Consider the following 44,080-nt stretch of genomic DNA (forward strand, 5'->3'; position numbering starts at 1 on the left):
TAGTGCAGTGTTTCACGCTATCTGGAACATAAAACCGCGTCTTTGCCGCCAGGGCGGCGTTGCCCATCCGCGCGATACCTACGGGTATCGCTGTGGTAGGCGCCTTGCCCTGACGCCAAATCCATCGGTTTTATTTGTTCCATCAAGCGTAAAACACTGCACTAGAATGCTGCCGGTTTGCCGTACCGGGTTGCGGCACTTTCACGGTTCAGGGAGGAATCGGCATGTTTTTTCAGGATGATGACAACTACGTTCCCATTGTCGGCGTGGTGCTGGCGACCGTGCTCGCGACGGTGGCGGTGATTGTCGGCGTGGCCATCAAGGATGGCGGCGGGGCGCAAGGGCAGGCCGCGGCCGCACCGGCCACAGCTTCCGCGCCGTCCGCCCCCATGCTGGCGACCTCGATGCCGCAACTGATGAATGCGCAGGCCGATGGCGCTCGCGTGGTGGTGGAAAACGGGGTGGTCAAGTTCTACTTCGCCAGTGGCAAGGCCGATCTGGCGGCGGGCGCTGATGCCGCGCTCAAGCAAGTTGCCGAGGCCGTGGCGCAAGGGCACTCGGTGGTGATCAGCGGCTATCACGACGCGACGGGTTCTGCGGCGCTGAATGCCGAGCTGGCGAAGAAGCGCGCTTTCGCGGTGCGCGATGCGCTGGTGGCGCAAGGCGTGCCGGCTGATCGCATCACCCTCGAAAAACCGGCGGAAACGACGGGCGGCGCGAGCGGCGCCGAAGCTCGCCGGGTAGAGGTGGTGGTGAAGTAAAACCGCCGCACGACAACGCAAAAACGCCCTGCCTTTGTGCAGGGCGTTTTTGTTGGCGTTCTGTTTTACGCGCGGCTCAGGCGGTCCGGCTTGAACGTCACCTCGAGCTTGCGTCCGCGCCGGGCGCGTTTGCCGACATAAGCGGTTTGCTGTGCGGCGCTGAGTGTGGCGCTGCGCGCCACCCCGCCGCGCCCCTTGCCGCTGACGAGCAGGGCGTCGCGCTCTGCGGCCAACTGCGCCACGCTTTGCAGGGCTTCCTTGGCGTCGAGCGCCATCAGGGTGATGCCCCTGCCGCCGCGGGCCAGAGTTTTGACTTCTGCGGACGGATAGAGCAGTAGGCGGCCGTCCGCGCTGAGGGTGGCCAGACGCCCGACAGGGCTGCCATCGGCGTCGGCTTCGAGCACCAGCGGGCGCTGCAGGGTGTCGCCGTCTTCGAGGGTGACGAAGGTCTTGCCCGCGCGCTGGCGACTCAGGGCATCGCTTATGCGGGTGACAAAGCCGAAGCCCTGCGCCGTCCACAGCAGCAGCGCCGTGGTGCGGGCGCCTGCGAGATAATGCTGGGCCTGCGTGCCCGGTGCGAGTTCGATGAAAGAGGTGACGGGCTGGCCGTCGCCACGCCCGCCGGGCAGGTCGGCCACATCCATCGAATAGGCCCGGCCGTCGCTGCCGAGCACGACGAGCGGATCGACGCTGCGGCATTCGAACGTGGCGTAGAGCGCGTCGCCCGGCTTGAAGGTGAGGGCGGACAGCACGAGGCCGTGGCCTTTCTGCGTGCGTAGCCAGCCTTTGTGCGACACGATGACGGTGACGGGTTCATCGACCACCTTGACCTCGGCCACGGCGCGCTGCTCGGCCTGGATGAGCGTGCGGCGGTCGTCGCCGAACTGTTTGGCGTCGGCCTCGATCTCGCTGATGATCCGCCGCGTCATGGCTTTTTCGTCGCCGAGCAGTTTTTGCAGTTCGGCGGCCTCAGTGCGCTGGGCGGCGAGTTCCTTGTCGATGCGGATGGCCTCCAGCCTGGCGAGCTGGCGCAGCCGCATGTCGAGAATGTCGTCGGCCTGCAGCTCGGTGAGGTCGAAGCGCGCCATCAGCGCCGGCTTGGGATCGTCGCTGTTGCGGATGGTCTCGATCACTTCATCGAGATTGAGCAGCACCTGCTGCCGACCTTCGAGGATGTGGATGCGGGCGTCCACCTGTTCCAGGCGATGTTTTGAACGACGCTGCACCGTGTCGCGGCGGTAGGCAACCCACTCGCGCAGGATGTCCATCAGCCCCTTCTGGCGCGGCTTGCCATCGGCTCCGATCATCACCAGATTGATCGGCACGCTGGTCTCCAGGCTGGTGCGGGCGAGCAGGGTGTTGACGAACTCGGCCACATCGATGCGCGAGCTGCGCGGCTCGAACACCAGCCGCACGGCAGCCTCACGGCCCGACTCGTCGCGCACGGCGTCGAGCAGACCCAGCAGGCTGGCCTTCAGCGCGATCTGCTCGGGCGCGAGCGCCTTCTTTCCGGGGCGGATTTTGGGGTTGCTGAGTTCCTCGATTTCTTCGAGCACCATCTGCGTGCTGGTGCCGTGCGGCAGTTCGTTGATCACCAGCTGCCATTGGCCGCGCGCGAGTTCTTCCACCGTCCAGCGGGCGCGCACCTTCAGGCTGCCGCGGCCGACGGCATAGGCCGCGGCGATGTCCTGCGGGCTGGAGATGAGCTGGCCTCCGGTGGCGAAGTCGGGCCCGGGCATCAGCGCCAGGGCCTCGGCGAGTTCGAGCCGGGGATTCCTGAGCAGGGCGACGCAGGCGCTGGCGACCTCGCGCAGATTGTGGGCCGGAATCTCGGTGGCCATGCCCACGGCGATGCCGCTGGCCCCGTTGAGCAGCACGAAAGGCAGCCGCGCGGGCAGCAGCCGGGGCTCGGTGGTCGAGCCGTCATAGTTGGGAATGAAGTCGGCGGTACCCGCGTCGATCTCGCTGAGCAGCAGCCGGGCGATGGGCGAGAGCCGCGCCTCGGTGTAGCGCATGGCGGCAGCGCCGTCGCCGTCGCGCGAGCCGAAGTTGCCCTGACCGTCGATCAGCGGATAGCGCTGCGCGAAGTTTTGCGACAGCCGCACCAGGGCGTCGTAGGCGGCCTGGTCGCCATGCGGGTGAAAGCGGCCGAGCACGTCGCCTACCACGCGCGCCGACTTGACCGGCTTGGCGTCGAACGCCAGCCCCATGCGCCACATGGCGTAGAGAATGCGCCGCTGCACCGGCTTGAGGCCGTCGCACACATCGGGCAAGGCGCGGCCCTTGACCACGGAGATGGCGTAGTCGAGATAGGCGCGGCGGGCATAGTCGCCCAGCGCCAGCGAGTCGGCATCGTCTTCAGGCCGGTTGTCGAATTCGAGGGTGGCTTGTTCGCTCATATCAGATGTCCACTTCGATCTGGTCGCCGTATTCCTCCATCAGCCCGCGGCGCGCCTGGGCTTCGCCCTTGCCCATGAGCTGGGAGAAAAGCAGCTCGGCATCGTCCAGCCGCACGCGGTACAGACGGCGGGTGTCGGGGTTCAGGGTGGTGTCCCAGAGCTGCTCGGCGCTCATTTCGCCCAGGCCCTTGAAGCGCGAGATCTGCCAGGCGCCGTCCTTCAGGCCGTCCTTGCGCAGTTTGTCCTGCGCGGCCTGCAGTTCGGCGTCGTCGAGCACGTAGATTTTCTGCGCGGGTTTCTTGCCGCGCGCGGGCGCGTCGAGGCGGTACAGCGGCGGGCGGGCCACGCAGACATGACCGCGCTCGATGAGCTTGGGAAAGTGGCGGAAGAACAGCGTGAGCAGCAAGACCTGGATGTGCGAGCCGTCCACGTCGGCATCGCTCAGAATGCAGATCTTGCCGTAACGCAGGTTCGACAGATCGGGCGCGTCGTCCTTGCCGTGCGGGTCGACGCCGATGGCCACGGCGATGTCGTGAATCTCGGTGTTGGCGAACAGCCGGTCGCGTTCCACTTCCCAGGAATTGAGCACCTTGCCACGCAACGGCAGGACGGCCTGGAACTCCTTGTCGCGGCCCATCTTGGCCGAGCCCCCGGCGGAATCGCCTTCCACCAAAAAGAGTTCGGTGCGACCGGTATCGCGGCTTTCACAGTCGGTCAGCTTGCCCGGCAGCACGGCCACGCCCGAGCCCTTTTTCTTCTCCACTTTCTGCGCCGCGCGCAGGCGGCTCTGCGCCTGGCGGATGACCAGTTCAGCGAGCTTTTTGCCCTGATCGACCCGCTCGTGCAACCAGAGTTCGAGCGTGGGCCGCACGGCCTGGCCAACCAGGCGCAGCGCATCGCGGCTGTTGAGCTTTTCCTTGATCTGGCCCTGGAACTGCGGATCGAGCACCCGCGCGGAAAGCACAAAGGACGCCCGCGCGAACAGGTCTTCTGGCAGCAGTTTCACGCCCTTGGGCTGCAGGTTGTGCAGCTCGATGAAGCCCTTCACGGCCTGGAACAGGCCCTCGCGCAAGCCGGCTTCGTGCGTGCCGCCGGCCGGCGTGGGAATGAGGTTGACGTAAGACTCGCGCAGCACAGCGCCCTCTTCGGTGAAGGCCACGCACCAGGCCGCGCCCTCGCCTTCGGCGAAACTCTCCTGCTCTGAAGCGCCGGCGTAGTGCTCGCCTTCGAACAGATCGATGAAGGGCTCGGCGGGCAGGCTGCTGAGCAGATAGTCGCGCAGTCCGCGGGCATATTCCCAGTGCGTGGCGTCGCCGGTTTTTTCCTGAATCAGATCGACCTTCACCCCGGGCAGCAACACCGCCTTGCTGCGCAGCAGATGGGTGAGTTCGGCCAGCGGGAGGTGGGGGCTGTCGAAGTACCTGGCATCGGGCCAGACCCGCACGCGGGTGCCGCTTCTGCGCTCATCGCGAGCGGCCTTGCGCACCGACAGAGGTTCGATAACGTCGCCACCTGAAAACACCAGATGCGCCACCTGGCCGTCGCGCCAGACGGTGACCTCCAGCCTTGCCGCCAGTGCATTCGTGACCGAGACGCCCACGCCGTGCAAGCCGCCCGAGAAGCTGTAGGCGCCGCCCTGCAACTTGTCGAACTTGCCCCCGGCATGCAGCCGGGTGAACACCAGCTCGACCACCGGCGCGTTCTCTTCCGGGTGCAGGCCGAAGGGGATGCCGCGACCGTCATCTTCCACGCTGATGCTGCCGTCGACGTGAAGCGTGACGGCGATGTGCTGGCAGTAGCCGCCCAGAGCTTCGTCGGCGCTGTTGTCGATGACTTCCTGCACGATGTGCAGCGGGTTGTCGGTGCGGGTGTACATGCCCGGCCGCTGGCGCACGGGCTCCAGGCCCTTGAGCACACGGATGGACGATTCGGAATAGGCGGGAGATCGGCGACTGGCCATGGAGGGGTCAGAAAATTATCCACAGGGGTGCCACCGGTGCCCAGTTATCCCCAGTGGCTGGGGAAAATGTCACACCGGATGGGCGGAAAGCCCTGATTTCATGCGGGTTGATCGGGCTGCCCAAAAAAAAGGCAGGCCGTTGTGTCGGTCAGTTCTGCGCAACGCGAGGTCGCGCAGAACTGACTGAGGATTGTAGGCAGGGGCGCGAATAGGGGAAAAGCGGGGAAGAGCAACGGGAAACGCGAGGGGACGCGCAGGCCTTTATTGCATTTCCAGATCGGGCAAGACCGCTTCGAGTCCGGCCTGGGCGCATTCTTCGTCGACCTTGCCGTCCGGTGCGCCGCTCACGCCCACGGCGCCGTAAATCCGGCCCCCGGCTTCGATCGGCACAGAACCCGCGGTGAAGGCCAGGCCGTCGCCCAGCAGCGCCAGGGGCGAGGCGGCTTGCGGCCCCATGGCGGTGCCTTTGATGCCGAACATGGCGGCCGTATAGGCTTTTTGTCGGCTGATGGCCAGCGAGACTGGCGGGGCCAGGGTGTCGCGCAGCGTGGCCTGCACGATGCCGTTGCGGTCTACCACGGTCACGCTGACCTGCAAACCCTTGGCGCGACAGGTCTTGATCGCCCCTTGCGCGATGCGCTCGGCGGTCTCAAGGGTGAGTCGGTGGACCGTGACGGTCAGCGGCTCGGCCGCGAAGGCGGGTGCGGACAGCAAGGCGCACAGGCCGAGCGCCGCGGGCAAACGAAGGGAAGCTTTCATATGGTCTCCTGCAGAATTTTTGTGGGGATAGGCAGGCAGCGTGCGTGACGCAGTATTCCACAGCGAGAGCCTCTTTGCCTGCGGGCAGGAGGGCCGATTCAGCGAGCCATCAGCCCACCCCGAAAACCTTCGCTTCGCTCGGTTCTCCCCTCAAGGGGCAAGAAACTCTAGGGGCGGCCCGGCGAGTTTCTCATGAGATTGTCCAGCGTGGGGGCGATCGACTGGGCGATGCGCTCCATGCCTTGCGCGTCTGGGTGGAGCAGCACGGTTTGATGCGCCTCGTGCCCTTCGAGATAGAGGTCGGGATCGGGCTGGCCTTGGGCATCGAGCAGCACATGGCCGACATTCAGGAAGGTCACAAAGGGGCTGTGGGCGTAACGCTGCGCCAGCGCGGCGTTGATCTTGAGGGTTTCGGCGCTGATCCAGGCCGAGCGCTTGCTGGGCAGCACGCCGAGCAGCAGCACCGCGGTGTGAGGCAGCAACTGGTGCACCTTGTCCACCACCGCCTCGATGCCCGGCACGGTCAGGTGTGCGCCCCAGTGCGGGCGCCCCAGATTGTTGGCGCCGATCAGCAGGATGCAGACCTTCGGAGACAGTCCCTGCACCTGCCCGTGATCGAGCCTCCACAACACGCTGGAGGTGGTGTCGCCGATGAAGCCGAGATTGAGCGGGTCGTAGCGTCCGTATTCGCGTTGCCAGATGGGCTGATAGTCGGCCCAGGGCTGCGGCCCGCTGCGCTCCCAGTTCTGGGTGATGGAGTCGCCCAGCCAGACGAGTTCTGGGTGGCTGCGGCGCACCTGTTGCAGCGACGCTTCAAAGCGCTTGCGCCACCAGGGCAGATCCATGCGGCCGATGGGCGTCGCGGCCAGATTGACCGCCTCGCGCGCCTGCGCTGTTTCTAGCCAGCCGCCGGGCAGCAGCGCACCAGCGGTGGACAGCAGCAGAGCGCGGCGGCGCGGCGAGCGTAGCGGGCTTTCGGGCTTCATCAGACTTCCACGGTCAAGGGCTGCGTTGCGTGTTCTGTTTGATCGGGCGAGGTCTTCTCAGCCTCTGTGGGGCGCCATTGTGCCGCCCAGGCGGCGCTGAGGCGAATGGTGGGGGGAACCAGATCGTCTGCGGCCTCGGCCTGCCGCCCTTGCGGATCGCGCCACACCCCGTTGGAGTCGCGCCGCAGATCGACGCGCGCACCGCCCTTGGACGAGCCATGCCAGCCGATGAGGCGCCGCGCTTCGCCGCGGTCATCGCGCTCCAAGCGAAGCGCGAAGTGATAACCCTCCAGCGTGGCGCCGCGTAACTCTGTGATGGCGGATGAGGGCTGCTCGGGAGGCAGGGCGGACGGCTTGGGGCGAAACAGTTTGAACACGGTGCGCACGGCAGAATCAGGGGTGGACAAATTATGCGTGACACACACCGCGCAGACTTTGTGAAGTAGTGCGCACTTTTCAGCAATCCGGGTGAGTTCACAGAGCCATCCGGGCTGACACCGTGACGGATTTCACGGACAGGGCAACGCAACTTCGGGAGAATTCGGTCAAGCCAGAACAGACTTCGAATCTGGTGCAGGAATAATGCACATCCTGCGTTGATTTCTCCAGTTTGTCTGGATTGTCAAGAAGTTTGGTTCTTTGCTGACAATTTTCACCCGGTTTTTTCGGGTGTTTTTCCCTCGATGAAATGTCGTTTTCTGCCCTGAAACTTTGACTCACTGACTCTGCTGCAACGCCCTCATGCGCTCTGTGCCCACCCGCTCCGTGATTCGCTGGCTGATCTGGTCAGTGGGCATCGCTGCGTGTTACATCCTGGTGGCCTGGCTGGTGCTCGGGGTGCGGTCGAGCGAGCTCATTCTGTGGCCTTCGGCGGCCGTGGCGGCCTTCGGCCTGATTGCGCGCGGGCCGTCGATGGTGCCGGCCATCCTGCTCGCGTCCTGGGTGAGCGACCACATTCTGTTGGGCTGGGGACTGCAGGCCAGCGCCTTGATCGCGGCGGGCGACGTCCTCGGACCGCTGCTCGGTCTGTGGCTGCTGCGGCGGCGTGCGCGCTGGCAGGGTTTCGAGACGACGGCCGACGGTCTATGGTTCATCGGCACCATGGGCGTACTCGGCGCGGGGGTCTCGGCGGCCGTTGGGGCCACTGCTGCGGCCACCTTCGGTTTTGGCCAGACGCCCGTTTCGCCTGATCTGGGCGTGCAATGGTGGGTGACCGATATGGCCAGCATCGTGGTGCTCACCCCCGCCGCCGAACTGCTGCGCCGGGTGTCGCTGCAGACCTTGCGGACGGCGTTCAACTGGGAGATGGTGTGGCTGCCAGCGCTCGCGGTGATCGGCACTCTGCTGGTCTATCTCATGCCAGTCGGCCAGAGCGCGCTGCCCATCGGGTTGGCGAGCCTGGTCATGTTGCCGCTGCTGTGGTCGTCGATGCGCCTGCCGCTGGCGGTTTCCACCACCTTGAGCGCGGTCATCAGCCTGCTGATCGTGACGGCGACCGTGCTGCAGCAAGGCCCGATGTACAGCATGCTGGGCAGCGACCGCTTCATGTCCATGCAGATTATTCTGCTGGCGTTCGCCAGCGCCATGCTGCTCGCCGGATTGCTGGCCAACGAGCGCACCGCTGCGATCAAACAGGTGCGCGACATCAATGCCACGCTGGAAAAAAAGGTCAACCGCCGCACCGCCGCGCTGCAGATCAGCCAGGCCACCACGCAGGCGCAGTTGCGGTTTCAGGAATCGCTGCTCAACGCGCTGCCCAACCCGGTGGCGTTCAGCGATCCGCAGGGGCGGTTCACTCGGGTGAACGTGGCCTTCAACCTGCTCGTCGGGCTCAGCGGCCCGGAAATTCACGGACGCACCGGGACGCAGATTCTCGGCTCCACCCTGGGCCGCATCTGGGAGGACATGGACGGCGAGTTGCTCTCCGGCAGCTTGCAGGTCACGCGCGAGGCGCCTTATCTGCATCCCGATCATGAGCCCACGGTGTGGATTTTGAACAAGGCGCTGGTGCGCGACGCGGTCAGCCGCCAGATCGTGGGCGTGGTCACCAGCATGCAGGACATCACCGCCATCAAGCAGTTGCAGCAGCAACTCAGCGAAGACGAGCAGCGCTTTCGCTTTCTCTCGGAAGAGTCGCCGGTGCCGCTGGTTATCACCCGCACCAGCGACGCGGCGCTGCTGTTTTCCAACAAGGCCGCCGACAGTCTGTTCCGCGGTTCGTATGCGCAGCACGCCGGGCAGTCGATGCGGCCTCTTTGGGGCGACGCGGTCGATCGAGATCAACTGCTGGCCCGGCTGCAGCGCGAAGGCGGTGTGGTGCGCGGCGTGGAAGCTCAATTCCGCCGGTTCGACGGCACCGAGGTCTGGCTGCTGCTGTCGGTCACCCGGGGACGCTACCGCGACGACGACGCCCTGATCTTCGCCTTCAAGGACATCACCGAGGCCAAGGCGCGCGAGAGCGAATTGCGCAATCTGGCTTACACCGACACGCTGACCGGCATTCCGAACCGCCGCTACTTTCTGGCCCGCGCCGCACTGGAACTGCGCCGCGCGCAGCGTGAGGGCAGCCCGTTCGTGGTGCTGGCGCTGGACATCGACCGTTTCAAGCAGATCAACGACCGCCTCGGCCATCAGGCGGGCGATGCCGTCATTCGCTGTTTTGCGCAAACCTGCATGCAGCAGTTGCGCGGGCCCGATCTTTGTGGACGGCTGGGGGGCGACGAGTTCGCCATTCTGCTGCCGCAGACCACGCGGCAGGTCGCGTTCGATGTGGCGCAGCGCCTGCGGCTGTCCATCCAGGAGGCGAGCTGCCTGCCCACAAGCCCGCAAGACGGCCTGACGCTGACCACCAGCATCGGCATTGCCGAGTTCCTGCCCACTTCCACCCTGGTGGACGCCGACGAATTGCTCGACCGCGCCGACCAGGCGCTCTACCGCGCCAAACAAGCCGGACGCAACCGGGTGGAAATCTGGACGGGTGAAGCCCCGGCGCCGGTGTAAGGCGGGGCGCTCGATCAGTCCTGTTTATTAGCCCTGTTTTTGATCGAGTAGCCAGCGGTAGAGCGCATCGCGCTTCAACCCGGTGAGGTCAGCCGCCACGGCGGCCGCGCGTGAGGCGGGCAACTCCTGCGCCAGCCGCTGCAGCAGGGCGATGGCCCGGGTGTCGAGTTCCGCCACCGCCGCGCGTGGCTGCAGCAGCAGCACGAATTCACCCTGCGCCCGCCGGGGATCGGCATCGAGCCAGTCGAGCGCGGCTTGCGGCGTGCAGGGCAGCAGAGTCTCGAACTGTTTGCTCAACTCCTTGGCGAGGACGAGCTGCGCCTGCGCGTCCAGATCCAGCAAGCTGAGCAGGCAGTCGCGCAGCCGGTGCGGGGCTTCGAAAAACACCGTCACCCGCGAAGCCTGCAGCGCGGCCTGCAGAAAGGCGCGCAGCGCCACGGCCTTTTCGGGCGCGAAGCCCGCGAAGCAATAACCCGAGTGCAGATCGAGGCCGCTGGCGCTGAGCGCCGTCGTCACCGCGCTGGCGCCCGGCAGGGGCATTACCCGCAGCCCGGCGGCATGAGCGGCCGCGGCGATTCGGCTGCCCGGATCGCTGATGCCCGGCGTGCCGGCGTCACTGAGAAAAGCCACGCGCTCGCCCGCGGCCACCGCGGCGACGATGTGCTGCGCGGCCTGCGCCTCGCGGTGCCGGTCGCAGCGCAGCGTGGGTTTGCGCAGGCCGTAGGCTTCGAGCAGACGCTGCGCCACCCGGGTGTCTTCGGCCGCGATGCGGTCGGCATGGTGCAGCGCGGCCAGGGCGCGCAGGCTGATGTCGGCCAGGTTACCGATGGGCGCGGCCACCATGTAGAGCGCGGGCGGAAAATCCTGCTGGGCGCAGAATTCCAGTGCGGTTTGGAGGGGAGTGGACATGGCGGGCATGATGCAAATGTGGAAGCAGCGCGCGGCGCGCCATCTGGGGCAGTCGGCAGAAGCGCAGGCCTGCGCCGAGCTGCAGGCCCGCGGCTTGCGGCTGGTCGGGCGCAATTATCGGGTGCGCGGCGGCGAGATCGACCTGATCATGCGCTCGGCCGACGGCACGCTGGTCTTTGTCGAGGTGCGCGCCCGCAGTAATGCGGCGGCGTATGGCGGGGCGGCGGGCAGTGTCGATGCGCGCAAACGCCGCCGCATTGTGCTGGCCGCGCGTCACTATCTGGCGCGTCTGGCCGAGGAGCCGACGTGCCGTTTCGATGTGGTTGCGCTGGAAGCGGGCAAGCTGGAGTGGCTGCCCGGCGCGTTTTCGGCAGAAGAGTGACGACGCAGGCATGGCAACACGCGGGCCGCACAGGCACTCGACCCCGACTAACATCGCCCTTTTGTCCCTCAGTCACATCATGCTAGAGCAGCGTATCCAGCAGCATTTTTTCGACAGCGCCGATCTGAAGTATCAGGCGGCCGAGGCGCTGACGGGGCCGATCGCGCGCGCCGTCGATGTGCTGGCGACAGCGGTGTCGAATGGGCACAAGATTCTCATCTGCGGCAACGGCGGATCGGCCGCCGACAGCCAGCATCTGGCCGCGGAACTGGTCGGCCGCTTCGAGCGCGAGCGCCCCGAACTGGCCGCCATCGCCCTCACCACCGACACCTCCACCCTCACCGCCGTGGCGAACGATTACGGTTTCGACCATGTGTTCTCCAAGCAGGTGCGGGCGCTGGGCCTGCCCGGCGATGTGCTGGTGGCGTTCAGCACCAGCGGCAATTCGTCGAGCATCGTCGAAGCCGTGCGGGCCGCGCAGGCCAGAGAGATGAGCGTGCTGGCGCTGACCGGGCGCACCGGCGGCCGGGTGGCCGGCCTGCTGCGCGAAGCGGATGTGCATATCGCCGTACCCAACGACCGTACCGCCCGCATCCAGGAGGTGCATCTGCTGACGTTGCATTGCCTTTGCGATGGCTTAGACTGGGTGCTGATGGGTGAACCGGAGTCTTTGGCATGACACAAATGAACGTGGATATTTGTTCTAAATCGGATTCTGCCGCGGGCGGCGTGCGTCGTTCGCGCGGTTTGTGGCGCGCGGCCAGTCTGCTGACCGTCGTGCTCGCGGTCACGCAGTTGCAGGGCTGTTTCGTGCTGGGCTTGGGCGCGGTGGGCACAACCGCGTATGTGGCAACCGACCGACGCACGGCAGGCTCCATCCTCGAAGACAACACCATTCAGCTCAAGGCGGACAACCGCATTTCTTCCGCCCTGGGCGCTGATGCCAATGTGCGCGCCGTGAGCTACAACCAGCAGGTGCTGCTGGTCGGCCAGGTGCCGAGCGAGGCCGACAAACAGAAGGCCGAACAAGTCGTCAAGGGCGTGCCCAATGTCAAGGCCGTGCTCAACGAAATCGACATCGGGCCCGTGGCCGACCTCAACCGCAGCGCCACCGACACGCTCATCACCACCAAGGTGCGCGCCCGCCTGATCGACGCCCGCGATATTTTCGGCAATGCTTTCAAGGTGACCACGTCCAATAGCGTGGTCTATCTCATGGGCATCGTCACCCAGCGCGAGGCCGACCGCGCCATTCAGATCGCACGCGACACCACGGGCGTGTCGAAGGTCGTGACCATGTTCAACATCATCAGCGAACAGCAGTTGCAGGACATGCGCAACCCGCAAAAGGAAAACGCGCCGCCGCCCGAGCCGCGCGGCAACAATCCTGCCTGAAATTTTTTCTACCCTACCTCACTCTTAACCCAAGGACTGATTATGAGTTTGCGCGACGTGCCTGCGGGCAAAAGCCTGCCTGACGACTTCAACGTAGTGATCGAGATTCCCGCGCACGCGCCGCCAGTGAAGTACGAGGTGGACAAGGCCAGCGGGACGCTGTTCGTCGATCGCTTCATGTCCACCGCGATGCACTACCCGTGCAACTATGGCTACATTCCGCAGACCCTGTCGGAAGACGGCGACCCGGTGGATGTGCTCGTGGTCACCACCATCCCACTGGTGCACGGCTGCGTGGTGCGTTGCCGCCCCATCGGCATGCTGAAAATGACCGATGAAGCCGGGGTGGACGCCAAGCTCATCGCCGTGCCGGTGGAAAAACTGCTGCCGCAGTACCGCCACATCCAGAAGCCCGAAGACCTGCCGCCCGAACTGCTCAAGCAGATCGAACATTTTTTCAACCACTACAAAGACCTCGAAGCGGGCAAGTGGGTGAAGACCGAAGGCTGGGCCGGGATTGATGCCGCGCGGGCCGAAATCACCGCCAGCGCCGCGCGCTACACGGCCAAATAATCGTCGTCAGTAAAATCAAAGGCCACTCTCGGGTGGCCTTTGTCGTTTGTGGACGGGCGGTTTCAGTCGTTCTTGTCACGCAGCCGCTTGAGCAGCGACGAAGTGTCGAGCCGCCCGCCGCCTGCCGCCTGCACATCGGCGTAGAACTGATCGACCAAGGCAAGGACTGGCAGCCGCGCGCCGTTGTGGCGGGCCTCTTGCAGGCACAGACCGAAGTCTTTGCGCATCAAGTCGACGGCAAAGCCGAAGTCGTAGCGGCCTTCGATCATGGTCGGGCCGCGGTTGTCCATCTGCCAGCTCTGCGCCGCACCCTTGCCGATCACCTGCAGCACCGTGGACAGATCCAGCCCGGCACGCTCACCGAAGGCGATGGCCTCGGCCAGGCTTTGCACCAGCCCGGCGATGGCGATCTGGTTCACCATCTTGCAAAGCTGCCCGGCGCCGTTGTCGCCCAGCCGGGTCACGGCGCGGGCGAACGCGGCAATCACCGGCTGCGCCCGTGCGAACGCCTGGGCCTCGCCACCGCACATCACGGTGAGCGTGCCGTTCTGCGCACCGGCCTGCCCGCCCGAGACGGGGGCGTCGAGAAAAAACAAGCCGCGTTCGCGCGCCGCAAGGCCCAGCTCGCGCGCGACATCGGCCGAGGTCGTGGTGTGGTCGATGAACACCGCGCCCGGCTGCATGTCGACGAAAGCGCCGTCCGGCCCGAGGGCCACGGCGCGCAGGTCGGCATCGTTGCCGACGCAGGAGAACACGAAGTCGGCCCCCGCTGCGGCCTCGCGCGGTGTCGCCGCTGAATGCCCGCCGTTGCGGCGCACCCAGTCGTGCGCTTTGTTCGCGGTGCGGTTGTAAACGGTCACGCCGTGCCCGGCGCGGGCCAGGTGCCCGGCCATCGGGTCGCCCATGACGCCCAGACCGAGGAAGGCGACGGTGTGAGTTGCAGAATCAGGGATCGTGGGGGTGTTCATAGCGTAGAAAAGCGTTTGGAACAGTGAATCACAGCAGCCAGAAGCAGCTCATCGCCACCACGGTGGGCAGCAGGGCGGCGCCCAGCAGGCCCAGCGGGTGCACCGCTCCTTCGTCAAAACTGCTGCGCAGCAGGGCGATGCCGGCCGGATTGGGGGCGTTGGCAATGACCGTGAGGCCACCGCCACTGACGGCGCCCGCCACCAGCGCGTATTTGAATTCGGGGCTCAGGCCCTGCACCAGCGAGCCGAGGTAGGTCAGCGCGGCGTTGTCGGTGATGGCCGTCAGCGCCGTGGCGCCGAAAAACACCGCGGTCGCATCCATGCGGGTGAGCAGCGGTTGCAGCCACCATTGCTGCAGGCCGCCCAGCACCACCAGCCCGCCCAGAAAGAAGCCCACCAGCATGCCCTCCTTGAGCATCAGGGTGTCTTGGTAGCGGGCGTAGGCGGTGGCAAAACCGACGAAAAACAGCAGCAGGGGAATGAACACCGCCGGGTGATGGGCGAACACCACGACGGCCACCAGAAACAACAGGTGGATGCTGATGACGCTCAGCGGCGCGCGTTGTTGTGTGGGGTCGGGCGTATCCACCGCACCCGTTCTCGCCAGCCCGGCCAGTTCGCGGCGGAACAGCAGGGTGGCGCCCACGGCGTTGATGGCCACCGCGATGGCGGCTTTCCAGCCGAAATGGGTGAGCATGAAGCCCAGATCCCACTGCCAGGTGGAGGCCACCATGAGCACCGGCGGCGCAGCGAAATGGGTGAGCGTGCCGCCGATGGATATGTTGACGAACAGCACGCCCAGGGTGATGTATTTGAGGCGCAGAGACACTGCGGCACGAAAAATGCGGTCGCGCAGCAGCAGGGCGGCCAGGGTCATGGCTGCGGGTTCGGTGATGAACGAACCCAGCAGCGGCACGACCACGAGCAGCAGCAGGTAAAACATGATCGCGCCCGGCAGGGGAACGGCGCGCGCCAGCCCGTTGACGACGTCGCCCGCAGCCTGGAGGATGGGCCGGGTGCCCGCCACGACCATGATGGCGAAGACGAACAGCGGCTCGGTGAAGTTACGCGAGTCGATGTAGGCCACCGCTTCGTGCTGCCCCAGCGTGGCGAACAAAAACACCATGAGCACCATGGCCCAGAACCCGAACACCACCTCGACCTCGCCGAGCAGATGCCACAGCCCGGCATGCGCGGGCTGGCGGTGCGCCAGGCCCTCGAAGAATTTGGTGGAAAACGTATGGATCACCGCAATGGCGAACAGGGCGGCGCCCACATACTGAACATAAGCGGGGATCGAGTCGGTCATGGGTTCGGTTGGATTGAGTTGCGCAACAAGCCGTGATGGTATCGGCCGAAGCGGCGGCGCGTCGCGGGGTGGAGCCATAATGCAACGCATCCGATCATTCGCGAGGTTTTGATGTCTGCCACTGCTTCGTCCGTCTGGGGGCGGCTGCGCCGCGTGCTGCTCAGCCTGCCGGTGCTCATTGCGGCGGGCCTGTTCGTGTTTTATGTGGCTTTTGGCTACCTTGCGGTCGGGCCGCTGGCCGAGCATTACATTCCCAAGCTGGCGCAGTCGCAGCTCGACAGCCGGGCCACGGTGGGCAAGGTGGCGTTCGACCCCCTACACCTTGATCTCACGGTGGACAAGCTGCAACTGAGTACGCCGCAGGGGGCGCCACTGGCGGGGTTTGGCAAGCTGTTCGTTGATTTCGCCCCGGTGAGCCTGTTTCGCTGGGCGTGGACGTTTCATCAAATCCGCATCGATCAGCCGCAGGTGAATGTGGCCATTGCGCAAGGCGGCGCGATGAATTGGGACGCTCTGGTGCGCGCCCTGCAGCGCGGCCCCAAACCGGCCCAACCTTCCGACACCCTCCCGCGCGTGGTGATCGAGCAGTTGCAGATCGCAGGCGGCACGCTGCGCTACGCCGATGCCAACCGCACCCATCCCTATGCCACTCGGTTGACGCCCTTGAACGTGCAGGTCAACGATCTGTCCACTCTGCCCAAGGCGCGCGGGCAATACGCCATCAGTCTCGCGCTGCCCGAGCAGAAGGCCACGCTGCGCTGGAAGGGCTATGTGGGTGTCAATCCGCTGGTGTCCGGCGGGCAGGCGGAACTCACCGGGCTCGACCTGGCAGCGGCGGCGCGGGCCGTGCCGAATCTGTCGAGCACCTTGCAGATCACCTCGGGCACGGCGTCGATTCATGCGGCCTACAGCGCGGTGCAGGGGCAGCAAGGCTGGCTGTGGGCGATCAATGACCTCGGCGCTCAAATTCAGACCTTGGCCGCGCGGGTGGGCGCCGCCGCCGTGCAGTGGCAAAGCCTGAAACTGGATCAGGCAAAAATCGACGGCTCCGAGCGCACCGCGTCGATGCAGTCTTTGTCGCTGGATGGGCTGAGCGCCACTTCGGGCAGCGATCAGCTGCAGTTCCGCACCGCGCAATGGCAAGGCGCGCAGCTCGACTGGGGCCGGCAACGCTCAGGTTTCGGGCCGCTGCGCGTGCAAGACATCAGCGGGCAGATCGGCCAGGCCGCACTGCAGGCGGGCAGCCTGCAGACGCAGCCGGGCACGGTCGATCTGGCCCAGCGCACCCTGCAACTGCCGCAAATCACCCTGCAGGACAGCCAGTTGCGCGCAGAGGCGGCGCAGGCGACCCCCTGGCTTTCGCTGCCCTTGCTTCAGGTCGATGCGGTGCAGGCCGATCTTGCACAGCACCGCGTGCAACTCGGCGCCGTTCAGCTCGATGCGGCGCGAGTTCAGCTCAAGCGTCTGGCGAACGGGCAGATCGATCTGCTGCAGGCCATGAGCGCTTCCAAAGCGTCGAAGCCGCCGAGCCCGCCCGCTTCAGTTCCCGCTGCAGTGCCCACTTCAGCGCCTGCATCAGCCGTTCAAGCCGCTCAGCCCGCGTCCGCATGGACTCTGGAGGTGCAGCGCGTCGCCACCCGGGTGCAGGCGCTGGATTACACCGACCAAAGCTTCAAGGCGCCGCTGCAACTGCAGCTCAGCGACCTCAGGCTCAACACCGCGGCCAAGGTGGTGCTGCCTGCGGGCAGCCCGGCGCAGGTTCAGGCCAAAGACCTGCAACTGCAACTCGGCGCGATGCGGCTCGACAGCGCCCGTCAAGCGCTGGCGCGGTGGAAAAGCCTGCAACTCGGATCTAGCGAAATCAGTCTGCCCGCGTCCGGCGTGGCCCATATTCGCGCCGGGCCCCTGCAAGTGGACGGCCTGAATACCGAGGTGACTCTGGCGCAGAACGGCCTGAACTGGACGCAGGCCTTTGTGTCCGCCTCTGCAACACCCACCTCTGCAGCGCCTCCACCTGCCGCACGAAACCCGGCCGCCAAGCCGCCTGATCTGCAACTCAAAAGTCTTGCTCTGCGCGACTTCTCGGCTCAGGTCGAAGATCGCCAGACTTCCGCTCCCATACGTCTGGACGTGATCCAGGGCCAGGCCAGCGCCCGCAACCTCAGCCTGGATTTGCGCAAACCCGTTGCGCTGCAAGTGCGCTTCGCGCTCAAGCAGGGCGGGCAGTTCAGCGCCCGCGGCCAGGTCGCCCCGCAACCGCTGGCCGGTTCGCTGCAGGTGCAACTTCAGCAGCTTGCGCTTACACCCTTCGGCAGTCTGCTGGCGCCTTATGTGCGGCTGCTGCTCACCAGCGGAACGGCCTCGGCCGACGGCACGGTGAAGCTGGGCAAGGGCCAGGGCAGCGTGCCGAAGGTGAGCTATGACGGCCGTGCGCAGATCGACAACCTCGCGCTGGTCGAGCCCGAAGGGCGCACGCCGTTTCTGGGTTGGCGCAAGCTGGCGGCCAACGGGCTGAGCGTCGATAGCGCGCCGCTTTCGGTCAGCATGACGGCGCTGCAGGCGGTGGAGCCCTATGGGCGCATCGTCATCAACCCCGACCGCACCCTCAATGTGCAGGCCATCCTGCTCACGCGCAAACCCACCCAGAGCCCGCCGCCTGCCGCTGCAGGTAACAGTGCGGAAAAACCCTTGCCGCTGGCGCTGCGCATCGACCGCACCGCCATCGAAAATGCCGATGTCGACTTCACCGACCAATCCATCAAACCCGACTTCCGGGTGCGTATGCAAAAGCTCTCCGGGGTGATCAATGGGCTGTCAGACGCGCCCGATAGCAGCGCTCAGATCGAACTCGACGGTCAGGTCAACGACTACGGTTCGGCCAAGGTGCGGGGGCAGTTGCAGCCCTTCCGCGCCACCCAGAACACCGACGTCACGCTGGATTTCCGCAACCTGAACATGGCCTCGGTTTCGCCGTACTCGGGCAAGTTTGCCGGGCGCACCATCGAATCGGGGCGGCTCGATGCCAAGCTGCAGTACAAGATCGCCAAGGCGCAGATGCAGGGCAAAAACCAGTTCACCATCACACGGCTCAAGCTGGGCCCGCATGTCGACAGCCCCGGCGCGATGAACCTGCCGCTCGATCTGGCCATCGCCGTGCTGGAGAACAGCGACGGCGTGATCGACATCGATCTGCCGGTGCACGGCGACCTGAACAACCCCAAGTTCAGCTACGGCGGCATCATCTGGCAGGCCATCGTCAACGTGCTGACCAAGATCGTCACAGCGCCGTTCCGCGCGCTGGGCGCGCTGTTTGGCGGCGGGGGCGAGCAAACGCCGCAGAACGTGGCGTTCGCCCCCGGCAGCGCAGTGCTGGCGCCGCCCGAGCGTGAAAAGCTGCTGCAGATCAGCGAGGTGCTGCTCAAGCGGCCGCGGCTGGAATTGCAGGTGCCGCCCACGCTTGACGCCGCGCGCGATACCGCCGCGCTGCAGGAGGCTGCCGTGCGCCGTCAGGTGCTGCTCAAGCTGGGCGTGACCGTGCCGCCTGAAGTCAGCCCAGGACCGCTCGATCTGGGCAATGCCCGCACCCGCAATGCCATCAATGCGCTCTACCTCGACCAGCATCCGACCAGCGCGCTAGAAGCGCTGAAAAAATCGCTGCCCAAGGCCGATCAGCCGGAGCAGGCCTTGCTGCACGCCATGCTGGCGCAGTTGGCCAAGGCGGTGGTGATTCCCCAGTCGGCTCTCGATGCGCTGGCTCAGGCGCGGGCCAAGGCCGTGGTCACGGCGCTGACCACCGGCCCCAAGGCCTTGCCTGCGGCGCGGGTGCAGATGGGGACGGCGATCAAGGCCGCAGAAAAGACGGCGGGCAAGACGGCGGACAAGGGCAGTGAGAACGACCTGGAAAAGAACGTGGTGCTCACGCTCGGTTTGGCTTCAGGTCAGGCCACTGCCGGCGCACCTGCCGAAGTGCCGACCACTGCGCCGACCCCAGCGCCGACAACGGCACCACAAGTGCCTGCTGCTGCCTCCGCCGCTTCTGCCGCCGCCGATCAAGGTAAGTAAGTCACCGGCCGCATGGCGAGAAAACGCTCCAGCGCGGGAGGGCGGTAGTCGGGCAGGGTGGAGTGTCGGCTGAGGGTGGAGGTGTGCACGCCCTCGTGACCGGCGGGGTTGGCCTGTCCCGGTTGGCGTTCGCGCTGGCCCAGCAGGCGGTAGAACAGCGTCATGGTGTCGCCCATTTGCGCGGCGGGGTCGCCATGCGGGGGAAGCAGGGCAGGGTCGAGCGCCAGACCGCAACGTTGCGCCCGGTCGGCCATCCATAGCAGCGCCCCGTCAGACAGGCCGGTGAGCGTTTGCCCTCCGCCCACATCGCCATGCACGCCCGGAAACCAGGCCTGCTCCACCACCTGATCGGTGGCGTGGCTTTGCGTCTGCCACAGCGTCGGCACGAAAGGCTTGCGGCGCTCGTCCAGCGCCAGTGCTTGATAGCCGTAACGCACATGGCTGCTGAGCGCCACGTCGTGAAACTCGTAGAGAGGTTTGGTCCAGAAGCGCAGCGGGGTGACGGGTATGCCCAAGGCGCCCACCGTATCCCAGACGCCGATGAGTTCGATGGGCGTGTCCGGCCAGGCGTAGGCCTCGCGAAAGGCGACGGATTGCGGCGCGTTGGGGTGGCTGTCGGGCGAACGGTCGCGGTAGAGCGCGTAGGCCTCGCCGACGCGGCCGGCGTGCTGCGGACGCAGAATGCCGCAATTGCGAATCAGCCCGCCCACGCTGCGCACCGTGTAGGCGCCGCGGCTGTAACCGAACAGAAAGATCTGGTCGCCCGGGTGATAGTTCTGCACCAGAAACAGGTAAAGCTCGCGGATATTGGCCGAGATCCCCATGCCAAACGCGCCCCCGGTGATCTTGTCCCACAGCCCTCCCTGTTCGCCCAGGCCTTTTTGGTAGAACACCACCTGATCGATGCCATGACTGTCTTGCGCCGCGATGGCGACCGAGAGCTTGACCACATTGGTCGGCGTGGGCGCGTTGCCGTCGTTCTGGTCGGGCTTGCTCCAGGTGCCGTCGGCGAAGAGGGCGATGCGTTTCATCGGGGGGAATCCGCGGAGGTGTTACGTTTTTTCACGATTGAACCTGACGAATGATGGGGCGGCCCACGCGGCTTGCCCACCCCCAAACCCGGTGTCGCACAGGGCTTCGATTGGGGGGGATAGACTGGAGCTGGATAACCGCTTTTTATTCGCCCATGACCCATCGCCTTCCCATCGCCTCGGCAGAAGAAGCGCCACCCGAGCCAGAGACACCGTCTGCAGTGGATGGCGCGATTACTTCGCGCCGCTCCATCCGCCGCTTTCTGCCCACTCCGGTGCCGCGCGAAACCCTCGAGGCCATCCTGCAGGTGGCTGCGCGCGCGCCGTCGGGCACCAACACCCAGCCCTGGCAGGTGCATGTGCTCACGGGCGCGGCGCTGGCGCGGCTGTCAGCCCGCATCCTGGCGGCGTATGACGATCCGTCACAGGCTGCGCAGCACACCGAGGAATATGCCTACTACCCCCGCGAATGGCGTTCGCCCTACATCGACCGCCGCCGCAAGGTCGGCTGGGATCTGTACGGCCTACTGGGCATCACCAAGGGCGACAAGCCTGCGATGCACGCACAACATGCCCGCAACTACCGGTTTTTCGACGCGCCGGTCGGGCTGATTTTCACCATCGACCGGGTGATGGAGCAGGGCAGCTGGCTCGACTACGGCATGTTTCTGCAGAACATCATGGTGGCGGCGCGCGGTCGCGGTCTCGACACCTGCCCGCAGGCCGCGTTCACCCCGTTTCACCGCCTCATCGAAGACGAATTGAAGCTCGACGCCGCGACCCAGCAAGTCGTCTGCGGCATGTCGCTGGGCTGGGCCGACCCCGGCGCGATAGAAAACACCCTGGTCACCGAGCGCGCGCCAGTGGCTGAATTCACGCAGTTCCACGACGCATGAACGCGTTGGCCTTCATCGGCGAAACCCGCATTGCCCAAGCCGTGCAGGAGGGCACGCTCGACAACCTGCCCGGCGCCGGACGCCCGCTTGATCTCACCGTGCGCGACGGCGCGCTCGACGCCCAGGCGCGCCTCGGCCTCGAACTGCTCGACCGGGCGCGCCGCGTGCGCACCGATGCCGCGCAAGACCAGCGCGAACGCGCCGCGCTGCGCCTGCTATGGGCCAAGGCACTGTCACGTCAGCGCGCATGCAGCGCAGACACCGCGCCGCATGCGCCATCCGTATTCAACCCATGATCCTCGAATCGCTGCTCGACACCGACCTCTACAAGTTCACCATGATGCAGGTGGTGCTGCACCACTTTCCAGGTGCGCAGGTGGAGTACCGCTTCAAGTGCCGCACGCCCGGGGTCGATCTGGTGTCGCGGCTGGACGAGATCAACGCAGAGCTCGACGCGCTCTGCACCCTGCAATTGAAACCCGACGAACTCGACTATCTGCGCAGCCTGCGCTTCATCAAAAGCGACTTCATCGACTTCCTCACGCTGTTCCGTCTCAACCGCCAGCGCATCAGCGCCACGCCTGCCGCCGACCCTTCTGCGCGCGAGCGAGGCGAAATCGAAATTTCCATCCGCGGCCCCTGGCTGCACACCATTCTGTTTGAAGTTCCGGTGCTCGCCATCGTCGGCGAGGTCTATGCCCGTCATGCTCATGCCGACGCCGATCTGATGGCCGGGATGCAGCGTATCGACGACAAGATCGCCCTGCTCCACACCCCTGAGCTGCAAGACTGCCGCATCGCTGACTACGGCACCCGCCGCCGCTACTCCAGGCGCTGGCAGGCGCAGGTGCTAGGGCGGTTGCAAAGCGGCCTCGGCCCCCAGCTTGCCGGTACCAGCAATGTGCTGCTCGCCAAAAACATGGGCCTCACCCCGCTGGGCACCATGGCGCACGAGTATCTGCAAGCCTGCCAGGCGCTGGGCCCACGCCTGCGCGACACCCAGGTTTTCGCCTTCGAGATGTGGGCCAAGGAATACCGCGGCGATCTGGGCATCGCCCTGGCCGACGTGTACGGCCTGCAAGCCTTCCTGCGCGACTTCGACCTTTATTTTTGCAAGCTGTTCGACGGCGCCCGCCACGACTCGGGCGATCCCTTCTCCTGGGGCGAACAGATGATTGCGCACTACGCCAAGCACCGCGTCGACCCGCGCTCCAAAACGCTGGTGTTCAGCGACCTGCTCACCATCCCCAAGGTCATCGAGCTATACCGCCAGTTCCACGCCCGCGTCGGCCTGGCCTTCGGCATCGGCACCAACCTCATGCACGATCTTGGCTATGAGGCGCCGCAGATGGTGCTCAAAATGACCCGCTGCAACGGCCAGCCCGTGGCCAAGGTCAGCGACGCGCCGGGCAAGAATATGTGCGACGACCCGGCCTATCTGGCCTATCTACGCGAAGTCTTCCAGATCCCCGCCAGCCAACTGGTGGAGCATGATGCGGAGGATGGGTAGTTTTTCTGGACCATGGGTTCTTCTTGACAGATTCTGTATTGCGGACGATCATGGCACATGATCTACGGCTTCAATTGCGCTGACACCCAGTCTCTGTTTCAGAGCAGGACGGTTGCCCGCTTTCGCAACATCGAGCGTGTGGCGCGGCGCAAGTTGTTGCAACTGCATGCAGCCACCGAACTGGCAAGTCTCAGAGTCCCGCCAGGCAATCAGCTCGAAGCGCTCAAGGGAGATCGCAAGGGGCAGCACAGCATTCGCATCAACGACCAATGGCGGCTGTGTTTTGTCTGGATGCGCGATGGCGCGCATCAGGTCGAGATCGTGGACTATCACTGAATGCGGAGAACTGGCATGGTTGCATTGCTTGAAGAAATTCATCCGGGCGAAATTTTGATCGAGGAGTTCATGCGCCCGATGGGTCTGACCATCCAGCGGCTGGCGGCAGATCTCGACGTCTCGCCCAGCCGTATCAGCGACATCGTGCATGGCAAGCGCCCGATCACCGCCGACACCGCACTGCGGCTGGGGATCTACTTCGCGATGGAACCGCGCTTCTGGCTGAATCTGCAGTCGGAGTACGACATGCGCATCACCACACGAGAACTCAAGGGCAAGATCGCGTCCCGCATCCGTGTGTTTCAGCCCGCCGCGACGTGACATCAGGATCGCTGGTTCCATTAGGAGAGGATTCATGCCCATCGCAAAAATTGAAGTCTGCCGCTCGCATTCTCCCGAGAGGTTCGCAGCCTTGATCGAGGCTGTTTACCAGGCCCAGATCGAAGCGCTCAAGGTGCCTGATGATGACAAGCAGATCCGCTACATTGAGCACAAGCCCGAGCATTGCCCCATCCCTCCGGGCAAGACAGAAAACTACACTTTTGTGGAATTCCTGCTCTTTCCCGGTCGCACCCTTGAAGCCAAGCGCAAGTTGTACCAAGGCATCGTTGCGAGACTGGGGCGGTTGGGTATCCAGGCCTTCGACATCTTGATCGTTCTGATCGAGCCCCCCCTCGAAAACTGGGGCCTGCGCGGGCAGCCCGCTTCTGAACTGGATCTGGGATTTCGTCTCGATGTTTGAGCAGGAAGCCGACCCAAACCGATCTCCGTTTCCATACATTGGTAATCCATGAACACCGACTCCGCCCGCGCCGCGATCCTGGCGCAGATTCGTGCCCGCCAGGGGCGACCGGCCGCGCTGCATGACCTCGAGGCGGCCGATGCCGAGGTCGATATCGGCCGTCATGTGCGCGGACCGCAGCCGGCGATTGCCGACCGCATAGCGGGCTTCACCACGCAGGCGCAGGCGCTGCAAACCAGCGTGGCTCGCGTCGCCCGCGCGCAGGACGTACCGCTCGCGGTGGCGGCTTATCTGCGCGAGCAGGCCTTGGGTGTGCAGGGCGTGGCCTGGGAAACTTTGGCCGATCTGCCTTGGGTCGACGCGGGCGTGACCCTGGAGTTCCGCCCGCCGCGCGATGAAGACAAGCTCGGCATCACGGGTTGCTTCTGCGCGGTGGCCGAGACGGGTTCGCTGGTGTTGGCGAGTTCGCCCAGAACGCCGGCTTCCACGCATCTGCTGCCGGAGACGCATATCGCCATCGTGCCGGCCAGCCGCATCGTTGCTGCACTGGAAGATGCCTACGCGCTGCTGCGCGCCGAGCTGGGTGAATTGCCCCGCGCGCTTTCCACCGTGTCCGGGCCGTCGCGCACGGGCGATATCGAGCAGACTATCGTGCTGGGCGCGCATGGCCCGTACCGCGTGCATGTGGTGATCGTCGATGCGGCGTGACGCCAGTGCTGCGGCCACGGCGTTGCTGAGCCTGCTGCCGGGTCTGGCATCGGCCGCCACCGTCCAGGCCGGCCCCGACCCGGCGACGCTCCCCCTGTGGTGGGGGCTGCCCTTCGCGGCCATGTTGTTGTCCATCGCGCTCATGCCGTTGTTTGCGGCGAAGGTGTGGCATCACCATCAGGGCAAGATTGCGGCGGGCTGGGCTGCGCTGTTTCTCATTCCCTTCGCCATGAGCTTCGGCCTGCAGACCACCTGGGACGCCGCACTCCACACCCTCCTGCACGAGTATCTGCCCTTCGTCATTCTGCTCACCGCGCTCTATACCGTGAGCGGCGGCATTGCGGTGCGCGGCAATCTGCATGGCAGCCCCGCGCAAAATACGCTGCTGCTGGCCATCGGCACGGTGCTGGCCAGCATCATGGGCACCACCGGGGCGGCGATGCTGATGGTGCGCCCGGTTATCCGCGCCAACGATGGCCGTCGGCACAACGCGCATGTGCTGGTGTTCTTCATCTTTCTGGTGGCCAACGCCGGTGGCGCGCTCACGCCGCTGGGCGATCCGCCGCTGTTTCTCGGCTTTCTCAAGGGCGTGGATTTTTTCTGGACGTTCAAACACCTGCTGGCGCCCACGGCTTTGCTCTGCGCCCTGCTGCTGGCGATGTTTTATGTGCTGGATCGCTGGTTCTGGAGCAAGGAGGCCGAACGCCCCGCCATCGACCCCACGCCGGACAGCCCGCTGGGCATCATCGGCGCGTGGAATGTGCTGTGGCTGATCGTCATCGTCATCGCGGTGCTGCACAGCGGCCTCTGGAAACCGGGCATCACCGTGCCGATACTCGGCCAGAGTCTCGATCTGCAGAACCTCACGCGCGATGCGGTGCTCGTCATCGTGGCGCTGTTGTCGCTGGCCACCACGCCGTGGCAGGCGCGACATGAAAACCAGTTCACCTGGGGGCCGATGATCGAGGTGGGCAAGCTGTTTCTCGGCATTTTTCTCACCATCATTCCGGTCATCGCCATCCTGCGGGCGGGCGAGGGCGGGTCACTGGCCGGCCTGGTGAGACTGACCACGGACGCGCAGGGCCAGCCCATTGCCGCAGCGTATTTCTGGCTCACCGGCGTGCTGTCTTCCTTTCTGGACAACGCCCCGACCTATCTGGTGTTCTTCAATCTGGCGGGGGGCGACGCGGCGCAGCTCATGGCCCATGTCACCACCCTCATGGCGATTTCGGCCGGGGCAGTGTTCATGGGCGCGGTCACCTATATCGGCAACGCGCCCAACTTCATGGTCAAGGCCATCGCCGAGCATCGCGGCGTGCGCATGCCCTCGTTCTTCGGCTATATGGGCTGGTCGCTGGCCATTCTGATGCCGTGCTTTCTTCTCCTGACCGTGGTGTTTTTCCGATGAGCAAACTTGTTGCTGATGGCCCGCTGCGCGTGCTGGTGGCGCGCGCCGTGTTTCCCGACGTCATCGAGCCGCTGCGCGCCGTGGCCGAGGTCGAAACCACGCCCGATGACGCCATCGCCACACCCGAGACGCTGCGCCAGCGTCTGGCCGACAAGCACGGCGCCTTCATCACCGGCAGCGAGCGCATCGACGCCGCCTTGCTCGACGCCTGCCCGCAGCTCAAGGTCGTGAGCACCATGACCGTGGGCGTCGATCACATCGATCTGGCCGCTTGCGCCGAGCGCGGCGTGACCGTCACCCACGCGCCCGACGTGCTCACCGAGACCACCGCCGATTTCGGCTTCACCCTGCTGTTGGCCGCAGCCCGGCAGTTGGGCGACGCCGAGCGCTATCTGCGCGCCGGGCAGTGGAAAAAATGGAGCGTGGATCTGTTCGCCGGCGCGGATGTGCATGGCGCCACGTTGGGTATCGTCGGCATGGGGCGCATCGGCCAGGCCATTGCGCGGCGTGCGGCGCATGGTTTCAATATGCGCGTGCTCTATCACAACCGAAAACGGCTGGCCGCGCACATCGAAGACGATCTGCGCGCCAGCTATCGCGAGCTGCCCGAGCTGCTGCGCGAAAGTCGGCATGTGCTGCTGGCGCTGCCTTACAGCCCCGCCGCCTATCACCTCATCGGTGCGACTGAGCTGGCGCAGATGCAGCCCGGCGCCACGCTGGTCAACATCGCCCGCGGCGGCGTGGTCGACGAAACCGCGCTCGCCCACGCCCTGCACAGCGGCCATCTGGGCGCCGCCGGGCTGGATGTGTTTGAGGGCGAGCCCGCCGTCAACCCCGCGCTGCTGGCCGCGCCGCGTCTGGTGCTCACGCCGCATATCGCCAGCAGCAGCATTCCCACCCGCCGCGCCATGGCGCAGCTTGCTGTGGACAACCTTCTCGCGGTGCTGCAAGGCCAGCCGCCCATCACGCCCGTGGCCTGAGCTATGTCGATAGAAGTGATCTTGCTGGTTTTCGTCGGGCTGTTGTGGCTCGTGGTGCTCGGTCTGGGCTGGGCGCTGCTGTCGCGTCTGCGCGGTCTGGCCGATTTGCGCCGCGAGATTGGCGCGGAACTCGCCCCCCAGATGGAGCGCCTGGAACGCGAACTGCGCGGCGCGGTGCAGGCCAGCGGCCAGAGCCTGCGCACCGAGCAGGCCGGGCAACTGGCGCAGTTCCAGCAGATGCTGCTCAACCAGCAGGGCGAGAGTACCCGCACGCAAAACGCCCAGCTCGACGCCGTCAACCTGCAACTGCAAAGCCTGCAAAAGGCCGTAGGCGACACCCTGGTGCAGCAGGTCGGCCATCTCACACAGACCAACACTCAAAGCCTGCAATCGTTGCAGGCCCAGCTCATCGAACGGCTCGAAGCCTTGCGCAACACCACAGATCAGCGCCTGATCGAAGCGCGCCAGAGCGCCGAGCAGGGCCAGACCGCCATGCGCGAAGCCACCGAGCTGCGCCTCACCGAGCTGCGCCAGTCCACCGACAAGAACCTGGCTGAGATGCGCGGCACGGTCGAGCTGCGCCTGCGCGAGCTGCAGGCCGACAACGAGAAAAAACTCGAACAGATGCGCGCCACCGTGGACGAGAAACTGCACGCCACGTTGGAGCAGCGGTTGGGCGAGAGCTTCAAGCAAGTGGCCGAACGGCTGGAGCTGGTGCACCGCGGCCTGGGCGAGATGCAGACCCTGGCGCAAGGCGTGGGCGACCTGCAGCGGGTGTTCACCAACGTGAAATCGCGCGGCATCTTCGGTGAAATCCAGCTTGCCGGTCTGATCGAGCAGGTGTTCACCCCCGAGCAATACGGCGTGAACGTCGAAACCGTGCCCGGCAGCAACGCCCGGGTGGAATACGCCATTCGCCTGCCGGGCAAGGGCGATGGCCCGCTGTGGCTGCCGATCGACGCCAAATTTCCCCGCGAAGACTACGAGCGTCTGCTCGACGCGCAGGACCGCGCCGACAAGGTGGAGGCCGAAGCCGCCGCCAAGGCGCTCGAACTGCGCTTGCGCGAAGAAGCCAAGACCATCCAGAGCAAATACATTGCCGCGCCGCACACCAGCGACTTCGGCATTTTGTTCTTGCCCACCGAGGGCCTGTATGCCGAGGCGCTGCGGCGGCCCGGGCTGGTGGAGGCGCTGCAGCGCGAGCACCGCGTGATGCTCGCAGGGCCCACCACCCTGCTGGCCTTGCTCAACAGCCTGCACATGGGTTTTCGCACCCTGGCGCTGGAACAACGCTCGACCGAGGTGTGGAAAGTGCTCGGAGCGGTGAAAACAGAATTCACAAAATTCGGCGACGTTCTTGCAAAAACGCGCAAGAAGCTCGACGAAGCGAGCAATACCATCGGTGCGGCTGAAACTCGCACCCGCGCCATGACGCGCCAGCTCAAGCAGGTGGAAGCGCTGCCGGTCGATCAGACGCAAACCCTGCTGGGTTTGACCGAGGTCGACACCGACGATCACGAAGACGCGGTATAAACCCTGCATCGATTTTTTTGCGCCGCAGGCATTCCGCCGTGCGGCCTTTCCGTTTTTAGGCTCCCATCATGCAAGCACAAGACATCAGTCTCGACGTTCTGGCGGAGAAATACGCCAAGGGCGATGAGCGCACCATCGCAGACATTCACGCGCGCGTCGCCCGCGCCCTGGCGGTCGAAGAGGCTGACCCGGTCCGCAGCGAAGGCATGTTCCGGCAGGCGCTCGCGGACGGCTTCGTGCCCGCCGGACGCATCATGTCGGCGGCGGGCACCGACATCCAGGCCACGCTGATCAACTGCTTCGTCCAGCCCGTGGGCGATTCGGTGTCGGACGACAAGGACGGCAAACCCAGCATCTACAAGGCGCTGGCGCAGGCCGCCGAAACCATGCGGCGCGGCGGAGGCGTGGGCTACGACTTTTCGCGCATCCGCCCGGTGGGCGCGCATGTCGGCGGCACCCACAGCCGCGCCAGCGGCCCGCTGTCGTTCATGCGGGTGTTCGACGCCTCCTGCGAAACGGTGGAATCGGCTGGCAGCCGCCGTGGCGCGCAGATGGGCGTATTGAGAGCCGACCATCCCGACATCGAGGCCTTCATCCACGCCAAAGACCAAGGCGCGTTCAAGAACTTCAATCTGTCGGTCGGCGTGAGCGCCGCGTTCATGCAGGCGGTAGAAAGCGACGCGCAGATCGATCTGGTGCACAAGGCCAGACCGGGCGACGATCAGCTCGCCGAAGGCGCGCATCAAAGGGCCGACGGCGAGTGGGTGTATCGCAGCGTGCGGGCGCGGGCGCTGTGGGATCAGATCATGCAGTCCACCTACGACCACGCCGAGCCGGGCATTCTGTTTCTCGACACCGCCAACGCCGATAACAATCTTTATTACTGCGAAACCTTCGAGGCGACCAACCCTTGCGCCGAGGAGTTCCTGCCCGACTACGGCTGCTGCTGCCTGGGCTCGATCAACCTCACCCGTTTTGTGCGCGATCCGTTCACGCCGCAGGCGCGGTTCGATGCCGAGGGCTTCCAGGCGGTCACCCGCGTCGCGGTGCGCATGCTCGACAACGTGCTCGACGTGACCTACTGGCCGTTGGTCGAGCAGCACAACGAGGCGCAGAACAAACGCCGCATCGGCCTGGGCTTTCTCGGCCTGGGCGATGCCTGCGTGATGCTCGGCCTGCGCTACGACAGCGACGACGCCCGCCGCTTCGCTGCCGACATGGCCCGCACCCTGCGCGACGCGGCCTATTCCGCCTCGGTCGATCTCGCAAAGGAGAAGGGCGCCTTCCCGCTATTCGACGCGAAGAAGTTCCTCGACAGCGGCTTCGCCAAGCGGCTGCCCGAAGCCCTTCGCGCCGACATCGCCGCGCATGGCATCCGCAATTCGCACCTGCTCGCCGTGGCGCCCACCGGCACCATCAGCCTGGCCTTTGCCGACAACGCCAGCAACGGCATCGAGCCCGCCTTCTCCTGGGTCTACACCCGCAAGAAGCGCATGGCCGACAACACCACCCGCGAATACGAAGTGGCCGATCACGCCTGGCGCCTCTACCGCAGCATGGGCCACGACATGAGCGATCTGCCGCCCGCCTTCGTCACGGCGCTGGAGATGTCGGCCGCCGACCACATGAAAATGCTGCAGGTCGTGCAGCCCTTCATCGACACCAGCATCAGCAAGACCGTCAACGTCCCGGCCGACTACCCCTACGACGACTTCAAGGATCTGTACCTCCAGGCCTGGAAGGCCGGACTCAAGGGCTTGGCCACTTACCGCCCCAACGCCGTGCTCGGCGCGGTGCTGCAAGCCACACCAACACCCACGCCCGCCACCGCCCCGGCGGCTGCGGCGGCAACTTCAACAGACATCGACCCGCTGACCCGCCGCATTGAGGGCCGCCCCTCGGGCGATCTGCAGGCCGTGACCAGCAAGATCAGCTACATGACCTCCGAAGGGCAGAAGACCGTCTATCTCTCCGTCTCCTTCGCCGAAGTGGAAGGCCGGGTGAACGGCGAGGCGGTGCGCATCGAGCGGCCCATCGAGTTCTTCATGCCCGCGGGTCAGCGCGACGAAGGCCAGCAATGGATCGCTTCGAACATGCGGCTGCTGTCGCTGGTGGCGCGCTCGGGCGGCTCCATCGCCAAGAGCCTGCAGAACATGCGCGAAGTTGTGTGGGACAAAGGCCCGGTGCGCTGCGGCGAAGTTATCAAGTCAGACGGCAGCCGCGCGCCGCGCTTCCACCAGTCCGAAGTCGCCGCCATCGCCTACGCCCTGCAGGAACTGCTGCGCCGCCGCGGCTATCTCGACGCCTCCGGCCGCGAACAAACGCTGCTCTCGCTGGCGCAGCGCGCCCACGTTCCCGAAGCCCTGCGCATCGACCTCGAATCAGCCGATTCCTCGCCCGACCTGCTGCCCGGCGGCCGCATCTGCCCCGAATGCGGCGGCCCCTTCCTGCGCCGCGTCGATGGCTGCGACCGATGCGAAAACTGCGGATATATCGGAAGCTGTGGTTGAGGAGTTGGGGGGTAGACGACTGCGCAATTGCGCGTTGATTTTCATGCTACGGGGCTATACCCCGGGTTTTCCGGGTTCTTCATGACAGGTTTTTATTTTTCGAGCTCTCCCTGTAAGGAATGTGCGCTGCCCGCGACCAATGGGCATGAACCCCACTCCATACACATCCCCACATGCCCTGGCCCGGCGCCAAGCCCTGCAACTGGGCGGCGTAGCCATTGCGACCGCACTCACCATGCGGACAGCTCGATCCCAAAGCGCCCCTGACCTGGTGGACGCACCCGCTGCTCCCCTGGCGCTGCGCGTGCTGGGCTCCGGTGGACCGGGTGCTACCGGTCGAGCAGGCGCCTGCTACGTGTTGCTGCTCGATGGTGTTGCCCGCATCCTGCTCGATGCAGGTCCAGGTGCGTTCGCCAGACTGGGTGAAGCTCATCTGAACATTCGGCAACTGGACACGGTTTTGCTCACCCACTTGCACGTCGACCACGTGGGCGGCTTGCCGGGGCTGATCAAGGCGCGCTCGGTGTCGTCGCGCAGGCGCATTCACTTCTCGGTGTTCGGTCCGGAAGGACACAAGGCTCAAAGCCAAGACGAGGGCAGTTTTCCCAGCACCACGCGCTTCATGGATTTGCTGTTTGGTCAGGCGGGAGCGTTCGGATATTTGCGCGACTTTGCCGCCCCCATCACCATTGATACGCGCAATGTGCGCCATGCGGAACAGGTGGCAACCCTAGTGGAAAAGGATGGGCTGCGCATCCAAGTCGCTTCAGGTCACCACCGCGACGCGCCCTCGTTGATATACCGCGTCGACTACAAAGGCCACAGCGTGACCTTCAGCGGCGATATGGATGCCGAGGGTCATAGCGCCCTGGTGCGTTTGGCGCGGGGCAGCGACTTGCTGGTATTCAATGCGGTGGTACTGGACCCGCCGGGCTCACCCGAAATCTTGTACACCCTGCACACCGCCCCTGCCGACATAGGGCGTCTGGCGCAGCAGGCAAATGTGCGGCAGCTGCTGCTAAGCCACCTCAACCCCACGATGGACAACAACAGGGAGGACGTGCAGGCGTCGATTGCGCGCAGCTACGCAGGCCCTGTGCAGTGGGCCACCGACGGCATGCAGGTCGCGGTGCGGAACACGCTTTGATCGTACTGTGTCGCGCAAACAGCCGCACAAACAGGCGAGGCTGCAACTTCTGCGGCATAGCCAAGCTCGGCAGAAAACCTGGGGTCATGTCCAGCTTGGTAGCATCCCGCCTCCGGTATCCGTCAAGCCCGCGGCCCGTCCTCACGGTTCTAGTCGCGCCAGACCGGCTTCCAGCGGGAGCGCGCCGCTGCTTTTCACGGTGCGGATGGCAAAGCTGCTGTTGATGTCCTGAACGGCGGCCAGGGCCTGAAGGCTGCGCACGAAGCGTTCGTAGCCCGATAGATCGGGCACGACGACTTCGAGCAGGTAGTCGAAGGCGCCCGAGACGACGTGGCACGCCACGATGACGGGCAGGGCCTCGATCTCGCGCTCGAAGGCGCGGACGGCGTCTTCGCGGTGGTGTTGCAGCCGCACGCTGACGAATACGGTGGTGCCCAACCCCAGGCGCTTGCGGTCGAGCTCGGCGCGATAGCCACGGATGAAGCCTTCCTGTTCGAGGCGCTTGACGCGGCGTGCGCAGGGCGAGGGCGACAGCGCCACGCGCTCGGCCAGTTCGGCGATGGTGAGGTTCGCATCGGTCTGCAAGAGGCGCAGCAGGGCGTGGTCGGTGGAGTCGAGCATGATGTCTGGGGCGCGCCGTCCAAGTCGTTCGCGCCATCGCGAGTCCCTGGGGTGATCTTGGTGTGAGGTTCTATTTCTCGGATTTTGCTATTAAATCAGCAAAAAAAACCAAAATACTTTTCCGGTCGATGAAAGTCGCCTTCTTTCGTCGCATTCTGAGCCGGAAAATGGCGATCTCACGATTGCTTCTTCCACCTCATGTCCGCCCACTCTTCCGCACCGCACCGGCCTTCGCTGGACCCCGCTCAGGCCTCCACGTCCCTGGGCGTTGTCGCCCTGGCGGTCACCATCTGCATCTGGGCCGGTTTTTTCGTCTCCCTGCGTGCGGGGGCGCAGGCGCATCTGCCCGTGGCGGAGCTTGCGCTATTGCGTTTCGGCCCGTCGGGGCTGCTGTTCGCGCCCTTGTTGTGGCACCGCCGCCGCCGCATCTGGGCGGTTGGCGCGCCCAGCCTGATGGCCATGATCGTGGGCGCGGGGCTGCCCTATTTTCTGATCGTGGGAGAAGGATTGCGCTTCGCGCCAGTGAGCGACGGCAGCACCCTGGTTCCGGGCACCATTCCGCTGGCGGTGGCGCTGCTGCTGCACCTTCGCGGCCAGCCAACCGCCTTGCCTCAGTGGAGGGCGCTGGGCGTGATCGGCTTGGGCGTGCTGATGATGCTGGCCTTCTCCTTCTGGCATGGCGCGCCGGGGTTGTGGCGTGGCGAGCTGATTTTTCTGCTTTGCAGCCTGCTGTGGGCCAATTACACCGTGGCGTTGCGCCACAGCGGGCTGACGCCGCTGGAGGCGGCAGCCTTGTTGTCCACCGGCTCCCTGCTGGGGCTGCTCGCGTGGTGGCCGTTCTCGCCCGAGCTGCAAAGTCTGCAGGCGCTGCGTGCGCTGCCCGCGCAAGCGCTGTGGATGCACGGCCTGATTCAGGGTGTTGGCGTCGGGCTGATCTCGACCTTCACCTATGGGCTCGCGATTACCCGTCTGGGAGCGCAGCGCGCGGCTGTGGGCGGCGCGCTCACCCCGGTTGTGGCGACGGTGCTCGCCTGGCTGATCCTCGGCGAGTGGCCGCAGCCCGCGGCGCTGGTCGGCATGGCCCTGATCGTCTTCGGCGTGGTGCGGCTCAACCGCCTGCCGGTGCCTTGAAGAGGTAGAGGCCGTGGGCTAAGGCAGGTGCAAGTAAAAGCTTGCGGTCTGGCTTCGTAGCGCCTCGCCCCCGGCTTCAGTCAAGCCCGCGGCGGGATTTCGATTTTCACTTCCAGCACATCCAGCGTGTCCTGGCGTTCAAGCTTGACCTGGATGTCGTTGCTGTCGATCTTGACGTATTTCGAGATCACGTCCACCAGTTCGCGTTGCAGTGCGGGCAGCCAGTCGGCGGGGGCGCCGTTGCCGCCGCGTTCGTGCGCGAGGATGATTTGCAGCCGTTCTTTGGCAACGGTGGCGGTTTTCTTTTTTTCGCCCAGAAAGAAAGAGAGGAATGACATGGTGCGCCCCTCCCTCAACCGCCGAACAGGCGCTTGAACAGGCCCGGCTTCTGATAATCGGTGAAGCGCATCGGCTTGTCTTCACCGAGGAAGCGGGCCACCACGTCCTGATAGGCCTCGGCCACGTCGCTGCCGGTGAGGTGAATGGCCGGCGTGCCTTGGTTGGAGGCCTGCAGCACCGATTCGCTCTCGGGAATCACGCCGATGAGCTGGATGCGCAAAATGTCCTGGATGTCGGTGAGCGACAGCATCTCGCCGTCGTTGACGCGCTTGGGGTTGTAGCGGGTGATGAGCAGATGCTCGCGGATCGGCTCGCTGCCTTCGATGGCGCGTTTGGTCTTGCTCGACAGCATGCCCAGAATACGGTCGGAGTCGCGCACGGACGACACTTCCGGGTTGGTGACGATGAGGGCCTCGTCGGCAAAGTGCATGGCCATGAGCGCGCCACTTTCAATGCCTGCCGGCGAGTCGCAGACGATGTAGGTGAAGCCCATCTCGTCAAGCTCCTTGAGCACGTTCTCCACGCCTTCCATGGTGAGCGCGTCTTTGTCGCGGGTTTGCGAGGCGGGAAGGATGAACAGGTTGTCGCACTGCTTGTCCTTGATCAGCGCCTGGGTGAGCTTGGCCTCGCCCTGAATGACGTTGATGAGGTCGTACACCACGCGGCGCTCGCAGCCCATGATGAGGTCGAGGTTGCGCAGGCCGACGTCGAAGTCGATGACGGCGGTCTTGTGGCCGCGCAGGGCCAGGCCGGAGGCGAAGCTGGCGCTGGTGGTGGTCTTGCCCACGCCGCCTTTGCCCGAAGTCACCACAATGATTTTCGCCATGAGTTCTGTCCTTCTTGAATTATTTGAGTGCCAACGGTTCGATCAGCAATTGTTCGCCCTGCAGCCGCACGGTGGTCGGCTTGCCGCGTACTCCGGCGGGAAAGTCTTGTTCGGCGGTGCGGTAGATCCCGGCGATGGCGACCAGCTCGGGCTCGAAGCTGGTGCAGAAAATCCGCGCCGCGGTGTTGCCGCGCGCTCCGGCCAAGGCTCGGCCGCGCAGCGCGCCGTAGATATGCACATGCCCTTCGGCCATGACTTCCGCGCCGTGGCTGACCACGCCCTGGACGATGAGGTCGCCGGGGGAATAGATGCGCTGACCCGAGCGCAGCGGGCGGTCAATGAGCACCGTGGGCAGCGTTGCGGGGGCGGGTTCTATGGCGACTGGGGTGTCGGCAGGGACGGAGGGCAGCGCCGCGGCTTGAGGCTCGGCGCTGGGCGCCGCATCGGCGGGTGTCGTTGCGGGTGCGGAGGCGGCTTCGGTGGATTCGGCGCTCTCGGCCGGTTTGCGCGGGTCTCGACCGGCATCGCGGCTGTCGAGCAGGGGCAGATCGCTGGCCCCGGCCCAGGTTTGTTGCGCGGCTTGCGCCACCACGCCGAAGGGGCGCATTTTGAAGCGGCGAAGCAGGGCGGCGAGTTCGTCCAGCGGCAGGGTGGCGTCGTCGGCCAGGCGGCGCAGGTCGATGGCCACGGCCTCACCCGAGAAAAACTCAGGTGCGGCGTCGAAGCGCTGCTGCAGCGCCTCGGTCAGCGCGGCGAAGTCGGGCGTTTTCACCACCAGATGCACAGCGTCGATGGCGCCGCTGCGAAGTTCAAACAAGGTGGTTTTGGAACGGGACATGGACAAACAGGGCGACTGCGGGTGTGAGGAAAAAACGAATCCGGCAATCGTAGTGGATCGGTGCGGACGGCCGTCGATGCGTTCTCAGGCGTCCTGCAGCGCACCGTTCACCAGCCGAAGCTGGCGCTGGCAGCGCGCGGCCACCGTGGCGTCGTGGGTGACGATGATGACGGCGTCGCCCTGCGCACGCGCCACGTCGAGCAGCAGGTTCAGCGCCACCGCCGAGGCTTCGCTGTCGAGGTTGCCCGTGGGCTCGTCGGCAAGCACGAGTTGCGGCTGAGTGACCAGCGCGCGGGCAATGGCCACGCGCTGACGTTCGCCGCCCGAAAGCTCGCCCGGGCGGTGCTGCAGCCGCGCGCCCAGGCCCATGCTCTGCAACATCTGTGCCGCAATGGCATGCGCCTGCTCGGCCGGAGTGCGGCGAATGCGCAGCGGCATGGCCACGTTGTCGAGCGCGCTGAATTCCATCAGCAGATGATGAAACTGGTAGACGAAGCCGACATGCTGATTGCGCCACGCGCCCTGCGCCTTGGGGCTCATCTGCGCCCAGTCGCGCCCGCAGACCTGCACGCGGCCGCCGTCTGCCCGGTCGAGCCCGCCCAGCAGATGCATGAGCGTGCTCTTGCCCGACCCGGACGCGCCGATGATGGCTAGGGTCTGGCCGCCGTCGAGGCGCAGATTCACGTCCTTGAGCACTTCGACGGCCTGCGGCCCTTCGGTGTAGCGCTTGCTGACCTGTTCGGCCAGCAGGATGGGGTGGGTCATGGCGGATGCGGACTCAAAGCGGGCCATGCTAGTTCAAACCCATCAGGCCAGCTTGTTGTCGGCGACGTGATAGCGCGGGTCTTCGAGCAGGTTGACCTCCACGCTGTCGCCGGCTTTTTCGAGCAGCTCGCGGCAGTCCGGGCTGAGGTGGCGCAGGTGCAGGCGCTTGCCCTCCTGCCGGTAGCGTTCGGCCAGGCTGTCGATGGCGACGATGGCCGAATGATCCTTCACCGTGGCGCGGGCGAAATCGATGATCACGTCGTGCGGATCGGTTTTGGGCTGGAACAGCGCTTGAAATGACGCCGTGCTGGCGAAGAACAGCGTACCTTCGAGGTCGTACACCTTCCAGCCCTGCTCATTTGTCGAGGCGTTTGCACGCATGCGCTTGGCCTGTTCCCAGGCGAAGACCAGAGCGGCGATCACCACGCCCAGCACCACGGCAATGGCCAGATCGGTGAGCACGGTCACCACCGTGACGCCGATGATGATCACCGCATCCGCGCGCGGCACCTTGTGCAGCACCCGCAGGCTGCCCCACTCGAAGGTCTTTTCAGCCACCACGAACATCACGCCGATCAGCGCCGCCAGCGGAATGCGCTCGATCCACTCCGACGCGAACAGAATGAACGACAGCAGCGCCAGCGAGGCCACGATGCCCGACAGCCGCTTGAGCGCGCCGTTGTTCACATTGATCATGCTCTGGCCGATGAGCGCGCAGCCGCCCATGCCGCCGAAGAAGCCCGTCACCACATTGGCCGCACCCTGCGCCATGCACTCGCGGTTGGGTCGGCCGCGGGTGTCGGTCATCTCGTCGATCAGGTTGAGGGTGAGCAGCGACTCGGTCAGCCCGATGATGGCCAGAATGAGCGCATAGGGCACGATGATCTGCAGGGTGTCGAAGTTGATCGGCACGCTCGGAATGTGAAAGCTCGGCAGGCCGCCGCCAATCGAGCCCATGTCGCCCACGGTCTTGGTCTGCAGCCCGAAGAATTCAACCAGCCCCGCCACGATCAGAATGGCCGCCAGCGGCGAGGGGATGGCCTTGGTCAGCCGCGGCAGCAGATAGATGATGGCCATGGTCAGGGCGATCAGCCCGATCATGGTGAACAGAGGCACGCCGGTCATCCAGTGCAGGGCGCCGTCCGGCCCGGGGCTTTTGAGCTGCCCGAGCTGGGCGAGAAAGATCACGATGGCCAGCCCGTTGACGAAGCCGAGCATCACCGGGTGCGGCACCATGCGGATGAGCTTGCCCAGCCGCGCCGCGGCAAACAGCATCTGGAACACGCCCATCAGCACCACCGTGGCGAACAGATACTCCACGCCGTGGCGCGCGACCAGCGCCACCATCACCACCGCGAGCGAGCCGGCCGCCGCCGAGATCATTCCCGGACGCCCGCCGAACACCGAGGTGATGAACGAGACGATGAACGCGGCATAGAGCCCGGTCAGCGGCGAAACCTGCGCCACGAGTGCGAAGGCCACGGCCTCGGGTACCAACGCCAGGGCGACGGTCAACCCGCTGAGGACATTGGTTTTGATCAGGGCGGTGTTTTCAGACATGGCAGCGGCTGCGCCCATCGAGGGCGCAGCATCGTGAAACCGTGGAGGACGGCGGAGAAGCGAAAGGGGAGAACTGGAGGGGTGATTCGCCGAGGGGCAGGCCGACGGCTTGCCGACGAAGCGGCGCAGTCTACCAAGCGCGCCGGAAAACATGAATCGGCCTTATTGATCCGGCTTGGAGAGCGATGAAGGGCTCATGGCCAACGCGGTGCTGCGGCCTCTCCCCCTCCCAACCGCCCCCACGCCGTTGTGGAGGAGTGTTTACTCCCTCTCCACTTGTGGGGAGCGCCGGGGCGGGGCGGCGCGGTCTCAAACTGCACCGTACCGCATCAATAGCCCCCGAGCTGCGGAGCGTATTCGGGCACCAGCGCGTGCAGCGCGGTCTTGATCTGCGCGGGTGACTGAGCGCCGCTGGCGGCGATCCAGGCTTGCAGTGCTGGCAGGTCGAGCGCCTCCAGCTCGGCTTGACGGGCGACCCGCAGTTTGGGATGGGGCGTGGGCAAGGTGGTTTCGTCGTCGGCCAACAATTCTTCGTAGAGCTTTTCGCCGGGGCGCAGGCCGGTGAAGTGAATGGGAATTTCTTCCTCGGTCTTGTTCGAGAGCCGGATCATCAGGCGCGCCAGATCGACGATCTTCACCGGCTCGCCCATATCGAGCACGAAGATGGTGCCGCTTTCTCCCATCAGCCCTGCCTGCAGCACGAGCTGCGCGGCTTCGGGAATGGTCATGAAGTAGCGCACGATCTCCGGGTGGGTCACGGTGACCGGCCCGCCGGCGGCGATCTGCGTCGCAAAGCGCGGCACCACGCTGCCGCTCGATCCCAGCACATTGCCGAAGCGCACCGCGCAGCAATGCGTGTCGGGGTGCTGCGCGGCGTGCGCCTGCAGCGCCAGCTCGGCCAGCCGCTTGCTCGCGCCCATCACATTGGTCGGGTTCACCGCCTTGTCGGTGGAGATGAGCACGAAGCGCTGCGCGCCGCAGGCAGTGGCCGCGCGTGCCGCGCCCAGCGTGCCCAGCACATTGGTGCGCAGCGCCTCGATGGCGTTGTCGTCTTCCATCAGCGGCACGTGCTTGTAGGCCGCGGCGTGCAGCACCACGGCGGGGCGGTGCAGCCTGAACAGGTCGAGCAGCCGCTCGGGCTCGCGCACGTTGGCGGTGTAGTAGCGCACGGCCAGCTCGGGAAAGCGCGCCTTGAACTCCTGCTCCAGCGCATAGATGGCGATTTCAGAGGAGTCGATGCACACCAGTTGCCGCACACCGAAGCGCGCAATCTGGCGGCACAGCTCCGAGCCGATGCTGCCACCCGCGCCGGTAACCAGCGCCACCTGACCCGCGAGCAGGCTGGAGAGGCCGCGCACGTCGAGCTGCACGGCGGCGCGCCCCAGCAGGTCGGCCAGCTCGACCTGGCGCGGCGCCTGGGCGCTGCCCCCGCTGCCGCCGCTCTGCAGCCAGTCGTCGGCGCGCGGCAGGGTGAGCAGGGCGAGGTGCGCATCGCTGGCCTGCAGCAGCAGCGCGCGGCGCGCAGGGCTGCCGGGCTCGCTGGCGATCAGCGCATGGCTGACGCCCTGCGACTGCGCCACCCGGGCCAGATCGTCCACGGTGCCGGCCACCCGCACACCCTGCACGCTGCGGCCCACTTCGCCGGGGTTCGGACTGATGAGGGCGGCCACCTGCCAGCCCTTGCTGGAGCGCAGGCTCTGCAGCGCGCGCGCGGCGTCGTCGAGCGTGCCCAGCACCAGCAGCGGCTTGCCTTGCGCGGTGGAGCGGGTCAGCCGCCCTTCGGCCAGAATGCGCGCCGCCAGCCGCAGGCCGAGCAGCGCGGCACCCGCGAACAGCGGATGCAGCAGCACGATGGAACGCGGGAAATTGGGCAGTCGCAAGAGCAGCAGCACGGCCGCCAGCGCCAGCGCCGCCACGATCATGGCCGACGCCAGCCGCTTGAACTCGGGCACGCTGGTGTGCCGCCACGGCGTGCGGTAAACGCCCAGCCCGGCCAGCGCCGCCACCCACACCGCGGCGGCCAGGGGCGTGCTGATCCACAGAATCTGCGCCAGGTTGGCCGGCGCGTCATTGCGCAGCAGGCTGAAGCGGAACAGGAAGGCCAGCAGCCAGGTGAAAGCGACGAGCAGGGCGTCGGCCGCCGCGGGGCGCCAGGTCGCCCGGGTTGAAAAACTCATGCAGCACTCCGTGTCGCCACGCCCAAGCCGCGCGCCACCAGTTCGCACACCCGTGCGCGCTGCGCGGCGCTCATGTTCGAGCCCGAGGGCAGGCAGACGCCGCCTTCGAACAGCGCGCGGCTCACATCGTGGGGAATGGGCCCCGAGGGTCGGCCAGCCGACCCGCCCCCCGAGGGGGTCAAGGAAACTTGGGGCGGCCCGGCGTTTCCGTGGGCGGCATGGGCAAAGTAGCGGCAGCCCGCGTACAGGGGTTGCAGATGCATGGGCTTCCACACCGGCCGGGCCTCGACGTTGTGGCGTTCGAGAAAGTCGAGCAGGGCATCGCGGCGCGCTTGCGCATCTTCGCCTTCAAGCACGAAGGCCGACAGCCAGCGGGTGGAACGATGGCCCTCGGGCTCGGCCATCCAGCGCAGACCGGGCACGGCAGAGAGCGCGTCGCGATACTGCGCGAACACCTCGCGGCGGCTCTGCACCCGCTGGTCGAGCACCCGCAACTGACCGCGGCCGATGCCCGCCAGCACATTGCTGAGCCGATAGTTGTAGCCGTCTTCGACGTGCTCGTAATGCCGCGCCGGTTCGCGCGCCTGGGTGGAGAGTCTGCGGGCGTGGTCGATCAGCGCCGCGTCGTCGCTCACCAGCATGCCGCCGCCCGAGGTGGTGATGATTTTGTTGCCGTTGAACGAAAACACCGCGAGCTTGCCGAAGCTGCCGCTGGGGCGTCCGTGATAGGTCGCGCCGAGCGATTCGGCGGCGTCTTCAAGCATGGGCACGCCATAGCGTTCGAGCAAGGGGACGATCTCGTCCATCTCGGCGCTCTGGCCGTAGAGATTGACGACCACGGCGGCCTTGGGGGTGACGCCTTCTGCCTGCAACGCCGCCAGCGCCGCGGCCAAAGCCTGCGGCGACAGATTCCAGCTCTGCGGCTCCGAATCGATGAACACCGGCGTGGCGCCGAGCTGCTTGATGGGGTTGGCGCTGGCGACGAAGGTCAGGCTGGAGCACAGCACCACGTCGCCCGGCCCCACGCCCAGCAGGCGCAGCCCCAGATGCAGCGCCGCCGTGCCCGAACTCGTGGCCGCGGCGTGTTGCACGCCCACGCGCGCCGCCAGCTCGCGCTCGAAGGCGTCCACATGCGGGCCGAGCGGCGCGATCCAGTTGCTGGTGAAGGCCTCCTGCACCAGTGCCACCTCGTCTTCGCCCAGATGCGGCGACGACAGATAGACGCGCTGCGACAGCTCGCGCCGCGTCACCAGATCGACCGCGCGCCCGGCTGCGTCCACCACCGGCACATGGTCGATGCGCTGCGCGTCCATCAGCGCCAGCACGTCGCGCTGGCTGGCCTGCAGGCTCACCGTATGCGGCGGGTGCGCAGGCAGGGCGGACAAGGGCGCCTCGTTGCTCACCGCGGCCAGCGCGGCGCGGCGCAGGTCGCCGTCGGTGACGGTGCGCAGCAGACGCCCCTGGTCGTCGGTCACGAGCAGAATGCCCTGCGCCGTGGCATCGAGCCGCGCCAGCGCCTCGTGCAAGGTGGCGCCGGGGGGCAGGCAAAGCGCGTTGAAAGCGTTGAGATTCATGCCGAAGCTCCTTGAAGGGGGCGGGCCGGTACACCGGCCCAGGCCTCGCCGTCGGGCAGGTCTTGCAGCAGCACCGCGCCCGCGCCCAGCGTAGCGCCCGCGCCCACGCGCAGATTGCGCAGCACCGTGCTGCCCGCGCCCACCAGGGCGGCTTCGCCCACCTGCACCGCGCCGCCGAGGCGTACGCCGGGGGCCACATGCGCCCAAGCGGCAATGCGGCAGTCGTGATCGACCACTGCCCCGTGATTGACGATGACGCCCATGCCCAGTTCGGCCATCGGCGCAACGACGCACTGCGCCGTGATCAGGCAGCCCGCCTGCACGCGCGCCGAGGCCGCCACGCTGGCGCTGGGGTGCACGATGGTGGCCAGCGGCCCGATGGACGCCAGCCGCGCCGCCTCGTCGCGCCGTATCGCGTTGTGGCCGATGGCTACATGCACCGCGCGCGGGCCGGGCAAGGCGCTGGCGTCGTCGATGGAGAGCACCGGCACGCCGGGCAGCAGTTCGCTGCCCCAGGTGGCCGCGTTGCGGTCTGAGGCGACCACGCGCGCAAACGCGCCGCTCAACAGCGCCGCGTCAGCCGCCACGCGGCCGTGGCCACCCGCGCCAAACACGATCAAGACAGGTTTCTCTGAGGATGGGGACATGAGGATTTCAATAACGATTGACCTTGTGCAGCAGATCGCCAGAAGGGTAACGGCCCCCTGACGCGCTGCGCATGTCTCCCCCCAAGGGGGTGTCAATTCCTTCGGAGCGGCCGTGCGGAACTGACAAGGGCAGAGTGGCCAGCAGATGCGCGATGCGCGCGGCGCTGCGGCCGTCGCCATAGACATTGTCTTGCGGGTGCGGCCAAGGCCCGAGCGTGAGCGCTTGCCGCACGGCGGCTTCGATGGCGCTGGCCTGCGGCGGCACGTCCACCGTGTTGGCGTTGCGCTCGCGCAGGTTCTGGCGGCTGCCGACGTTGACCACCCGCGCGCCCAGGCTGGCCGCCTCGATGATGCCCGACGACGAATTGCCCGCCAGCACCGCGGCGTGTCGCAGCGCGACCAGATAGTCGGCGCGCGGCAGATGGGTGATGCGGTGAAACCCCGGCCAGTGCTGCGCCCGCAGCAAGGCTTCGATGTGGCCCGAACCCGCGTCGGCATTGGGCGCCAGCCACACTACGCTGAACGCCGACCCGGCCCCGGCGGCCCGCAGACCGTCAAGCAGCGCCTGGGTCTGCGCGGCGGCGTCGTCCGCCTCCTGCACCACGGGGTGGAACAGCACGAGGGCATAAGGGCGCACGGCCAGGCTCCCCCTCCCGGCCTCCCCCACAAGTGGAGGAGGAGCAAGTCCGCCTTCTGCAGCATCCGTGCTCACTCCCCACGCGCGGGGAGGGTTGGGGTGGGGAGTCTGCCGCGCCAGCGCCGCCTGCAAGGCATGCAGCGCAGCTTCTCGCGGAAGCTGCCGCACATCAGACAGATCGTCCAGCCCCGGCGCGCCCACCACATGCACGCGCTGCGGGTCTTCGCCCATCGCGATGAGGCGCTCGCGCGACTGCGCCGTGGCGCAGAAATGCAGCGCCGCCAGCTTGCTGATGGCATGGCGCACCGGCTCGTCCACCGTGCCTGAGCGCTCGCCACCGTGCAGGTGGATGGACGGCACGCCCAGATGCAGCGCGGCCAGGGCCCCCGCGAGCATTTCGCCCCGGTCGCCCAGCAGCAGCAGTGCGTCGGGCTGCTCGGCCTGCAGCACCGGCGCCAGTCCGGCGAGCGTCTGGCTGATCGCCCGCGTCATGCCTGCGCCGTCACGCGCGCCCACATCACAGGGAATGCGCGCTGCGATGCGCAACCCGCTGGCCGCGATGTCGTCCACCGTGTGGCCGTAGTCGGGGTGCAGATGCATGCCCGTGACCGCCACCGCAACCTCCAGCCCCGGATGCGCCGCAGCCGCGTGCAAGGTCTGGCGCATCAGCCCGAAGTCGGCACGGGTGCCGGAGAGATAGA

The 44,080-nt window shown here is 66.1% G+C and carries 39 protein-coding genes; 20 read left to right on the top strand and 19 right to left on the bottom strand.

Annotation, left to right across the window (positions count from 1 at the left end; all coding sequences use genetic code 11):
• The first annotated feature begins 224 nt into the window (after positions 1 to 224).
• Positions 225 to 761: an OmpA family protein gene (locus AC2VLV_RS12445; RefSeq protein WP_486990285.1), complete on the top strand. Its 537-nt coding sequence runs from the start codon at positions 225 to 227 to the stop codon at positions 759 to 761.
• Between the two features lie 65 nt (positions 762 to 826).
• On the opposite strand, the gene parC is transcribed toward AC2VLV_RS12445, so the two are convergent.
• The 5 genes from parC to AC2VLV_RS12470 all read right to left on the bottom strand — a co-directional run bounded on the left by parC (position 827) and on the right by AC2VLV_RS12470 (position 7,251).
• Positions 827 to 3,160, bottom strand: a complete 2,334-nt coding sequence (gene parC, locus AC2VLV_RS12450) for a DNA topoisomerase IV subunit A (protein WP_486990286.1) — start codon at positions 3,158 to 3,160, stop codon at positions 827 to 829.
• A gap of 1 nt (position 3,161) precedes the next feature.
• A complete protein-coding gene (locus tag AC2VLV_RS12455; RefSeq protein WP_486990287.1) occupies positions 3,162 to 5,120 on the bottom strand; it encodes a DNA topoisomerase IV subunit B in 1,959 nt (652 codons plus the stop codon).
• Positions 5,121 to 5,381: 261 nt separating this feature from the next.
• Positions 5,382 to 5,879, bottom strand: coding sequence for a GlcG/HbpS family heme-binding protein (locus AC2VLV_RS12460; RefSeq protein ID WP_486990288.1), 498 nt, complete (start codon positions 5,877 to 5,879; stop codon positions 5,382 to 5,384).
• Between the two features lie 167 nt (positions 5,880 to 6,046).
• Entirely contained in the window at positions 6,047 to 6,865 is an 819-nt protein-coding gene (locus tag AC2VLV_RS12465; protein WP_486990289.1) for a GDSL-type esterase/lipase family protein, read from the bottom strand.
• Entirely contained in the window at positions 6,865 to 7,251 is a 387-nt protein-coding gene (locus AC2VLV_RS12470; RefSeq protein WP_486990290.1) for a hypothetical protein, read from the bottom strand. The genes AC2VLV_RS12465 and AC2VLV_RS12470 overlap by 1 nt, the downstream gene beginning before the upstream one ends.
• A gap of 355 nt (positions 7,252 to 7,606) precedes the next feature.
• Between AC2VLV_RS12470 and AC2VLV_RS12475 the strand changes: the two genes are divergently transcribed.
• Positions 7,607 to 9,865, top strand: a complete 2,259-nt coding sequence (locus tag AC2VLV_RS12475) for a sensor domain-containing diguanylate cyclase (RefSeq protein WP_486990291.1) — start codon at positions 7,607 to 7,609, stop codon at positions 9,863 to 9,865.
• Positions 9,866 to 9,892: 27 nt separating this feature from the next.
• Here AC2VLV_RS12475 and rsmI read toward each other — a convergent pair whose 3' ends face one another.
• Entirely contained in the window at positions 9,893 to 10,774 is an 882-nt protein-coding gene (gene rsmI, locus AC2VLV_RS12480) for a 16S rRNA (cytidine(1402)-2'-O)-methyltransferase (protein ID WP_486990292.1), read from the bottom strand.
• A gap of 7 nt (positions 10,775 to 10,781) precedes the next feature.
• Between rsmI and AC2VLV_RS12485 the strand changes: the two genes are divergently transcribed.
• The 4 genes from AC2VLV_RS12485 to ppa all read left to right on the top strand — a co-directional run bounded on the left by AC2VLV_RS12485 (position 10,782) and on the right by ppa (position 13,124).
• On the top strand, positions 10,782 to 11,156 hold the full coding sequence (locus tag AC2VLV_RS12485) for a YraN family protein (protein WP_486990321.1): 375 nt from the start codon (positions 10,782 to 10,784) through the stop codon (positions 11,154 to 11,156).
• 79 nt (positions 11,157 to 11,235) lie between these two features.
• The gene (locus AC2VLV_RS12490; protein WP_276732116.1) at positions 11,236 to 11,835 is read left to right on the top strand and encodes a phosphoheptose isomerase; all 600 of its coding nucleotides are present in this window, start codon (positions 11,236 to 11,238) and stop codon (positions 11,833 to 11,835) included.
• Positions 11,832 to 12,551, top strand: coding sequence for a BON domain-containing protein (locus AC2VLV_RS12495; RefSeq protein ID WP_486990293.1), 720 nt, complete (start codon positions 11,832 to 11,834; stop codon positions 12,549 to 12,551). Before AC2VLV_RS12490 ends, AC2VLV_RS12495 begins: the two co-directional genes overlap by 4 nt.
• Positions 12,552 to 12,593: 42 nt before the next feature.
• Positions 12,594 to 13,124: an inorganic diphosphatase gene (gene ppa / locus AC2VLV_RS12500; RefSeq protein ID WP_013104665.1), complete on the top strand. Its 531-nt coding sequence runs from the start codon at positions 12,594 to 12,596 to the stop codon at positions 13,122 to 13,124.
• Positions 13,125 to 13,186: 62 nt separating this feature from the next.
• On the opposite strand, the gene AC2VLV_RS12505 is transcribed toward ppa, so the two are convergent.
• The gene (locus AC2VLV_RS12505) at positions 13,187 to 14,092 is read right to left on the bottom strand and encodes an NAD(P)-dependent oxidoreductase (protein ID WP_486990294.1); all 906 of its coding nucleotides are present in this window, start codon (positions 14,090 to 14,092) and stop codon (positions 13,187 to 13,189) included.
• Between the two features lie 28 nt (positions 14,093 to 14,120).
• Complete coding sequence (locus AC2VLV_RS12510; protein WP_486990295.1) at positions 14,121 to 15,401, bottom strand: putative Na+/H+ antiporter; 1,281 nt, start codon at positions 15,399 to 15,401, stop codon at positions 14,121 to 14,123.
• Between the two features lie 111 nt (positions 15,402 to 15,512).
• Here AC2VLV_RS12510 and AC2VLV_RS12515 point away from each other — a divergent pair, with 111 nt between their 5' ends.
• The gene (locus AC2VLV_RS12515; protein ID WP_486990296.1) at positions 15,513 to 19,463 is read left to right on the top strand and encodes a DUF748 domain-containing protein; all 3,951 of its coding nucleotides are present in this window, start codon (positions 15,513 to 15,515) and stop codon (positions 19,461 to 19,463) included.
• Here the strand turns inward: AC2VLV_RS12515 and AC2VLV_RS12520 are convergent.
• Positions 19,451 to 20,494: a DUF2235 domain-containing protein gene (locus AC2VLV_RS12520; RefSeq protein WP_486990297.1), complete on the bottom strand. Its 1,044-nt coding sequence runs from the start codon at positions 20,492 to 20,494 to the stop codon at positions 19,451 to 19,453. The genes AC2VLV_RS12515 and AC2VLV_RS12520 overlap by 13 nt on opposite strands.
• Positions 20,495 to 20,649: 155 nt before the next feature.
• On the opposite strand from AC2VLV_RS12520, the gene AC2VLV_RS12525 reads away from it, so the two are divergent.
• The 12 genes from AC2VLV_RS12525 to AC2VLV_RS12580 all read left to right on the top strand — a co-directional run bounded on the left by AC2VLV_RS12525 (position 20,650) and on the right by AC2VLV_RS12580 (position 32,264).
• Positions 20,650 to 21,390: a nitroreductase gene (locus AC2VLV_RS12525; protein ID WP_486990298.1), complete on the top strand. Its 741-nt coding sequence runs from the start codon at positions 20,650 to 20,652 to the stop codon at positions 21,388 to 21,390.
• A complete protein-coding gene (locus tag AC2VLV_RS12530) occupies positions 21,387 to 21,686 on the top strand; it encodes a DnaJ family domain-containing protein (protein ID WP_486990299.1) in 300 nt (99 codons plus the stop codon). The genes AC2VLV_RS12525 and AC2VLV_RS12530 overlap by 4 nt, the downstream gene beginning before the upstream one ends.
• Entirely contained in the window at positions 21,683 to 22,900 is a 1,218-nt protein-coding gene (pncB, locus tag AC2VLV_RS12535; protein ID WP_486990300.1) for a nicotinate phosphoribosyltransferase, read from the top strand. Before AC2VLV_RS12530 ends, pncB begins: the two co-directional genes overlap by 4 nt.
• Positions 22,901 to 22,957: 57 nt before the next feature.
• The gene (locus AC2VLV_RS12540; RefSeq protein WP_486990301.1) at positions 22,958 to 23,236 is read left to right on the top strand and encodes a type II toxin-antitoxin system RelE/ParE family toxin; all 279 of its coding nucleotides are present in this window, start codon (positions 22,958 to 22,960) and stop codon (positions 23,234 to 23,236) included.
• Positions 23,237 to 23,251: 15 nt separating this feature from the next.
• Positions 23,252 to 23,557, top strand: coding sequence for a HigA family addiction module antitoxin (locus AC2VLV_RS12545; RefSeq protein WP_486990302.1), 306 nt, complete (start codon positions 23,252 to 23,254; stop codon positions 23,555 to 23,557).
• A 34-nt stretch (positions 23,558 to 23,591) separates the two neighbouring features.
• Positions 23,592 to 23,978, top strand: a complete 387-nt coding sequence (locus AC2VLV_RS12550; protein ID WP_486990303.1) for a tautomerase family protein — start codon at positions 23,592 to 23,594, stop codon at positions 23,976 to 23,978.
• 48 nt (positions 23,979 to 24,026) lie between these two features.
• A complete protein-coding gene (locus AC2VLV_RS12555; RefSeq protein ID WP_486990304.1) occupies positions 24,027 to 24,686 on the top strand; it encodes a LutC/YkgG family protein in 660 nt (219 codons plus the stop codon).
• Entirely contained in the window at positions 24,676 to 26,094 is a 1,419-nt protein-coding gene (locus tag AC2VLV_RS12560; protein ID WP_486990305.1) for a sodium:proton antiporter, read from the top strand. The genes AC2VLV_RS12555 and AC2VLV_RS12560 overlap by 11 nt, the downstream gene beginning before the upstream one ends.
• On the top strand, positions 26,091 to 27,074 hold the full coding sequence (locus tag AC2VLV_RS12565) for a 2-hydroxyacid dehydrogenase (protein ID WP_486990306.1): 984 nt from the start codon (positions 26,091 to 26,093) through the stop codon (positions 27,072 to 27,074). The genes AC2VLV_RS12560 and AC2VLV_RS12565 overlap by 4 nt, the downstream gene beginning before the upstream one ends.
• A gap of 3 nt (positions 27,075 to 27,077) precedes the next feature.
• Positions 27,078 to 28,607 (top strand): DNA recombination protein RmuC, encoded by a 1,530-nt coding sequence (locus AC2VLV_RS12570; protein WP_486990307.1) that lies wholly within the window; start codon positions 27,078 to 27,080, stop codon positions 28,605 to 28,607.
• A gap of 68 nt (positions 28,608 to 28,675) precedes the next feature.
• The gene (locus AC2VLV_RS12575; protein ID WP_486990308.1) at positions 28,676 to 31,117 is read left to right on the top strand and encodes an adenosylcobalamin-dependent ribonucleoside-diphosphate reductase; all 2,442 of its coding nucleotides are present in this window, start codon (positions 28,676 to 28,678) and stop codon (positions 31,115 to 31,117) included.
• Positions 31,118 to 31,262: 145 nt separating this feature from the next.
• A complete protein-coding gene (locus AC2VLV_RS12580) occupies positions 31,263 to 32,264 on the top strand; it encodes an MBL fold metallo-hydrolase (protein ID WP_486990309.1) in 1,002 nt (333 codons plus the stop codon).
• Between the two features lie 141 nt (positions 32,265 to 32,405).
• On the opposite strand, the gene AC2VLV_RS12585 is transcribed toward AC2VLV_RS12580, so the two are convergent.
• Positions 32,406 to 32,885, bottom strand: coding sequence for an Lrp/AsnC family transcriptional regulator (locus AC2VLV_RS12585; protein WP_486990310.1), 480 nt, complete (start codon positions 32,883 to 32,885; stop codon positions 32,406 to 32,408).
• 198 nt (positions 32,886 to 33,083) lie between these two features.
• On the opposite strand from AC2VLV_RS12585, the gene AC2VLV_RS12590 reads away from it, so the two are divergent.
• Entirely contained in the window at positions 33,084 to 34,016 is a 933-nt protein-coding gene (locus AC2VLV_RS12590) for a DMT family transporter (protein WP_486990311.1), read from the top strand.
• 80 nt (positions 34,017 to 34,096) lie between these two features.
• Here the strand turns inward: AC2VLV_RS12590 and minE are convergent, their stop codons facing one another.
• From minE to AC2VLV_RS12635, 9 genes are all read right to left on the bottom strand, one after another.
• On the bottom strand, positions 34,097 to 34,354 hold the full coding sequence (gene minE, locus AC2VLV_RS12595) for a cell division topological specificity factor MinE (protein ID WP_486990312.1): 258 nt from the start codon (positions 34,352 to 34,354) through the stop codon (positions 34,097 to 34,099).
• 14 nt (positions 34,355 to 34,368) lie between these two features.
• The gene (gene minD, locus AC2VLV_RS12600; protein ID WP_486990313.1) at positions 34,369 to 35,181 is read right to left on the bottom strand and encodes a septum site-determining protein MinD; all 813 of its coding nucleotides are present in this window, start codon (positions 35,179 to 35,181) and stop codon (positions 34,369 to 34,371) included.
• Positions 35,182 to 35,200: 19 nt separating this feature from the next.
• Positions 35,201 to 36,019 (bottom strand): septum site-determining protein MinC, encoded by an 819-nt coding sequence (minC, locus tag AC2VLV_RS12605; RefSeq protein ID WP_486990314.1) that lies wholly within the window; start codon positions 36,017 to 36,019, stop codon positions 35,201 to 35,203.
• A gap of 84 nt (positions 36,020 to 36,103) precedes the next feature.
• The gene (locus AC2VLV_RS12610; protein WP_486990315.1) at positions 36,104 to 36,784 is read right to left on the bottom strand and encodes an ABC transporter ATP-binding protein; all 681 of its coding nucleotides are present in this window, start codon (positions 36,782 to 36,784) and stop codon (positions 36,104 to 36,106) included.
• 42 nt (positions 36,785 to 36,826) lie between these two features.
• Complete coding sequence (locus tag AC2VLV_RS12615; RefSeq protein WP_486990316.1) at positions 36,827 to 38,344, bottom strand: SulP family inorganic anion transporter; 1,518 nt, start codon at positions 38,342 to 38,344, stop codon at positions 36,827 to 36,829.
• 329 nt (positions 38,345 to 38,673) lie between these two features.
• Complete coding sequence (locus tag AC2VLV_RS12620; RefSeq protein ID WP_486990317.1) at positions 38,674 to 40,521, bottom strand: polysaccharide biosynthesis protein; 1,848 nt, start codon at positions 40,519 to 40,521, stop codon at positions 38,674 to 38,676.
• Positions 40,518 to 42,095, bottom strand: coding sequence for an aminotransferase class I/II-fold pyridoxal phosphate-dependent enzyme (locus tag AC2VLV_RS12625; RefSeq protein WP_486990318.1), 1,578 nt, complete (start codon positions 42,093 to 42,095; stop codon positions 40,518 to 40,520). The genes AC2VLV_RS12620 and AC2VLV_RS12625 overlap by 4 nt, the downstream gene beginning before the upstream one ends.
• The gene (locus tag AC2VLV_RS12630; RefSeq protein WP_486990319.1) at positions 42,092 to 42,742 is read right to left on the bottom strand and encodes a NeuD/PglB/VioB family sugar acetyltransferase; all 651 of its coding nucleotides are present in this window, start codon (positions 42,740 to 42,742) and stop codon (positions 42,092 to 42,094) included. Before AC2VLV_RS12630 ends, AC2VLV_RS12625 begins: the two co-directional genes overlap by 4 nt.
• Positions 42,743 to 42,749: 7 nt before the next feature.
• A partial coding sequence (locus AC2VLV_RS12635; protein ID WP_486990320.1) for a UDP-N-acetylglucosamine 2-epimerase occupies positions 42,750 to 44,080 on the bottom strand: 1,331 nt, incomplete at its 5' end.

Source organism: Thiomonas sp. TH-17 (assembly GCF_057473305.1).

Coding starts and splice junctions, on each gene's coding strand:
- AC2VLV_RS12445 (WP_486990285.1), top strand. CDS start 225: ATGTTTTTTCAGGATGATGACAACTACGTTCCCATTGTCGGCGTGGTG.
- parC (WP_486990286.1), bottom strand. CDS start 3,160: ATGAGCGAACAAGCCACCCTCGAATTCGACAACCGGCCTGAAGACGAT.
- AC2VLV_RS12455 (WP_486990287.1), bottom strand. CDS start 5,120: ATGGCCAGTCGCCGATCTCCCGCCTATTCCGAATCGTCCATCCGTGTG.
- AC2VLV_RS12460 (WP_486990288.1), bottom strand. CDS start 5,879: ATGAAAGCTTCCCTTCGTTTGCCCGCGGCGCTCGGCCTGTGCGCCTTG.
- AC2VLV_RS12465 (WP_486990289.1), bottom strand. CDS start 6,865: ATGAAGCCCGAAAGCCCGCTACGCTCGCCGCGCCGCCGCGCTCTGCTG.
- AC2VLV_RS12475 (WP_486990291.1), top strand. CDS start 7,607: ATGCGCTCTGTGCCCACCCGCTCCGTGATTCGCTGGCTGATCTGGTCA.
- rsmI (WP_486990292.1), bottom strand. CDS start 10,774: ATGTCCACTCCCCTCCAAACCGCACTGGAATTCTGCGCCCAGCAGGAT.
- AC2VLV_RS12485 (WP_486990321.1), top strand. CDS start 10,782: ATGATGCAAATGTGGAAGCAGCGCGCGGCGCGCCATCTGGGGCAGTCG.
- AC2VLV_RS12490 (WP_276732116.1), top strand. CDS start 11,236: ATGCTAGAGCAGCGTATCCAGCAGCATTTTTTCGACAGCGCCGATCTG.
- AC2VLV_RS12495 (WP_486990293.1), top strand. CDS start 11,832: ATGACACAAATGAACGTGGATATTTGTTCTAAATCGGATTCTGCCGCG.
- ppa (WP_013104665.1), top strand. CDS start 12,594: ATGAGTTTGCGCGACGTGCCTGCGGGCAAAAGCCTGCCTGACGACTTC.
- AC2VLV_RS12505 (WP_486990294.1), bottom strand. CDS start 14,092: ATGAACACCCCCACGATCCCTGATTCTGCAACTCACACCGTCGCCTTC.
- AC2VLV_RS12510 (WP_486990295.1), bottom strand. CDS start 15,401: ATGACCGACTCGATCCCCGCTTATGTTCAGTATGTGGGCGCCGCCCTG.
- AC2VLV_RS12515 (WP_486990296.1), top strand. CDS start 15,513: ATGTCTGCCACTGCTTCGTCCGTCTGGGGGCGGCTGCGCCGCGTGCTG.
- AC2VLV_RS12520 (WP_486990297.1), bottom strand. CDS start 20,494: ATGAAACGCATCGCCCTCTTCGCCGACGGCACCTGGAGCAAGCCCGAC.
- AC2VLV_RS12525 (WP_486990298.1), top strand. CDS start 20,650: ATGACCCATCGCCTTCCCATCGCCTCGGCAGAAGAAGCGCCACCCGAG.
- AC2VLV_RS12530 (WP_486990299.1), top strand. CDS start 21,387: ATGAACGCGTTGGCCTTCATCGGCGAAACCCGCATTGCCCAAGCCGTG.
- pncB (WP_486990300.1), top strand. CDS start 21,683: ATGATCCTCGAATCGCTGCTCGACACCGACCTCTACAAGTTCACCATG.
- AC2VLV_RS12540 (WP_486990301.1), top strand. CDS start 22,958: ATGATCTACGGCTTCAATTGCGCTGACACCCAGTCTCTGTTTCAGAGC.
- AC2VLV_RS12545 (WP_486990302.1), top strand. CDS start 23,252: ATGGTTGCATTGCTTGAAGAAATTCATCCGGGCGAAATTTTGATCGAG.
- AC2VLV_RS12550 (WP_486990303.1), top strand. CDS start 23,592: ATGCCCATCGCAAAAATTGAAGTCTGCCGCTCGCATTCTCCCGAGAGG.
- AC2VLV_RS12555 (WP_486990304.1), top strand. CDS start 24,027: ATGAACACCGACTCCGCCCGCGCCGCGATCCTGGCGCAGATTCGTGCC.
- AC2VLV_RS12560 (WP_486990305.1), top strand. CDS start 24,676: ATGCGGCGTGACGCCAGTGCTGCGGCCACGGCGTTGCTGAGCCTGCTG.
- AC2VLV_RS12565 (WP_486990306.1), top strand. CDS start 26,091: ATGAGCAAACTTGTTGCTGATGGCCCGCTGCGCGTGCTGGTGGCGCGC.
- AC2VLV_RS12570 (WP_486990307.1), top strand. CDS start 27,078: ATGTCGATAGAAGTGATCTTGCTGGTTTTCGTCGGGCTGTTGTGGCTC.
- AC2VLV_RS12575 (WP_486990308.1), top strand. CDS start 28,676: ATGCAAGCACAAGACATCAGTCTCGACGTTCTGGCGGAGAAATACGCC.
- AC2VLV_RS12580 (WP_486990309.1), top strand. CDS start 31,263: ATGAACCCCACTCCATACACATCCCCACATGCCCTGGCCCGGCGCCAA.
- AC2VLV_RS12585 (WP_486990310.1), bottom strand. CDS start 32,885: ATGCTCGACTCCACCGACCACGCCCTGCTGCGCCTCTTGCAGACCGAT.
- AC2VLV_RS12590 (WP_486990311.1), top strand. CDS start 33,084: ATGTCCGCCCACTCTTCCGCACCGCACCGGCCTTCGCTGGACCCCGCT.
- minE (WP_486990312.1), bottom strand. CDS start 34,354: ATGTCATTCCTCTCTTTCTTTCTGGGCGAAAAAAAGAAAACCGCCACC.
- minD (WP_486990313.1), bottom strand. CDS start 35,181: ATGGCGAAAATCATTGTGGTGACTTCGGGCAAAGGCGGCGTGGGCAAG.
- minC (WP_486990314.1), bottom strand. CDS start 36,019: ATGTCCCGTTCCAAAACCACCTTGTTTGAACTTCGCAGCGGCGCCATC.
- AC2VLV_RS12610 (WP_486990315.1), bottom strand. CDS start 36,784: ATGACCCACCCCATCCTGCTGGCCGAACAGGTCAGCAAGCGCTACACC.
- AC2VLV_RS12615 (WP_486990316.1), bottom strand. CDS start 38,344: ATGTCTGAAAACACCGCCCTGATCAAAACCAATGTCCTCAGCGGGTTG.
- AC2VLV_RS12620 (WP_486990317.1), bottom strand. CDS start 40,521: ATGAGTTTTTCAACCCGGGCGACCTGGCGCCCCGCGGCGGCCGACGCC.
- AC2VLV_RS12625 (WP_486990318.1), bottom strand. CDS start 42,095: ATGAATCTCAACGCTTTCAACGCGCTTTGCCTGCCCCCCGGCGCCACC.
- AC2VLV_RS12630 (WP_486990319.1), bottom strand. CDS start 42,742: ATGTCCCCATCCTCAGAGAAACCTGTCTTGATCGTGTTTGGCGCGGGT.